Source organism: Rhodococcus sp. NPDC019050 (genome assembly GCF_055664235.1).
Genome location: NZ_JBVOON010000022.1, coordinates 1 through 57,671, shown reverse-complemented (window position 1 = coordinate 57,671; position 57,671 = coordinate 1). Strand labels below are relative to the sequence as shown.

General features: G+C 66.2%; 52 protein-coding genes and 3 pseudogenes (1 of these 55 running past the window's edge). 30 read left to right on the top strand and 25 right to left on the bottom strand.

From position 1 onward, the window contains the following. The 3 genes from groL to AC0B44_RS19280 form a co-directional block, all read left to right on the top strand. Positions 1–98 carry the 3' end of a chaperonin GroEL gene (gene groL, locus AC0B44_RS19290; RefSeq protein WP_471904404.1) on the top strand. Its footprint begins 1,528 nt before the window's first position, so the window shows 98 of its 1,626 coding nt (coding positions 1,529–1,626); its start codon lies beyond the left edge, outside the window; it ends in the stop codon at positions 96–98. 779 nt (positions 99–877) lie between these two features. Then, entirely contained in the window at positions 878–1,744 is an 867-nt protein-coding gene (locus tag AC0B44_RS19285; RefSeq protein ID WP_471904403.1) for an alpha/beta hydrolase, read from the top strand. A gap of 229 nt (positions 1,745–1,973) precedes the next feature. Further along, positions 1,974–2,975: an alpha/beta hydrolase gene (locus tag AC0B44_RS19280; RefSeq protein WP_471904402.1), complete on the top strand. Its 1,002-nt coding sequence runs from the start codon at positions 1,974–1,976 to the stop codon at positions 2,973–2,975. A gap of 612 nt (positions 2,976–3,587) precedes the next feature. Here the strand turns inward: AC0B44_RS19280 and AC0B44_RS19275 are convergent. Further along, positions 3,588–4,577, bottom strand: a complete 990-nt coding sequence (locus AC0B44_RS19275) for a bile acid:sodium symporter family protein (RefSeq protein ID WP_471904401.1) — start codon at positions 4,575–4,577, stop codon at positions 3,588–3,590. An 84-nt stretch (positions 4,578–4,661) separates the two neighbouring features. Here AC0B44_RS19275 and AC0B44_RS19270 point away from each other — a divergent pair, with 84 nt between their 5' ends. Beyond that, on the top strand, positions 4,662–5,570 hold the full coding sequence (locus AC0B44_RS19270; protein WP_471904400.1) for a LysR family transcriptional regulator: 909 nt from the start codon (positions 4,662–4,664) through the stop codon (positions 5,568–5,570). Here AC0B44_RS19270 and AC0B44_RS19265 read toward each other — a convergent pair. Next, positions 5,537–5,740, bottom strand: a complete 204-nt coding sequence (locus AC0B44_RS19265; RefSeq protein WP_471904399.1) for a PspC domain-containing protein — start codon at positions 5,738–5,740, stop codon at positions 5,537–5,539. The genes AC0B44_RS19270 and AC0B44_RS19265 overlap by 34 nt on opposite strands. 170 nt (positions 5,741–5,910) lie before the next feature. On the opposite strand from AC0B44_RS19265, the gene AC0B44_RS19260 reads away from it, so the two are divergent. Further along, complete coding sequence (locus tag AC0B44_RS19260; protein ID WP_471904398.1) at positions 5,911–6,759, top strand: NADPH-dependent oxidoreductase; 849 nt, start codon at positions 5,911–5,913, stop codon at positions 6,757–6,759. Between the two features lie 23 nt (positions 6,760–6,782). Here AC0B44_RS19260 and AC0B44_RS19255 read toward each other — a convergent pair whose 3' ends face one another. Then, positions 6,783–7,103: a hypothetical protein gene (locus AC0B44_RS19255; protein ID WP_471904397.1), complete on the bottom strand. Its 321-nt coding sequence runs from the start codon at positions 7,101–7,103 to the stop codon at positions 6,783–6,785. Between the two features lie 165 nt (positions 7,104–7,268). Between AC0B44_RS19255 and AC0B44_RS19250 the strand changes: the two genes are divergently transcribed. Beyond that, complete coding sequence (locus tag AC0B44_RS19250) at positions 7,269–8,309, top strand: patatin-like phospholipase family protein (RefSeq protein ID WP_471904396.1); 1,041 nt, start codon at positions 7,269–7,271, stop codon at positions 8,307–8,309. Between the two features lie 9 nt (positions 8,310–8,318). Further along, positions 8,319–9,176: an alpha/beta hydrolase family protein gene (locus AC0B44_RS19245; protein WP_471904395.1), complete on the top strand. Its 858-nt coding sequence runs from the start codon at positions 8,319–8,321 to the stop codon at positions 9,174–9,176. Here the strand turns inward: AC0B44_RS19245 and AC0B44_RS19240 are convergent. Beyond that, the gene (locus AC0B44_RS19240; RefSeq protein ID WP_471904394.1) at positions 9,173–11,185 is read right to left on the bottom strand and encodes a prolyl oligopeptidase family serine peptidase; all 2,013 of its coding nucleotides are present in this window, start codon (positions 11,183–11,185) and stop codon (positions 9,173–9,175) included. The two genes, AC0B44_RS19245 and AC0B44_RS19240, sit on opposite strands and share 4 nt — an antisense overlap. Positions 11,186–11,218: 33 nt before the next feature. Here AC0B44_RS19240 and AC0B44_RS19235 point away from each other — a divergent pair, with 33 nt between their 5' ends. The 10 genes and pseudogenes from AC0B44_RS19235 (at position 11,219) to AC0B44_RS19190 (ending at position 21,807) form a co-directional block, all read left to right on the top strand. Further along, positions 11,219–12,559, top strand: coding sequence for a wax ester/triacylglycerol synthase domain-containing protein (locus AC0B44_RS19235; RefSeq protein ID WP_471904393.1), 1,341 nt, complete (start codon positions 11,219–11,221; stop codon positions 12,557–12,559). An 86-nt stretch (positions 12,560–12,645) separates the two neighbouring features. Next, positions 12,646–13,506 (top strand): SDR family oxidoreductase, encoded by an 861-nt coding sequence (locus AC0B44_RS19230; RefSeq protein WP_378528972.1) that lies wholly within the window; start codon positions 12,646–12,648, stop codon positions 13,504–13,506. 80 nt (positions 13,507–13,586) lie between these two features. After that, the gene (locus AC0B44_RS19225; RefSeq protein ID WP_169619271.1) at positions 13,587–14,495 is read left to right on the top strand and encodes an ABC transporter ATP-binding protein; all 909 of its coding nucleotides are present in this window, start codon (positions 13,587–13,589) and stop codon (positions 14,493–14,495) included. After that, the gene (locus tag AC0B44_RS19220) at positions 14,492–15,247 is read left to right on the top strand and encodes an ABC transporter permease (protein WP_471904392.1); all 756 of its coding nucleotides are present in this window, start codon (positions 14,492–14,494) and stop codon (positions 15,245–15,247) included. The genes AC0B44_RS19225 and AC0B44_RS19220 overlap by 4 nt, the downstream gene beginning before the upstream one ends. 99 nt (positions 15,248–15,346) lie before the next feature. Then, positions 15,347–16,582 (top strand): sensor histidine kinase, encoded by a 1,236-nt coding sequence (locus AC0B44_RS19215; protein WP_346765031.1) that lies wholly within the window; start codon positions 15,347–15,349, stop codon positions 16,580–16,582. Further along, on the top strand, positions 16,579–17,214 hold the full coding sequence (locus AC0B44_RS19210; RefSeq protein WP_169619277.1) for a response regulator: 636 nt from the start codon (positions 16,579–16,581) through the stop codon (positions 17,212–17,214). Before AC0B44_RS19215 ends, AC0B44_RS19210 begins: the two co-directional genes overlap by 4 nt. 79 nt (positions 17,215–17,293) lie before the next feature. Continuing rightward, positions 17,294–18,697 (top strand): dihydrolipoyl dehydrogenase, encoded by a 1,404-nt coding sequence (lpdA, locus tag AC0B44_RS19205; RefSeq protein ID WP_169619279.1) that lies wholly within the window; start codon positions 17,294–17,296, stop codon positions 18,695–18,697. A 232-nt stretch (positions 18,698–18,929) separates the two neighbouring features. Beyond that, positions 18,930–19,265, top strand: coding sequence for a cupin domain-containing protein (locus AC0B44_RS19200; RefSeq protein ID WP_471904391.1), 336 nt, complete (start codon positions 18,930–18,932; stop codon positions 19,263–19,265). Positions 19,266–19,326: 61 nt separating this feature from the next. Further along, positions 19,327–20,433: pseudogene (locus AC0B44_RS19195) on the top strand (ferredoxin reductase). Between the two features lie 40 nt (positions 20,434–20,473). Beyond that, positions 20,474–21,807: pseudogene (locus AC0B44_RS19190) on the top strand (fatty acid desaturase family protein). 12 nt (positions 21,808–21,819) lie between these two features. On the opposite strand, the gene atzF reads toward AC0B44_RS19190, so the two are convergent. The 11 genes from atzF to ramB all read right to left on the bottom strand — a co-directional run bounded on the left by atzF (position 21,820) and on the right by ramB (position 35,673). After that, positions 21,820–23,577, bottom strand: coding sequence for an allophanate hydrolase (gene atzF, locus AC0B44_RS19185; protein WP_471904390.1), 1,758 nt, complete (start codon positions 23,575–23,577; stop codon positions 21,820–21,822). Continuing rightward, positions 23,574–27,182 (bottom strand): urea carboxylase, encoded by a 3,609-nt coding sequence (gene uca / locus AC0B44_RS19180; RefSeq protein ID WP_471904389.1) that lies wholly within the window; start codon positions 27,180–27,182, stop codon positions 23,574–23,576. The genes atzF and uca overlap by 4 nt, the downstream gene beginning before the upstream one ends. A 37-nt stretch (positions 27,183–27,219) precedes the next feature. Further along, positions 27,220–27,915 (bottom strand): GntR family transcriptional regulator, encoded by a 696-nt coding sequence (locus tag AC0B44_RS19175; protein ID WP_471904388.1) that lies wholly within the window; start codon positions 27,913–27,915, stop codon positions 27,220–27,222. Between the two features lie 88 nt (positions 27,916–28,003). Continuing rightward, entirely contained in the window at positions 28,004–28,537 is a 534-nt protein-coding gene (locus AC0B44_RS19170) for a carboxymuconolactone decarboxylase family protein (RefSeq protein WP_471904387.1), read from the bottom strand. A 19-nt stretch (positions 28,538–28,556) separates the two neighbouring features. Further along, a complete protein-coding gene (locus tag AC0B44_RS19165) occupies positions 28,557–29,246 on the bottom strand; it encodes a GntR family transcriptional regulator (protein ID WP_471904386.1) in 690 nt (229 codons plus the stop codon). After that, positions 29,246–29,938, bottom strand: coding sequence for an urea ABC transporter ATP-binding subunit UrtE (urtE, locus tag AC0B44_RS19160; protein WP_471904421.1), 693 nt, complete (start codon positions 29,936–29,938; stop codon positions 29,246–29,248). Before urtE ends, AC0B44_RS19165 begins: the two co-directional genes overlap by 1 nt. Next, positions 29,938–30,744 (bottom strand): urea ABC transporter ATP-binding protein UrtD, encoded by an 807-nt coding sequence (gene urtD, locus AC0B44_RS19155; RefSeq protein ID WP_072704109.1) that lies wholly within the window; start codon positions 30,742–30,744, stop codon positions 29,938–29,940. Before urtD ends, urtE begins: the two co-directional genes overlap by 1 nt. After that, complete coding sequence (gene urtC, locus AC0B44_RS19150; RefSeq protein WP_471904385.1) at positions 30,741–31,865, bottom strand: urea ABC transporter permease subunit UrtC; 1,125 nt, start codon at positions 31,863–31,865, stop codon at positions 30,741–30,743. The genes urtD and urtC overlap by 4 nt, the downstream gene beginning before the upstream one ends. Next, positions 31,865–32,749 (bottom strand): urea ABC transporter permease subunit UrtB, encoded by an 885-nt coding sequence (gene urtB / locus AC0B44_RS19145; RefSeq protein ID WP_471904384.1) that lies wholly within the window; start codon positions 32,747–32,749, stop codon positions 31,865–31,867. Before urtB ends, urtC begins: the two co-directional genes overlap by 1 nt. Positions 32,750–32,783: 34 nt before the next feature. After that, positions 32,784–34,064, bottom strand: a complete 1,281-nt coding sequence (gene urtA / locus AC0B44_RS19140; RefSeq protein ID WP_471904383.1) for an urea ABC transporter substrate-binding protein — start codon at positions 34,062–34,064, stop codon at positions 32,784–32,786. Between the two features lie 196 nt (positions 34,065–34,260). Then, positions 34,261–35,673 (bottom strand): acetate metabolism transcriptional regulator RamB, encoded by a 1,413-nt coding sequence (gene ramB / locus AC0B44_RS19135; RefSeq protein ID WP_471904382.1) that lies wholly within the window; start codon positions 35,671–35,673, stop codon positions 34,261–34,263. Between the two features lie 456 nt (positions 35,674–36,129). On the opposite strand from ramB, the gene aceA reads away from it, so the two are divergent. From aceA to metE, 3 genes are all read left to right on the top strand, one after another. Then, entirely contained in the window at positions 36,130–37,419 is a 1,290-nt protein-coding gene (gene aceA, locus AC0B44_RS19130) for an isocitrate lyase (RefSeq protein WP_471904381.1), read from the top strand. 120 nt (positions 37,420–37,539) lie between these two features. Continuing rightward, positions 37,540–38,436, top strand: a complete 897-nt coding sequence (locus tag AC0B44_RS19125) for a 3-hydroxybutyryl-CoA dehydrogenase (protein ID WP_471904380.1) — start codon at positions 37,540–37,542, stop codon at positions 38,434–38,436. Between the two features lie 107 nt (positions 38,437–38,543). Further along, positions 38,544–40,835, top strand: coding sequence for a 5-methyltetrahydropteroyltriglutamate--homocysteine S-methyltransferase (gene metE, locus AC0B44_RS19120; RefSeq protein WP_471904379.1), 2,292 nt, complete (start codon positions 38,544–38,546; stop codon positions 40,833–40,835). Positions 40,836–40,906: 71 nt separating this feature from the next. Here the strand turns inward: metE and AC0B44_RS19115 are convergent, their stop codons facing one another. Both AC0B44_RS19115 and AC0B44_RS19110 read right to left on the bottom strand, forming a co-directional pair. Beyond that, a complete protein-coding gene (locus AC0B44_RS19115; RefSeq protein WP_471904378.1) occupies positions 40,907–41,689 on the bottom strand; it encodes a SigB/SigF/SigG family RNA polymerase sigma factor in 783 nt (260 codons plus the stop codon). Further along, positions 41,686–42,117: an ATP-binding protein gene (locus tag AC0B44_RS19110; protein WP_471904377.1), complete on the bottom strand. Its 432-nt coding sequence runs from the start codon at positions 42,115–42,117 to the stop codon at positions 41,686–41,688. Before AC0B44_RS19110 ends, AC0B44_RS19115 begins: the two co-directional genes overlap by 4 nt. Positions 42,118–42,543: 426 nt before the next feature. Between AC0B44_RS19110 and AC0B44_RS19105 the strand changes: the two genes are divergently transcribed. Continuing rightward, positions 42,544–42,855 carry an STAS domain-containing protein gene (locus AC0B44_RS19105; RefSeq protein ID WP_471904376.1) on the top strand — a complete coding sequence of 104 codons (312 nt, stop codon included), beginning with the start codon at positions 42,544–42,546 and terminating at the stop codon, positions 42,853–42,855. A gap of 33 nt (positions 42,856–42,888) precedes the next feature. Here the strand turns inward: AC0B44_RS19105 and AC0B44_RS19100 are convergent, their stop codons facing one another. Continuing rightward, the gene (locus AC0B44_RS19100; protein WP_471904375.1) at positions 42,889–43,248 is read right to left on the bottom strand and encodes a hypothetical protein; all 360 of its coding nucleotides are present in this window, start codon (positions 43,246–43,248) and stop codon (positions 42,889–42,891) included. 246 nt (positions 43,249–43,494) lie between these two features. Here AC0B44_RS19100 and AC0B44_RS19095 point away from each other — a divergent pair, with 246 nt between their 5' ends. Next, a complete protein-coding gene (locus AC0B44_RS19095; RefSeq protein WP_471904374.1) occupies positions 43,495–43,740 on the top strand; it encodes a DUF6480 family protein in 246 nt (81 codons plus the stop codon). 64 nt (positions 43,741–43,804) lie between these two features. Here AC0B44_RS19095 and AC0B44_RS19090 read toward each other — a convergent pair whose 3' ends face one another. The 4 genes from AC0B44_RS19090 to AC0B44_RS19075 all read right to left on the bottom strand — a co-directional run bounded on the left by AC0B44_RS19090 (position 43,805) and on the right by AC0B44_RS19075 (position 48,494). Further along, positions 43,805–44,482 carry a PAS and ANTAR domain-containing protein gene (locus AC0B44_RS19090; protein ID WP_471904373.1) on the bottom strand — a complete coding sequence of 226 codons (678 nt, stop codon included), beginning with the start codon at positions 44,480–44,482 and terminating at the stop codon, positions 43,805–43,807. 138 nt (positions 44,483–44,620) lie between these two features. After that, positions 44,621–46,039 (bottom strand): alpha,alpha-trehalose-phosphate synthase (UDP-forming), encoded by a 1,419-nt coding sequence (locus AC0B44_RS19085; RefSeq protein WP_471904372.1) that lies wholly within the window; start codon positions 46,037–46,039, stop codon positions 44,621–44,623. 277 nt (positions 46,040–46,316) lie between these two features. Then, positions 46,317–46,889: a type 1 glutamine amidotransferase domain-containing protein gene (locus tag AC0B44_RS19080; RefSeq protein WP_471904371.1), complete on the bottom strand. Its 573-nt coding sequence runs from the start codon at positions 46,887–46,889 to the stop codon at positions 46,317–46,319. 63 nt (positions 46,890–46,952) lie between these two features. Further along, a complete protein-coding gene (locus AC0B44_RS19075; RefSeq protein ID WP_471904370.1) occupies positions 46,953–48,494 on the bottom strand; it encodes an FAD-dependent oxidoreductase in 1,542 nt (513 codons plus the stop codon). A 148-nt stretch (positions 48,495–48,642) separates the two neighbouring features. On the opposite strand from AC0B44_RS19075, the pseudogene AC0B44_RS19070 reads away from it, so the two are divergent. Beyond that, positions 48,643–49,823 (top strand): annotated as a pseudogene (locus AC0B44_RS19070) (zinc-dependent alcohol dehydrogenase). Positions 49,824–49,922: 99 nt separating this feature from the next. Here the strand turns inward: AC0B44_RS19070 and surE are convergent. Both surE and AC0B44_RS19060 read right to left on the bottom strand, forming a co-directional pair. Then, the gene (gene surE / locus AC0B44_RS19065) at positions 49,923–50,732 is read right to left on the bottom strand and encodes a 5'/3'-nucleotidase SurE (RefSeq protein ID WP_471904369.1); all 810 of its coding nucleotides are present in this window, start codon (positions 50,730–50,732) and stop codon (positions 49,923–49,925) included. After that, positions 50,729–51,709, bottom strand: coding sequence for a 1-phosphofructokinase family hexose kinase (locus AC0B44_RS19060; RefSeq protein ID WP_471904368.1), 981 nt, complete (start codon positions 51,707–51,709; stop codon positions 50,729–50,731). Before AC0B44_RS19060 ends, surE begins: the two co-directional genes overlap by 4 nt. A 159-nt stretch (positions 51,710–51,868) precedes the next feature. Between AC0B44_RS19060 and AC0B44_RS19055 the strand changes: the two genes are divergently transcribed. The 4 genes from AC0B44_RS19055 to AC0B44_RS19040 all read left to right on the top strand — a co-directional run bounded on the left by AC0B44_RS19055 (position 51,869) and on the right by AC0B44_RS19040 (position 55,016). Beyond that, a complete protein-coding gene (locus AC0B44_RS19055; RefSeq protein ID WP_471904367.1) occupies positions 51,869–52,327 on the top strand; it encodes an SRPBCC family protein in 459 nt (152 codons plus the stop codon). Further along, positions 52,324–53,913 carry a phytoene desaturase family protein gene (locus AC0B44_RS19050; protein ID WP_471904366.1) on the top strand — a complete coding sequence of 530 codons (1,590 nt, stop codon included), beginning with the start codon at positions 52,324–52,326 and terminating at the stop codon, positions 53,911–53,913. The genes AC0B44_RS19055 and AC0B44_RS19050 overlap by 4 nt, the downstream gene beginning before the upstream one ends. A 256-nt stretch (positions 53,914–54,169) precedes the next feature. Then, positions 54,170–54,784 (top strand): HemK2/MTQ2 family protein methyltransferase, encoded by a 615-nt coding sequence (locus AC0B44_RS19045; protein WP_471904420.1) that lies wholly within the window; start codon positions 54,170–54,172, stop codon positions 54,782–54,784. An 85-nt stretch (positions 54,785–54,869) separates the two neighbouring features. Then, positions 54,870–55,016 (top strand): CDGSH iron-sulfur domain-containing protein, encoded by a 147-nt coding sequence (locus tag AC0B44_RS19040; protein ID WP_471904419.1) that lies wholly within the window; start codon positions 54,870–54,872, stop codon positions 55,014–55,016. A 144-nt stretch (positions 55,017–55,160) separates the two neighbouring features. On the opposite strand, the gene AC0B44_RS19035 is transcribed toward AC0B44_RS19040, so the two are convergent. Then, positions 55,161–55,316 (bottom strand): DUF6131 family protein, encoded by a 156-nt coding sequence (locus tag AC0B44_RS19035; protein ID WP_169619332.1) that lies wholly within the window; start codon positions 55,314–55,316, stop codon positions 55,161–55,163. A 213-nt stretch (positions 55,317–55,529) separates the two neighbouring features. On the opposite strand from AC0B44_RS19035, the gene AC0B44_RS19030 reads away from it, so the two are divergent. The 3 genes from AC0B44_RS19030 (at position 55,530) to AC0B44_RS19020 (ending at position 57,421) form a co-directional block, all read left to right on the top strand. After that, the gene (locus tag AC0B44_RS19030; RefSeq protein WP_471904418.1) at positions 55,530–56,009 is read left to right on the top strand and encodes a DUF2243 domain-containing protein; all 480 of its coding nucleotides are present in this window, start codon (positions 55,530–55,532) and stop codon (positions 56,007–56,009) included. After that, positions 56,006–56,788, top strand: coding sequence for a cytochrome c oxidase assembly protein (locus AC0B44_RS19025; RefSeq protein WP_471904365.1), 783 nt, complete (start codon positions 56,006–56,008; stop codon positions 56,786–56,788). Before AC0B44_RS19030 ends, AC0B44_RS19025 begins: the two co-directional genes overlap by 4 nt. A gap of 93 nt (positions 56,789–56,881) precedes the next feature. Then, on the top strand, positions 56,882–57,421 hold the full coding sequence (locus AC0B44_RS19020) for a Dps family protein (protein WP_471904364.1): 540 nt from the start codon (positions 56,882–56,884) through the stop codon (positions 57,419–57,421). Positions 57,422–57,671: the final 250 nt, after the last annotated feature.

The following is a 57,671-nucleotide window of genomic DNA, read 5'->3' as shown; positions in this document are numbered from 1 at the left end:
TGTTCCTGACCACCGAGGCCGTCGTCGCCGACAAGCCGGAGAAGTCCTCCGCTCCGGCCGGCGATCCGACCGGCGGCATGGGCGGCATGGACTTCTGATCCAGCCCCCGGCATACGCCAGGTAGTCCTCCGCGAGGCCCGATCCCACTCCGGTGGGGTCGGGCCTCGCCGTGCGTCCTGAGTTCTTACGCCGGGCACGGAGCCGTTCCCTCGAACAGATGAAATCACTGGTGAATGTCGCGGGCACCCTCCCGAATCAGCGTTTATTTCTGGTACAACGAATTTGGATGCGAGCCGCGGAGGCATTCGTACGGAGCGTGGGATCCGTGGGTCCAGCGGTAGTCAGGGCACAAGGGTGCCGATCCGCACAACCTGTGGGGATCGCCCGTCGCCGAGACATGGGCGGACATCCCGGTGCATTGCGAAATGTATTCGGCAGGAACGCATTCGCGGACCAGGAGTGCGGCTTGCGCGCCTTGTGGCCGATGACGGCTGACGCTACGGAGCTATACTCCGCGCGCCGTCGGGCGTCTTCCGGTTTCGCAGCGCACGCGGAGGTCCGCCGTCCCGCGGGCCCGGCACCTGCCGTACAGTTCCGCCGGAATTCGATACCCGAGTCCCGGTGCCCGGTTCGTTTCCATTGCGGGGTTTATGGTGTATCTATTGACAGGGCCCCGGACCATTCGGGGCAGTAACGCAGCGTCGCCGCTTGCGCTGACCAAGGCATACAGGAGGTTGGTCGAGTGATCTCGGCTCTGTTCCGGCGAGTGATCGCCACTGTTGGCATAGGGGTGTTGGTAATCCTTGGATCGCCGACTGTTTCCTCTGCCGAACCCGTTTCGCACCTGTCATCCATCGAGGTCAAGAGCGATCGCGTCGTGGTGGCCCATGTGTACTCCGCGGCGATGGATCGTCTCGTGCCGCTGCGCGTGTACAGGCCGGCGGACACGAGCGAGCCGAGCCCGACGCTCTATCTACTCAACGGTGCCAGTGGTGGCGAGGGTGTGGCGACCTGGGATGCGCGCACGAACATGGACGAGTTCTTCGCCGAGAAGAACGTCAACGTCGTCACCCCGTTGGACGGCTCGTTCAGCTACTACACCGATTGGATCTCGGACGACCCGACTCTGGGCCGCAACAAGTGGACGACGTTCCTCACCCGTGAACTGCCGCCGATCATCGATGCCGAATTCGGCACGACCGGTGTGAACGCGATCGCCGGGTTGTCGATGTCGGGGACGTCGGTTCTGAGTCTCGCGATCGCGGAGCCGACGCTGTACAAGGCCGTGGGTGCCTACAGTGGTTGCGCCGAAACGAGCTCCGAACTCGGACAGCTCTACGTTCGGACCGTGGTCGAAACTCGCGGAGAAGCGAACGCGGAGAACATGTGGGGCCCGTTCGACGGTCCGGGTTGGGTCGAGAACGATCCTTTTGTCAACGCCGAGAAGCTGCGCGGCATCGATCTGTACATCTCGTCGGCTACCGGGCTGCCGGGTAAGCATGATCATCTCGGCGCTGACGGGGTCGGCGACGATGCGGGCGTGCTGGCGAATCAGGTAGTTGTCGGCGGCGTGATCGAGGCTGCGGTCGACAATTGCACCCGCCGTTTGGCTGAGCGCCTGGAGGAGTTGGAGATTCCCGCTGTGTTCGAGTTCCGGCCGGCGGGAACACATTCCTGGGGTTACTGGGAAGACGATCTGCACAACTCGTGGCCCATGCTTGCGGAGGCACTCGAGGTGCGCTGAGCCGAGCACCGACCTGATGCGCTCACTTCCGAACCGGTCATCACCTTTGACGGTGATGACCGGTTCGTCGTATACGGGCACGCCTCGGAAACTTGACCGACTCCCACCAGAATGTCGGTTTCGCACCATTCCTTCTTCTCGTGGTGTATCTATTGATGCGTCTCCGGACTATTCGGAGGCGGTCATCGGGCGTCGCCGCGTGCGTCGACGAAGCATCAGGGAGGGTCGAGTGATCTCGGCGTTGTTCCAGCGGATACTTGCGGTGGTGGGGGTAGCGGCGACGGTTCTCGTTGCGCTGCCGAATATTGCTTCTGCGCAGAATGTTTCGTATCTGACCCACATCGTTGTCGAGAACGAACGCGCGGTGGTGGCCCACGTGTACTCCGCGGCGATGGACCGGGTCGTGCCGCTTCGTGTGCGCACACCGGCCGACACGAGTCACGCCAGCCCCACGCTGTACCTGTTGAACGGGGCCGGCGGAGGGCAGGGGGTAGCCACCTGGGACGAGCAGACGGACATCGACGAATTCTTCGCCGACAAGGACGTCAACGTCGTGACTCCACTGGACGGTTCGTTCACCTACTACACGGACTGGCGACGGGACGACCCGGTGCTCGGCCGCAACAAGTGGACCACCTTCCTCACGCGTGAGCTTCCTCCCATCATCGATGACGCCTTCGGTACGACGGGCGTGAATGCCATCGCGGGGCTGTCCATGTCGGGGACATCGGTGTTGGGCCTCGCCATCGCGAAGCCGACGTTGTATCGGGCGGTGGGTGCCTACAGCGGATGTGCCGAAACGAGTACCGAACTCGGGCAACTCTATATCCGGACCGTGGTCGAAAGCCGCGGAGGAGCTGATGTGGAGAACATGTGGGGCCCGCTCGACGGTCCGGGATGGGTCGAGAACGACCCGTACGTCAACGCCGAGAAGTTGCGCGGTATCGACCTCTATATCTCCTCGGCAACCGGACTCCCGGGCAAGCATGAGCACCTCGGCGCCCGTTCGGTCGGGAACGACCCGGCTCTGCTGCTGAATCAGGTGGTGATGGGCGGCGTGATCGAGGCTGCGGTCGACGACTGCACACGGCGTCTGGCCACCAGGCTAGAAGAACTGGATATACCCGCTGTTTTCGAGTTTCGCCCGACCGGAACGCATTCCTGGGGTTATTGGGAAGACGACTTGCACAACTCGTGGCCCATGCTTGCGAGGGCTATGGAGACGCGCTGATATTTGCACGGTCGGGTGCGCTCATTTGTCATGGGCGCATCGCGATAGTTCCTGCGAATTATGTTTAGGCACAGTGGATTAGCGAACAGCTTTCACTCTCGACTTTCTCCTCGAAAACCATTGACGCTTTAAGTACCGGACAGTATGGTTTGCCCAGGCACGCGCTCGGATCTGAAATATACTGTGCCGCAACTGATCTGTTCATCATTTCCAGGAGGACACATGGGTAGCACAACGATCACCGAGATCATCAACTTCTTCTTCTCGCTGCTCCTGCAGACCGCGCAGTTCATCAGCTGATCGCCGCATAACCCGATCGTCGCTGTAACCGATCACTGGTTGTACCTGACCGCCGATCGTCGCTGTATCCGACACCCGGGGGCATGAGGTCTCCGGCAGGAATCTGGAGGAAAAATGGGTAGCATCTCGAGTGGTTTCGAAGCCATCAGCCAGTTCGTCGAACTGATCCTGGTGATCGCGCCGGTGCTGCTGACCGGCTCGCTGTAGAGAGTGGATTATGAGGCCGTGAGTTCCGAAGTTCGGGACTCACGGCCTCTTCCGTTTCGTGGGCGCGTTCGTCTGCGCCGGACCGACGGTTTCCCTCCGGGCCGATCAGCTTTGCATTGCCGGCTCGGGCGCTTGTTTCGCAAGCCGGGCAGCGATGGCGGCGCACACGAGCAGCTGGATCTGATGAAAGAGCATGAGCGGAAGCACGATCAACCCGATCGGCTCGCCCGGGAAGAGGACCGTGGCCATCGGAAGTCCGGTCGCAAGCGATTTGGTGGAACCGCAGAAGAGGATCGCCGTGCGGTCTTCGTACGAGAATCCGAGCTTGGGTGGCGCGAACCAGGTGAGAGCCAGCACGATCGCCAGCAGGAGTATGCACACCCCGACGAGTGCGAGCAGGCGCAGCACGGACAATTGAGTCCAGATTCCCTCGTTCATGCCGCGGCTGAAGGCCACGTAGACGACGAGCAGAATCGAACCGCGGTCGACGACCTTGAGGGGCTTGCCGTGTGCCGTGACCCAGCCACCGATCCAGCGACGCACGACCTGGCCCGCCACGAACGGCACGAGAAGCATGAGCACGATGTCCAGCACCGCGCCCGAACTGAAGGTCACTCCTTGCGTACTCATGGTGACCGCCACGAGGGCCGGGGTGAGGAGGATACCGAGCAGACTGGATGCGGAGGCAGAGACGACCGCACCGGGGATGTTGCCCCGTGCGACCGACACGAGCGCGATCGACGACTGCACCGTCGAAGGCAACAGGCACAGGTACAGCACACCCAGATAGAGCGGATCGCTGAGCAGCCAGGGCACGAAGACCTTTGCGGCCAGACCCAGGAGCGGGAAGATCACGAAGGTGGTCGCGAGGATGGTTGCGTGTAGCCGCCAGTGTCGCAGCCCCGCGACGGCCTCGGCGGTCGACAGGCGTGCACCGTAGAGGAAGAACAGCAGTCCGATGGCGATCTTCGACGCCCAGGTGAAGACATCGAGTCCGACGCCGTGCGCCGGCAGGACCGCCGCGACGGCAACCGTCGCGAGGATCCCAACGAGGAACGGGTCGAGTCGGTTGAGCAACGGTATCTTCGCCAGCATGGCTCGACGCTAGGCCACTGCGCCTCGATTCGAGAAGCCGATTACCCCGATCACTGTAATCACAGATTGTGATTGAATGCGGAAGTGTTCGATCCCGTTCATCTACGAAGCTTTCTGGCCGTCGAGAGGGAACGCAGTTTCACCGCGGCCGCGCGACGCCTGGGCCTGCGCCAGTCCACGGTGAGTCAGCACGTCGCGAAACTCGAGGCGGCGGCGGGCCGCCGATTGTTCGTGCGCGACACCCACACCGTCGAACCGACTGCCGACGGCAGTGCGATGCTCGGCTTCGCCCGTGAGATCCTCGACCGCCACGGCGCGGCCCAGCACTACTTCACCGAATCCACCGTGAGCGGGCGCGTGCGGTTCGGTGCGTCCGACGACCTGGTACTCCACGAATTGCCCGCGATCCTGGCCGAGTTCCGGCGGGGGCATCCCCGGGTGGACTTCGAACTCACCGTCGGACTCAGCGAGAACCTGCATCGAAGCCTCGACAACGGCGAACTCGACCTCATGTTCGGGAAACGCCGGCCGGGGGAGCGGCACGGTGAGCTGATCTTCAGCGACAGGCTCGAGTTCCTCGGTGCGCCCGGGTTCGTACCGGACCCGGAGGGTCCGATTCCGCTCGTCACCTATCCGCACCCGTCGCTGACCCGCGGGATCGCACTCGACGTGCTCCAGCGCTGCGGGTACGGGGCGCGGGTCACGTGCGTCGCGGACAGTCTCATCGGCCTACGGGCGGCGGCGCTGGCGGGTTTGGGCGTCGTACTGCACGCGAGTCGGCTCCCGCCGGCGGGTCTCGTCCCGGTGCGGTCCGGAACCCGCCGATTACCGGACGCCGGCCACCTCGAATTCGTTCTCGTCGCGCGGCGCAGCGTGCTCAGCGAGCCGGAGAGTGCGCTGAGAGCGGCGATCCTCGCCAACGCGGACCGGTTGGTGCGCGAGGTCCGCGAGGGCGAGTCTCATTCGGGGAGCAGCATCCACAGAGCGAGGTAGACCAGTATCGCGGTACCGCCGGTGACGAAAGGGGTGAGCACGGTGATCGTGCGGACGAGATTGACGTCCACTTCGAAGTACTCGGCGAGGCCTCCGCAGACACCACCGAGGATGCGCTGCGTGGACGAACGGACGAACGGGCGTGGGGGTGTGTTGTTCTCGAATGTCATGAGTCGATCGTGGATCGTTCGCACATCAGGGCTGTACCCGGATCTCCACCCTGATCTTTCTCCGATACGGCAAGTGCGATGCTGAAATCAGCTCGAGGCGAAGTATCGCGCTGCCGGGCTGCCGGGCACAGACTGTGCCCGAGACATTCTTCGACAAGGAGCCTTCTTTCATGACGGACACCGCGACCGACGCCGGCCTCGCTGCTCTGCAACTCCGGTACGGCGCAGACGAGGCAGCGCGGGTGGGCGCACGCATCGACCCCGCGTTGTGGAACGAGGTCCTGGCCGTACAGCTCGCACACCGGTCCGTGCGGAAGTTCCTGCCCGAGAAGGTGTCCGAAGACCATCTCCGCGTGATCGTCGCAGCAGCCTCGTCGGCCGCCAGCTCGAGTAACCTGCAGTTGTGGAGCGTGATCGCAGTGACCGACCGCGATCGGCTCGACCGTATCGCGGAACTGGCCGGCAACCAGGACGCGGTGCGGAACGCACCGCTGTTGCTGGTGTGGGTGGCCGATCTGGCGCGGGCAGCCGGGATTGCGACGCGGCGTGGTGAGACGCTCGTCAACGTCGGGTACGTCGAGTCGGCCGTACTCGGGATCGTCGATGCGACTCTGGCCGCTCAGAACGCGGTGCTCGCCGCCGAATCGCTCGGTCTCGGCACGGTGTACATCGGTGCGCTTCGCAATCATCCGGCGGAGCTTGGCGCCGAACTGGCCTTGCCCGACCACAGTTTCGCCGTGGTCGGGCTGGTGGTGGGCCATCCGGATCCGGCGCAGACGCCGGAGGTCAAGCCCCGGCTCGGACAGGATGTCGTGCTGCATCGCGAGCAGTACAGCTCCGCGGGACAGGACGCGGGAGTGGCGGCCTACGAGGACGAGATCGCGGAGTTCTACCGGCTCCAGGGACTGTCGGACAGCTGGATCGCGCGGGTCCTGGGCCGGTTCGCGTCTCCGGGCGCCTTGGGGAGCAGGGAGCTACTTCGAAAAGAATTGCTGCAGAGAGGTTTCGATCTCGACTGACACCCGGGCGGGCGACGGCCGGATCACCGGCAGACCACGGTGAGTCCGATTCCGCGCCACACCTCGGTCTCGCTTCGCTCGTACGTCTTGTTCTTGTGGTCGTAGTCGAAATCGACCTCGGTCCGATAGCCCTTGTCGCGCTGTGCGGTGACGGCGCAGTATCCCGACAGGTTTCCCGATCGGTTGGTGATCGTGAACGGAACACCGCGTTCGGTGAGGAACTCCACTGCGGACTGCTGGCTCATTCCTACCACGACGGGTGCGGATTGTGCTGCAGCAGTTCCTGTTCCGAGGGCGACGGCGGCGGTTCCGGCAAACAACGCCGCGATGACTTTGGTGCGCATGAATTCTCCGATGCTGGATGGTCTGCGAAGCGAACACGTCGATCGTGCACCGGACATGCACCCGGCCACATCCGGGCACATCCCCCATTTCGACCCTGAGCTTCGACCTCGGGGTGGAGCGGAATCCGGGGTGTGATTCGGGTCGGTCTGCGTACGATCGGATCCATGGCGGGACGAACGCGAGTGGCGCTTGCACTGGGGAGCGGTGGCGCCAGGGGGTATGCGCACATCGGTGCGATCCAGGTGATCGAGGAACGCGGTCTCGAAATCGTGGGTGTCGCAGGCGCTTCGATGGGTGCGCTTGTCGGAGGTGTGTACGCGGCCGGCAAACTCGACCCGTACACACAGTGGGCGCTGAGCCTGTCCCAGATGGATGTCGTACGTCTGCTCGACATCTCGGTGTCGGCTCCCGGCGCCATCCACGCCGAACGGATCCTGACGAAGATGCGCGACATACTCGGTGAAGTCGCGATCGAGGATCTGCCGATTCCGTTCACGGCCGTTGCCACCGATCTCGCGGCGGGACGCGCGGTGTGGTTCCAGCGAGGTCCCGTGGACGCAGCCATCCGGGCGTCCATCGCGATTCCCGGTGTCATCACTCCGGTGGTGCTCAACGGCAGGGTTCTCACCGACGGAGGTACGCTGTCGCCGTTGCCGATCGCCCCGACCGTCGGAATGCACGCGGATCTCACGATCGGCGTCAGTCTCGCCGGAGAAGAGGGCGGTCGGTCGCGCTCACCCGAGAACGCGAGTTCGGAACCGCGGCCTGCCGAGGAATGGATGGGACGTTTCCGTCGTAGCGCTGCCTCGGTGCTCGAAACCGACATCGTGCGATCGGTGGTCAACCGGTTCTCGGCGAGCGGTGCCGACAACGACGATTCGTTCGTGGACAAGACGGTCGACGAGACGGATACCGGCACCGACGACCTGCATACGCCGAAATTCGGACGCGTTGCGGTGATGAACCGATCGCTCGACATCATGCAGTCGGCCCTGTCGAGATTCCAGCTGGCTGCCTATCCGCCGGACGTGTTCGTCGAGGTCCCGCGGAGCGCGTGCCGGAGTCTCGATTTCCACAGGGCCGCCGACATGATCGCGCTGGGAAGAGCGCTCACCGCAGCGGCCCTCGACGATGCCGGCATCCCGGGCCCCGGCGCACGGGAGGTCCGGGCCGAACCGGCGAACGACGAGCCGGGATCGGCCTAGTCTGAGCCGGTGCAGACCGTACCGATCCAGCTACCCGACGGCACCACGACCCCGGTGCGGTTGTTCGCGGGCCCCGACCACGAGCACGAAGCCCGTCGCGACTCGTCACGCGCAGTGGTCGTCATCCTGCCGGGGCTGGGCGTACCCGCCGGATACTACGAATCGTTCGCCGAGGCGCTGACCGGATACGGATTCGATGCCGCGATCTGCGAATTGGCGGGGCAAGGAGACAGTCGGCCCCGGCCGGGACCGGAGAGCACCTACGGTTACCACGAGATCGTCGCGGTGCATCTGCCCGCCGTGTTCGAGGTGGTGCGGGAGCGATTCCCCGATTCGACGCCCTACCTACTCGGGCATTCGATGGGCGGTCAGCTCGGTGTCCTCTACGCGTCACGGATCCGCGGCCGGCTCGGCGGCCTGATCCTCGTCGCCGCGGGCACGCCGTACTACCGGCACTACCGGGGTGCCCGCCGTCCCGGACTTCTGCTGGGGTCGGCGGCAATGTCCCTGACGTCGAGCGTCGCGGGATTCTGGCCCGGCGACCGGATCGACGTGGCGGGCTTCGGCAGGCAGTCGCGCGTGCTGATCTCCGACTGGGCCCGGCTCGCACGCGGAGGACGCTTCGAGCCGGCCGGTGCGGACATCGACTACGAGCAGCGACTGGCCCGCCTGACTCTGCCGGTCCTGTCGATCACGATCGACGGTGACGACCTGACCCCCGTCGAGTCGGCCGCGCACCTGCTCGGCAAGCTGCCCGCGGCCGACATCACGACGTGGCACAACCCGCGGCGTCTCGGTCACAACGGGTGGATCCGCGACAACGCCGAGACGGTGGCGAAGGTCGCCGAATGGCTACGCGACCGCTAGCCCAGCTTGTCCGCGAGGAACGTGAAAGTCAGCGCCGACTTGAACGCCGCCTGCGCGTTGTCGGCAGCGCCGCCGTGCCCACCTTCGATGTTCTCGTAGTACCAGACCTCGTGGCCCTGCTCCTCCAGGCGCGCGACCATCTTTCGGGCATGACCGGGATGCACGCGATCGTCGCGGGTGGAGGTGGTGACGAGGATCGGCGGATACGTCGCGTTCGGGTCGGTGTTCTGATACGGCGAATACTTGCCGAGGAACTCCCACTCGTCGGCCTTGTCGGGGTCGCCGTATTCCGCCATCCAGGACGCCCCCGCGAGAAGCAGGTGGTATCGCTTCATGTCGAGCAACGGCACCTGGCACACGATCGCGCCGAACAACTGCGGATACCGGGTGAGCATCACACCCATGAGAAGTCCGCCGTTGCTACCTCCCTGTGCGCCGAGCTGCTCCGCCGTGGTGATGCCCCGTGCCACAAGGTCTTTCGCAACGGCGGCGAAGTCCTCGAAAACCTTGTGCCGGTTCTCCTTCAACGCCTGGGTGTGCCACGCAGGACCGTACTCACCGCCGCCGCGGATGTTGGCGATCACGTACGTGTAGCCCTTCTCGAGCCACGCGCGGCCGATGCCGCCGCTGTAGGCGGGCACCATCGAGTTCTCGAATCCGCCGTAGCCGTACAGCAGGGTGGGCGACGGACTCGTCGTGTTGCTTCCCACCACGAAATACGGCACCTGGGTGCCGTCGTCGGACGTCGCGAAATGCTGCACGACCGAAATACCCGCGGTGTCGAAGAAGGACGGTGCGGCCTTGATGGGCTCGATCCGTCCGCCCACCGTGCCGGACAGGAGTGTCGCCGGGATGGTGAAACCGCTCGAGTTGAGAAAGAAGTCGTCTCCCGTGAGCGGGTCCACATCGATGATCGACGTGGACGTCGCTTCCGGAACCCCGGACAATCCCTCGTCCGTCCAGCCGTCGGCGCCGGGAGTCAGAACCCGCATCTGTGTCTGTACGTCGCGCAACGTGACCACGAGCAGGTGATTCTGTGTCCACGCGTACTGCTCGAGCGACGTGTGGTCGTCGGGGGTGAACAACACCGTCAAATCTCGCGAACCCGCCAGGAACGCGGGGTAGTCCGCGGCGAGCAACGCGCCGGCAGGATGGCCGAGCCATTCGGAGCGGGTCCGGATCAGCAGGTGGTCGCGGTACACGCTCACCCGCGCGTCCTGGGGCACTTCGAGTTCCACGAGTTCACCGTCCGGCATCAACTCGAAGCGCCGGGCCCGGTAGAAGTCGAGCGCACGGTCCACGAAACTGCGCTCGTACCCGGGTGTGTCGTCGTACCAGGCGGATACGGCGACATCGCCGGCCTCACCCTCGAACACCGTCTCCGCTTCTGCGAGCGGGGTCCCGCGCCGCCAACGCGCAGCGATGCGGGGATATCCGGAATCGGTGAGCGAGCCGTCGCCGAAATCCGTTCCCACATAGACGGTGTCGGCGTCGATCCAGCCGATGTCGGTCTTCGCCTCCGGCACTTCGAAGCTCTCCGGACCGGAGACGAACCGGCGAGTGGCGAGGTCGAATTCGCGGACCACGGTCGCGTCGGCACCGCCGCGCGACAGGCTGATGAGCGCGCGCGTCTGGTCGGGGCGCAGCACCTGGGCGCCCGCCCACACCCAGTTCTCGCCTTCCTCCTCGGCCACGGCATCGAGGTCGACGAGAACGTCCCACTCGGGGTTGTCGCGTACGTACTGGTCCATCGTGGTGCGACGCCACAGTCCGCGTACGTGGGTGGCGTCCCGCCAGTAGTTGTAGAGGTACTCGCCTCGCCGCCGTGCATAGGGAATCCGGGCGTCGGTGTCGAGAACTTCGCGGATCCTGCTTTCGAGTGCGGAAAAACCGTCACTGCTGGTGTAGGCATCGACCGTGCGCTCGTTGTGGGCACGGACCCAGTCGAGTTGCTTGTCGCCCGTGACGTCCTCGAGCCAGAGATAGGGATCGGTCGTGGTGTCGCTCATGACCTCATTTCTACCCGGCATTACGCTGCCGGGGTGCAGCTCACCCCCGCGGACGCGCAGATGTACTGGCTCTCCGAGCGGATGCCCAACGACCAGTTCCTGCTGTACTGCTTCGCTTCCGAAGGGGGCGTGGCGGCGGTGCGGGAAACGGTGCGCCGGCGCGCCGAGCGGATGGGGGAACTGCTCTCTCACGTCCGGGATGTACCCGGACATCTGGACTATCCGTATTGGGCACCGAGAAGTTTCGGTGAGGACCTGGTCGTCGAACACCGGCCGGACGGTGTGTCGTGGACCGATCTGCAGAGCGAACTGGGTGCGCTCGTCGCGACCTCGCTCGACGCGCGGAAGCGCCCGTGGCGTCTGCACGTGTTCTCCCGGGTGCGCGACGCGCCGGGCTGCGAGGGCGCGGCGCTCGTGGTCGTCTGGCAGGTCTCCCACGCCTTCGCGGACGGCCGCCGAGCAACCGAACTGACCAGGGCGCTGTTCGGAGCCGACGAGCCACCGGTGTCGGCGCAACCCGGTTCGGCACCGTCCGCGCCGGTGATGCTGGCGCGTGCACTCGCCGAGTTTCCCGCCCGAGTCGTGCGGACGTTCTCGGCGGGACGGCGGGCCGCCGCAGCCGCACGCGCGCTCGACGCGGCCACCGAAGCGGGTGAGATTCCGCCGCCGGCCGACGGGCGGCCACTCACAGGTCTCGACATCGATCCGGGCGCCGAGCGGTCGGTGCGCATGGTGGTGTGCCCGGCCGATCCCTTCCGCAGTGGTGGGCACACCGTCACCACGGTGGCACTGACAGCGGTGTCGGTGGCGCTGACCAGGTTCCTCGAAGCACGTGGTGAGGACGTTCCCGACCGGCTCGGCGCAGAGGTCACCATCGCGGTCGGTGCTGCCGGACCGGCGCGCAACAACTACCGCAACGCCGGCGTCGAACTGTTCGTCACGGAACCGGACCTGCGCCTCCGCGCGGCCCGGATCGCGGTCGACCTGGCGGAACGTCGTGCCAGGGTGACCCATCCACTGCAGGCTGGACGCGACGCGGCAACCGAGCACGTTCCGGCCCCGTTGTTGCGGTTCGGGATCGTCCGATTCCCGATGACCGACCTTCCCGCCACCGTCACGGGAAACACCGTGGTGTCGAGCGTCTTCCGCGGCCCCGCCGATCTCGTACTCGCCGGTGGACCTGCGGTGTTCAGCGCGGGATTCCCTGGGCTGTCTCCCGCGATGGCGTTGACCCACGGCGTATACGGACTCGGAGACACCGTCACCATCGGCGTGGCGGCCGGTAGCGGGGCGGTTCCGGATCTCGACGTGTACGAGCAGATGTTGCGGGAAGCCGTCGAAGAGGTCGGCGCGACACTCGCGCACCCCGGGTGACCCAGTGGAAATCCTTCCGCTGCCTCGACGCCACGCATGTACCGTGCGGGGAGCAATCGAATCGGCGAGGCGGGGGCAGCACGGTTATGGGCGTATACGTAGTAACGGGATCAGCGTCGGGTATGGGCAGGGCGAGCGCGGAAAGACTGCGCGCCGCAGGCCACACCGTGATCGGTGTGGACATCCGGGACGCCGATGTGGTGGCCGACCTCTCGACTCCGCAGGGGCGGTCCGACGCCATCCGCGGCACCCTCGACCGGGCCGGAGCCACGCTCGACGGTGCGGTTCTCGCCGCCGGCCTCGGCCCCACTCCCGGCAGGGAACCGCTCATCGCCCAGGTCAACGTGCGAGGCGTGATCGATCTGCTCGTGGGCTGGCGCCCGGCACTCGCCGCTGCCGGAAACAGCAAGGTGGTGGTCTTCGGCTCCAACTCCACGACGACCACGCCGGGCGTACCGAATTCTGCGGTGAAGGCGTTTCTCGCGGGCGACATGGACAAGGGCGTCGCGCGGGCCACCAGGATCGCCAAATCGGGGCCGCCGTTCACCTACGCAGCGTCCAAGATCGCGGTGACACGCTGGGTTCGCCGCACAGCGGTGACGCCGGAATGGGCGGGCTCCGGCATCCGCCTCAACGTGCTCGCGCCGGGTGCCATCTCCACACCACTGCTCGACGCACAACTCGACAGTCCGTTGAAGAGGGCGGTCGAGAGCTTCCCTGTTCCGCTCGGCGGATTCGGCGACGCCGAACAGATCGCGCAGTGGGTCGAGTTCATGGTGTCCCCGGCCGCCGACTTCATGGCCGGCAGCGTGGTGGTTGTCGACGGTGGCACCGAGGCATACTTCCGGCCCGACGACTGGCCGGTTCGCGTGCCGTTCCGGTCGATACCCGGATACCTGCGCCGGATGCGCTCTTTCGCTCGCAGACCCGGCACCTCGGGCGACTGACCCGCATCCCCCGATCGGTTGATGCCGTCTGAGACCGTCGGGCGATGTGGCGGCCCGCCCCCGCCGGGCAAGCTCGGACCATGCCCATCGTAGAAGTGAAAGGCCTGTACAAACGGTACGGCGACCGCGCCGCCGTCGACGGCGTGAGTTTCGATGTCCGAGAAGGAGAGATATTCGGAATTCTCGGCTCCAACGGGGCTGGGAAGACCACCACGGCCGAATGCGTTTCCGGCTTGCGGGCACCGGACGAAGGGACCGTACGCGTCGCCGGGCTCGACCCGGTCGCCGACCGCCGCGTGCTGACGGAACTGCTCGGGGCTCAGCTACAGCAGAGCGAACTCCAGCCGAAGCTGACCGTGCAGGAGGCTCTCGACCTCTACGCATCGTTCTACCCGCGTCCCGCGGACGGGACGGCGCTGGCCGAACGGCTCGGCCTCGAGCACGTGCTCGACACCCGGTTCGCGAAGTTGTCGGGGGGACAGCAACAGCGCCTCTTCATCGCGCTCGCGCTGATCGGATCGCCGCGGGTGGTAGTGCTGGACGAACTCACCACGGGCTTGGATCCGCGTGGCCGCCGCGAGACATGGTCGCTGATCGAAGAGATCCGGGACTCGGGGGTCACGGTGCTGCTGGTCACCCATTTCATGGAAGAGGCGCAGCGGTTGTGCGACCGGGTCGCGGTATTCGATACCGGCAGGATCAAGGCGCTGGGCACGCCCTCGGAACTCATCGCCCGCACCTCGACAGCGGTCGTCGTCTCGTTCCGCCCGTCGGCTCCGCTCGATCCGGACGCCCTGACGGCATTGCCCGGAGTCCTGGCAGTGCGTCACGACCACGACCGGCTGGTCGTGGAAGGCAACGACGACTCGGTCGATGCGGTGCTCGCGCTCCTCGCCCGCGACGGCATCTCCGCTCGACGGCTCCGCATCACGGAAGCCACGCTCGACGACGCATTCCTCGATATCACGACCCCGGAGAAACGGCCATGACGACGACCGATACGAATCCTGTGACCGCGGTAGTGCGCACCGAAGCGCGCCTGTTCGTCCGCGAACCCGGCGCGATGTTCTGGATCCTCGCGTTCCCTGTCGTCCTGCTGACGATTCTCGGCCTCATCCCTGCCTTCCGGGAGGCGGACGCGAGTCTCGGGGGACGCCGGGTGATCGATCTCTACGTTCCGAGCGTGGTGTTGCTGTCGATGATCGTCGCGGGTATCCAGACGATGCCTGCTGTGCTGTCGTCGTACCGCGAACGCGGAATCCTGCGCCGGCTGTCGGTGACCCCGGCCCGGCCGGTGACACTTCTGCTGGCGCAGATCGTGGTTCACGCCGTGGCCGTGGCCGGGTCGGTCGTGCTCGCCCTGCTCGTCGGCCGTGGTGTGTTCGGAGTGGCATTCCCGGAGCAGCCGTGGGGCTACGCGCTGGCGGTGCTCCTCACGCTTGCGGCGGCGCTGAGCATGGGCGCTGCGATTGCCGCCGTCTCGGGGACCACACGGATCGCGCAGACGATCGGCACCATCGTCTTCTTTCCGATGATGTTCTGTGCCGGGGTGTGGCTCCCGGTCCAGACCATGCCGGATCTGCTGCAGCGGATCGTCGAGGTGACGCCCTTCGGTGCGGCCTCGCAGATCCTCGACCAGGCGGCCCGAGGGGAGTGGCCCAGTGTGGGTGGCCTGATGGTGGTGGCGTTGTGGGCGGTGGCATTGACGGCCGCAGCGGCACGCTGGTTTCGCTGGCAGTAGAGATCGGTCCGCGGCAGTGACACCGGTCGGCAGTGACATTCCGTTGGCAACGACGACATTCCGTTGGCAACGACGGCGGCACCCGTCATGCTGAACAACGTGGCGACGGACACCGCGATGGCAGCGCCCCCGACAGACGAGTACTGGGAGCGTATCTACAGGTGGGGACCGTGGGTGCTGCTCGCGGTCGGGACGATCCTGTCCCTGGCCTCCGCGAACCTGCTCATGACGCCGGCAGAACGTGTTTCGGCTCTGGTGCTGGTTGGCGCCGCAGTGTGCTGGGAGCGCTGGTGGTGGCGTCGCGACAAGGACGCTGTGTACTTCACCGGGCGCACTGTTCTTGCGTTCGTCCTGACCTGGCTCAATCCGTTTTTCGCGTTTTACGCCTTCATCGGGTACTTCGACGCAGAGCGGTTGCTCCCCGAGCGTTGGATGCGAGTGGGGCTGCTCTCGACAGCGGTGACGATGGCGGGATCCCAGAGCGGGGGTCTCCCGCCGTCGGGCCTCACCATGTGGATCGCGTTCGGTGCGTTGTTCGTCATCAACTCCTCGATCGTGATGATGATGCTCCGAATCAGTGCGCGAGAGGAGACGCTGACGCAGGAACGGATCGACGCGATCGCGGAACTCGAACGCACGAATCACCGTCTGGAACAGGCTCTCTCCGAAAACGAGGCACTCCACGCGCAGCTCGTGCTGCGCGCGCGGGAGGCCGGCATCGACGACGAGCGGCGACGTCTCGCCGCCGAGATCCACGACACCCTGGCGCAGGGTCTCACGGGGATCGTCACGCAATTGCAGGCGGCCCAGAACACCGTCGACCCGGTCGTGGCCGGGGGGCATGTGGAGCGGGCCGCGGCACTTGCTCGCCGTAGCCTGTCCGAAGCCCGTCGCTCCGTGCAGAATCTGCTCCCGCAGGCGCTCGAGCACGGCACACTCGACGAGGTGCTGGGCCGAGTGGTGAAGATGTGGGAGGCGGACTCCGGGGTAGCCGCCGTATTCACCGTGACCGGCACAGCCGAGCCGTTGCACGACGACATCGGCGCGACGCTCCTGCGCATCACCGAGGAGGCACTCGCCAACGTGAGCAAGCATGCGGGGGCGGGACGTGTCGGTGTCACGGTCTCGTATATGGAGGACGAGGTGAGCGTGGATGTGCGAGACGACGGATGCGGTTTCGATCCGTCCGCAGGATCGGTTCGCGGGTTCGGCTTGAGGGGCATGCAGTCCCGGGCGGCCCGCGTTGCCGGCGAAGTGACTGTCGAGTCGGAGCGCGGTGCCGGGACGGCGGTCTCGGTGCGGGTTCCGCTGGTGCGGGTGGGAGCAGCGGAATGAGCGCCGACGCGATCACAGTGCTGATCGCCGACGATCATCCGGTCGTCCGCGACGGCCTGCGTGGGATGTTCGCCGCGTCAACCGAATTCGCGGTCGTAGGAGAGGCGTCGTCCGGACCGGAGGCTGTGGTGGTGACTGTGGCGCTGGATCCGGATGTGGTGCTGATGGACCTACGGATGCCGAGGGGCGGGGGAGTCGAGGCGATCGCCGAACTCACCGCCCGCAAGGTCCGGAGCCGCGTACTCGTCCTCACGACATACGACACCGACGCCGACGCTTTCTCGGCTATCGAGGCCGGAGCGATCGGCTACCTGCTCAAGGACACGCCCCGTGACGAACTGTTCGCGGCGGTGCGCGCTGTCGCGGAGGGACGCACCGTCCTCTCGCCGGTGGTGGCGTCGCGACTGCTGTCGCGCGTGCGCGCCCCGGCCGCATCGAGGACGCTCAGCGCGCGGGAGCGTGAGGTACTGACCCTGGTGGCGAAGGGCACGTCGAACCGCGCGATCGCGCAGGAACTGTTCATCAGCGAGGCGACGGTCAAGACGCATCTGACCCACATCTTCGGGAAGCTCGAGGTGGCGGATCGCGCCGCGGCGGTGGCGACCGCGTACGACCGCGGCATCCTGGGCTGAAGCGCCCGCTTCGTACCTACCGGTGGGTAACCGGACCATCGGCAGACAGCCGAATGGGGCAGGACTACCCTGTATGGCTGTGACCTCACACTATGACGTCGTTGTCCTCGGAGCCGGTCCCGGTGGGTACGTCGCTGCTATCCGCGCGGCACAGCTGGGATTGAGCACCGCCATCATCGAGCAGAAGTACTGGGGCGGTGTCTGCCTGAACGTCGGCTGCATCCCCTCGAAGGCACTTCTCCGAAATGCCGAACTGGCACATCTCTTCACCAAAGAGGCCAAGACCTTCGGTATGTCGGGAGACGTGTCCTTCGACTTCGGTGCCGCCTACGACCGCAGCCGCAAGGTGGCCGACGGTCGCGTCAAGGGCGTGCACTTCCTGATGAAGAAGAACAAGATCACCGAGTACGACGGTAAGGGCTCGTTCGTCGACGCCAAGACCATCGAGGTTTCGCTCAGCAAGGGCGGAACCGAGCAGGTGACCTTCGACAACGTCATCATTGCGACGGGTTCGGTCACCAAGCTCCTGCCGGGAACCGAACTCAGCGAGAACGTCGTCACGTACGAGGAGCAGATCCTCACCCGCGACCTTCCCGGATCGATCGTCATCGTCGGTGCCGGTGCCATCGGCATGGAGTTCGGCTACGTCCTGAAGAACTACGGGGTCGACGTCACCATCGTCGAGTTCCTCGACCGGGCACTGCCCAACGAGGACGCGGACGTCTCCAAGGAGATTGCCAAGGCCTACAAGAAGCTCGGCATCACCATCAAGACCGGTGCCGCGGTCCAGAAGATCTCCGACAACGGCTCGGACGTCACCGTCGAGATCAAGGACAACAAGTCCGGCAACGTCGAGACGATGACCGTCGACAAGGTCATGCAGTCGGTGGGATTCGCCCCGCGCGTCGAAGGCTACGGCCTCGAGAAGACCGGAGTCGAGCTCACCGATCGCGGCGCCATCGCCATCGACGAACGGATGCGCACCAACGTCGACGGCATCTACGCCATCGGCGACGTCACCGCAAAGCTCCAGCTCGCCCACGTCGCCGAGGCTCAGGCCGTCGTCGCTGCCGAGACCATCGGTGGTGCCGAGACCCTCGAGCTCGGCGATTACCGGATGATGCCCCGCGCGACGTTCTGCCAGCCGCAGGTCGCGTCCTTCGGACTCACCGAGCAGCAGGCGAAGGACGAAGGCTACGACGTCAAGGTCGCGACCTTCCCGTTCACCGCGAACGGCAAGGCGCACGGACTCGCCGACCCCACCGGTTTCGTCAAGCTCATCGCCGACAAGACCCACGGTGAACTTCTCGGCGGCCACCTCATCGGCCCCGACGTCTCGGAGCTGCTCCCCGAGCTGACCCTCGCCCAGAAGTGGGATCTGACCGTCAACGAACTGGCGCGCAACGTCCACACGCACCCGACGCTCAGCGAGGCGCTGCAGGAGGCCATCCACGGTCTCGCCGGTCACATGATCAACTTCTGACCTTTCGAAACCTTCCGTGTGGGCGGACCCCCGCTCGGATGTACCGGCTCAGCCCGGGGCGACTCGACCGTCGCCCCGGGCTGACGTCGTTCCGGGGCCGGTGAGAGCCGGGTCGCCGCAGATGTGCTGCGAGATCCGGGTGCACGTGCAAGGGTGCTGCAGAGACGCTCGACATTCCCGCACCACCGGACGAGCATTGTGCGATCGAGGCCATCGCGAGAAAGAAGGCGGCGTGACGACAACGGACGGTACGGACGGCAAGCTCACCGTCATCGAGGGCGTTGCCACACTCAACGCCCAGACCGGCGACACCCCACGCATCGAGAAACTCGCCGCGGGCACCGGCGCGACCGTGATCCGTATCAGCTTCAGCGCGGGACAGAGCATGGCCGACCATCAGGCCATGTTCCCGATCCTGGTGCAGACCGTCGTCGGCGATGTCTCCTTCTCGACCGAGGAGCGAACCGTCTCCCTGGTCCCCGGCACCGTCGTGCATCTCGATGCGGGCATTGTGCACCGTCTCGAGGCCGAGATCGACTCCGTGGTGATGTTGACGATCCTGAGGTGACGACGTCGGGGAGCCGTCCGGTTTGTCCCTGACCGGAGGCACCGCGCGTTAAGGTTGCGAAATGGCGGAACGCGGCGCTCGGCCCACGTACATCCGGTTCGCAAGTGGCTTCTGCATGCTGTGCGACGACTGTTCACTCCCCTCGAGCCGGACCACTACCTCGAGATGATCAACCCGCTGTGGTCCACTCGCGAGCTGCGCGGGCGGGTGGACCGGGCGGTCCCGGAGTGCGAGGACACGGCCTCGATCATGATTCGGCCCGCGTACGACTGGCCCGGCCACAAACCGGGCCAGTACGTCCGCCTCGGAGTCATCATCGACGGCGTCTACCACTGGCGCGCATATTCCCTCACGTCCGACCCCGACCCCAGGGACGGGCTCGTCAGCGTGACCCCGAAGCTCGTCGAGGGCGGAGTCGTGTCGCCGTATCTGGTGCGGAAGATCGCCCCGGGCGACATCGTGCGACTCGGCGAGATCGAAGGCGTCTTCACCCTGCCCGACCCGGTACCCGCCCGCTTGCTGTTCGTCAGCGCGGGCAGCGGGATCACGCCCATCCGCCCATCATGAGCATGCTGCGCAGCCTCGACCACCGCGACCTGCTCGACGACGTCGTGGTGGTGCACACCGCATCGACTCCCGAACAGGTCGTCTTCTCGTCGGATTTGCACGACCTCGACGCCCGCCACCCGGGCGTGAAGCTGGAAGTCTGGATCAGCGGCGAGAAGGGGCGCATCACGCCGGCGGATCTCGACGAGATCTGCCCCGACTGGCGCGACCGCGAAACGTTCGTGTCCGGGCCGCGCGAGTTGCTCGACGTGCTCGAGGAGCACTGGAACGAACACGGCGACCCGGAGCGAATTCACCTCGAACGTTTCCAGCCCGTTATCGGGGGGGGAATGCGGGAAGCGGCGAGGGCGGCACCATCCACTTCCTCGACAGCGAACAGGACGTCGAGTGCGACGGGGGAACCCCGATCCTGGTTGCGGGCGAGAACGCCGGCCTCAAGTTGCCGTACGGCTGCCGTATCGGCATCTGCCACACCTGCGTGGGGACGTTGCGTTCCGGGCAACTCCGGGACCTGCGAACCGACGAGGTGAGCGAACCCACCGGGGCTTCGGTGCGTACCTGCATCCACACCGCGGAGGGTGACATCGAAATAGAGCTGTGAGCGGCGAGGGCTGCGACAGCTCCCGACGAATGGGGCACGTATGACGAACACCGAAGAGGCGGCCGCACCGCCGTCTCCAGAAGTGGAAAGCCCGCTCGCTCATCTGAGCGCAGAGACACTCGATCGTCTGGCCGAAGAGTTCGACGCGATCCACGACGAGGTGTACGCGAGCCTCGGTGAAAAGGACCGCAAGTACATCAAGTCCGTCATCGCAGCGCAGCGCCAGCTCGTCGTGGCCGGCCGCGTGATCTTGTTCGCGTCCTCGTCGAAGCCCGCCTGGGTGGCAGGTACGGCATGCCTCGGGATGGCGAAGATACTCGAGAACATGGAGATCGGCCACAACGTCATGCACGGCCAGTGGGACTGGATGAACGACCCGGACATCCATTCCTCCGTGTGGGACTGGGACACCGCGTCCACGGCCGAAGCCTGGAAGCACTCACACAACTACATCCATCACACGTTCACCAATATTCGTGGCAAAGACAAAGATCTCGGATACGAGATCATGCGGATCGACCCGAAGCAGCGGTGGCATCCGGTCTACCTCGCCCAGCCCTTCTACAACGCACTGCTCACCGTCCTGTTCGAGTGGGGCGTCGCCCTGCACGATCTGGATCTCGAGGCGCTCTGGGCGGGCGAGAAGTCGCCCACGCAGGTACTCGAAGAACTCAAGGGCATCGCCGGAAAGGCGAGGGACCAGTTCGTGAAGGACTACGTGGGGTGGCCACTCGTCAGCGCCGCGGTGTTCGGTTTGGCGCAGGTGGCGATGCGCGGAAAGCTGCCGCAGCCGAAGACGTCCCGCGTGGCCGGATGGCTGCGCCGTTCCGGTAAGTGGGGAGCGGGCGCCGACCTTGCCGACCGATGGCTGCCGGGTGTCGAGAAGACCTTCCTCTCGACTCTGCTCGCGGACGTCGCCGCGAACATCATCCGCAATGTGTGGGCGCACGCCATCATTTTCTGCGGACATTTCCCGGACCAGACCTACACGTTCAGCAAGAGGGAAGTCGAGAACGAGACGCGCGGCGGCTGGTACGTCCGTCAGCTCGTGGGTTCGGCGAACATCGAGGGGAGCCCGCTGTTCCACATCATCAGCGGCAACCTCGGCTATCAGGTGGAACATCACCTGTTCCCCGACATGCCGAGCACCCGGTACTCGGAGGTGGCCCCCAAGATCAAGGACATCTGCGAGCGCTACGACCTGCCGTACAACTCCGGGCCGTTCGGGCAGCAGTGGTGGATGGTGCATCGCACCGTCGTGCTCCGGCCCCGAGCGAGGCGGCCCGTTTCCGTCGGCGGATGCCGTCGGACCACCCCGCCGCAGGGCCGGAGCACGACGGCGGCGGCGTTGCCGTCGACCCGCCGCCGCGCTAGTCGCTCCGCTGCCTACCGCTTCGAGCGGAGGTAAGCGACCCAGCCGCCGAACTCGGTGATGTCCGCCGCGTCGGCGGCTGCGTCGTGCGTGCAACCGAACCCCACCACGGAGCGACCGTCCGACAACTCCACACTCGTCAGGGTCATCGGGGCGGGTAGGGCTGCGAGGAAACGGCCCAGCCCCGCCTCGGAGACGCTGAAGAGTTCGCCGACGATCGGGACTCCCGCTCCCGCACCGTGACGCACCAGGCCCGGCTTGGGCGGTGTGGTGTTCAATGCCATCAGCCGGTAGGCATCGGACGTGCGGATGTCCTCGGTGAAGCGCGCCCCCAGGCTTTCGAGCTGGAAGTGGAGCGGTTGCCCGCGCAGGTGCGCACCGAATACGGCGAGATCCACACCGGCATCGACGAAACGCGGTGCCGCAACGCCCGTCAACGCTGCCGCGACGTCGACCGCGATTTGGTCGTGGAACGCCGGGACGACCACCATCACCCCGAAAGGGTTACCCGCTGCGGTGGGTTGTCCGGGTACCGCGACGGCGGCCATATCCAGCAGGTTGCAGAAATTCGTGTATGTCCCCATACGGCGGTTGATGCCGAACGGGTCTTTTTCGACCGCGGCGATCGTCGGATGTTCGGTGGTCGTGGGCAGCAGCAGCCCGTCGAACCCGTCGAGCAGTTGCATTGCCTGTGCTTTCACCCGGACGAGGGTGTCGAGGTCCGCGACGAGTTCGTGCGCGGCGGGTTTCTTCGCCCCGGCGACGATGGCGGCGACCGTCGGATCGGCGCCCTCAGGTGCGGTGGAGAGGAACTCGCCCACCGCGGCGTAGCGCTCCGCGACGACCGCGCCGTCGTAGAGCAACGTGGCGGCGTCGAGGAGCGGGGAGATGTCCACCTCCTCGATCTCGACTCCCGACTGCTGCGCCGCGACCACCGTCAGCGCGAACGCTTCGCGGTATTCGTCGCACAGTGCGTCGAGGTCCTCCGGCCGGGGCACGGCCAGACGAATCGTCGACGACGCCGCGAGCCGGACGTCGGCGGGCCACGGCCGGCTGCGCGCGTCGAGCGGGTCCGGCCCGGCCATGACACCGGCCGCGGTTGCGGCCAGGGCGAGATCGGTTGCGAAGACCGTCAAGCAGTCGTAGTCGATGCACGCCGGAACGACGCCGCGCGTCGGGATGACCCCGAGGGTCGCTTTGATGCCGACGATACCGTGCAACGCGGCGGGCACCCTGCCGGAACCCGCTGTGTCCGTGCCGATTCCGATGTCCGCGATCCCCAGCGCGACTGCGGCGGCCGATCCCGAACTCGATCCGCCCGAGACGCGCTCGGGATCCCACGCGCACCGCACCGCACCGTACGGACTGCGGGTCCCCACCAGACCGGTCGCGAACTGGTCGAGATTCGTCTTGCCGAGCACCACCGCGCCCGCGTCGACGAGTCGCGCGATGCCGGTGGCGGTGGTCTCCGGTGTGTAGGCGAATTCCGGGCAGCCGGCCGTGGTCGGTATCCCCGCGACATCCACGTTGTCCTTGACGGCCACGAGCAGGCCTGCGAGCGGCAACTTTTCGCCCGCGCCGACCCGTTCGTCGATCGCGGCGGCATCGGCCAGGATGTCGGCCGCGTCGCGCAGCGTGATCCACACCTCGGGACGATCGACTTCCTCGATGCGGCGCAACGCATTCCGGGCTTTCTCGGTGGCCGTGAGCGCGGTGCCCGAGGTGTCGGTCGCTGCAGTGCGGAAGGGTGCACTGTCGGTGCTCGAGGTCATGCTGCTGCTCCGATCACGAGGAGTGGGGTGCCGGGCGCGACTTTGCTGCCCGGTTCCACGAGGACTTTGAGAACTGTTCCGGCCGTCTCGGCGAGAACGGGCATCTCGAGCTTCATCGCTTCGAGAATAACCGCGGTGGTCTCCGGGTCCACCCGGTCACCTTCGGCGACCTCGACACGCCAGACGTTGCCGACCATCGGGGCTTCCACCACCGACGCCCCGGCAGGCATGCCGTCGAGAGGGTCTGCGGGTGCGGCTACCTCGATGGGTTCGGCGTCGACCCGGTCGAATTCGCCGGACGCGTGCCACGCGCGCTTCTCGGCTTCGAAAGCATCGGATTGCCTGGCGTCGAACGCTGCGATCGACTCGGCGTTGTCCTCGAGGAAACGGAGATGATCCGCGAGTACGAACGTGCCCTCGGACACTTCCGCGTCGAACTGCCCGGCCTTCGACGCGGCCCGGTACTCGAGCAACTGCTCGGGTGTCACCGGTTCCCAGACGATGCGATCGAAGAAGCGGAACAACCACGGCTTGCCGTGTTCGAACGGCCCGGTCTGCCGGTAACCGGACCAGATCGGGATCGTCCGCCCCACCAGCTGATAGCCGCCCGGAGACTCCATGCCGTAGACGCACAGATACTTTCCGCCGATGCCGACCGCATCCGACGGTGTCCACGTGCGGGCCGGGTTGTACTTGGTGGTCACCAGGCGGTGGCGGGGATCGAGGGGAACGGCAAGGGGAGCGCCGAGGTACACGTCGCCGAGTCCGAGCACCAGGTATTCGGCGTCGAAGACGGCGTCGCGCACCTGATCGACCGACTCCAATCCGTTGATACGACGGATGAACTCGATGTTCGACGGCAGCCACGGTGCGTCGTCGCGCACGCCGCTTCGGTACCGGGAGATCGCTTCCGAGATCGACGGGTCGTCGAAGGACAGCGGAAGCCGGACCGTGCGGCTGGGCACCACGAGATCGCGCGTCGCGGGCAGTTCCGTCTCCAGGTCCTGCAGGACACCGAGCAGACGGTAGGCGGGCAGGACATCGGGATCGAAGTGGATGTGCAGCGAGCGCACACCCGGGGTCACATCGACGATGCCGGGCAGATTCGTCGCCGCGAGGGCTTCGGAGAGAGCGTGTACCCGCATGCGCAACCCCAGATCGAGAACCATGTCCCCGTATTCGACGAGGATGTTGTCGTCGCCGCCGCGCAGGTACACCGCCTCGGGCCGGTCGAGGACGGCTTCTGTCCGTCCGAGCCTGCCACCGTCGGACGCGACCTGCCGTTCCACCGGCGGAACATCCGCGGCGCGCACCTTCCCGGCGCGCAGGGTGGCAGCACCGGCATCGGTGACCGGTACGAACCGCAACTTGTCGCCGGGCCTGATCTGTCCGAGCTTCCACCGGTGACCGGACACCACGGTGAGCGGGCACGCGAAACCACCGAGGCTCGGACCGTCCGGGCCGAGCAGGATCGGGGTGTCGCCGGAGACGTTGAGCGCCCCCACGCTGTACGGGTTGTCGTGCAGGTTCGACGGATGCAGTCCCGCGTCCCCGCCGTCGGTACGCGACCAGGTGGGCTTCGGGCCGTCGAGCCGGATGCCGGTGCGGTTGGCGTGGCTCTGCACCGTCCAGGTGGTGTCGTAGAACTGCGCGATGTCCTCGGGGGTGAAGTAGTCGGGTGCGGGCTGCGGGCCCTCCGTGACCGCGAGATGCCAGGTGTGCGTGAACTCGGGCCGCTCGTCGGAGGGGACCGGCGCCGGCGCGGTGTCGACGACGGTGTCCGCGACGCCCAGGACGTCACCGGTCGACACCGCCCTGCCGGTCGTGCCGCCGAAACCGCCGAGGGTGAAGGTCGATGCGCTCCCGTGGTACAGCGGCACGTCGAGACCGCCGCGCACCGCGACGTAGGTGCGCAGGCCGGTGTCCGCCGGCGCACCCACGTCGAGCACCGAACCGGCCGGTACCTCGATCGGTTCCCACATCGGGACCGGTGCGCCGTCCACCGTCACTTCGGCGGGTGCGCCGGTGACGCACACGTACGTGGCATCGGAGAACACGAGACGCGGGCCCTGCAGCGTGCATTCGAGACCGGGTGCGCCTTCGGGGTTTCCGACGGCCACGTTCGCCGCGCGCAACGACAGGTCGTCCATCGGTCCGGACGGCGGAATTCCCACCTCCCACAATCCGGTGCGTCCGGGAAAGTCCTGGATGGTGGTCATCGTGCCGGCCCGCAGCACGTCGATTCGGTGTCCGGTCGCGCGCAGTCCCGCCAGGGTGGAGGTGGCGTGTTCGGCGGCCAGGACCGGAGCGGCGGTGCAGATCCGGCGGAGCTGGGGGAGGTTCGTCTGCACGCCGTAGAGGTGGGTGTCGTCGAGGGCGTCCGCGAGTGCGGCGAATGCGGTGCGCCGGGACTCCCCGTGCACGATCACCTTGGCGAGCATCGGGTCGTAGAACGAACTGACCTCGGTTCCGGTGTCCACCCACGTCTCGACGCGCGTGTGTGCCGGGAACTCCACCTGGGTGAGCAGACCCGCGCTCGGGCGGTAGTCGTGTCCGGGGTCCTCCGCGTACACGCGCGCCTCGACCGCGTGCCCGTTGATCTCGGGACCGGTGTCGGGGAGGGCGTCGAGCATGTCGGTCTCGCCCCGCGCGAGGCGCAGCATCCATTCCACGAGGTCGACCCCGGTGACCTCCTCGGTCACCGGATGTTCCACCTGGAGGCGGGTGTTCATCTCGAGGAAGGACGCTTCGCCGCGGTCGACGTCGTAGACGAACTCCACGGTCCCGGCCGACCGGTATCGCACCGAGTTCGCCAGCGCGCGGGACGACGACAGCAACTGCTCGACGACGTGCTCGGGCAGGTTGGGGGCGGGCGCTTCCTCGACGACCTTCTGGTTGCGGCGTTGCAGCGAGCAGTCGCGGGTGCCGAGACTGAGGGTGCGGCCGAGTCCGTCACCGAACACCTGCACTTCGACGTGCCGGGCATTCGCCACGAAGCGCTCGAGAAACACACCGGACGACGAGAAATTCGCTGCCGCCAGGCGCAGTACGCGCTCGTAGGCGCTGCGAAGATCGTCCGGGCCGTGGCAGGCCTGCATGCCGATGCCCCCGCCACCGCCGACCGCCTTCAACATGACCGGATACCCGATCTCCTCGGCCGCGACGAGTGCGTCGTCGAGCGATCCGAGCAGACCGCTGCCCGCGACGAGCGGAACGCCGACGGTGCGGGCGGCTTCCCTCGCGGTGTGTTTGTCGCCGAATACGCGCAACTGTTCGGGAGTCGGCCCCACGAACGCGATACCTGCTGCTTCGCACGCTGCGGCGAAATCGGCGTTCTCGGAGAGGAATCCGTAGCCCGGGTGGATAGCGCCGGCGCCGGTCGCCTGTGCTGCTTCGATCACCAGATCGGCGCGGAGATACGACTCGGCGGCAGGGGCGGGCCCCAGGCGAACGGCTACGTCGGCGAGTTCGACGTGTGCTGCCGAAGCGTCGGCGTCGGAATACACGGCGACGGTCTTGAGGCCGAGCAGGTGAGCGGAACGCATGATGCGGCAGGCAATTTCGCCGCGATTGGCGACGAGCAGGGTATCGAAGACGTAGGTCAAGGCGAGCTCCTCGGATAGGGGCGGGACGGCAGCGCTGTCAGTCGGCCAGGGACATCGCGGTGACCGCGCGGGTCACCCGGTCGAGAACGACGGAAAGAGATTCGCCGATGTGGCGGTGGAGCAGGGTGCGGGCGGTCGGCAGGTCCCCGTCGATGACGGCGTCGAGGATGCCGAGGTGCTCGGCGATCGACGTCTCGATCCGGCTGTTGACCATGAAGTCGTACATGCGCACGTGACGGATCCGGGAATTGACGGACTCGAGAGCCGTGACGAGTTCGGCGTTTCCGGACGACGCCAGCAGGGCCACATGGAATTCCTCGTCGGTGACCACGAAACTCGGTTCCTGCGCGGGTGGGTCGCCGGCGAGTGTGCGCCACCGCAACCGTTCGGACTCGAGCAGTTCCGTGTCGTGGCGCACCGAAGGATCCTCGATCGCTCGGGTGATTCCCTGCAGTTCCAGTGTGATTCGCAGTTCGTACAGATTCCGGACGCGAGAAATGCTGGGCGGCTGCGGAGAGAATCCGTAGTCTTCCCTGCGAATCAGACCGTCGGATGCGAGCATTGCGAGCGCCTCGCGGACCGGAGTGCGCGAGATGCCGAATCGTGCAGCGAGTTTCGGTTCGGTCATGCGGTCGCCGACACGGACCGACCCGTTCATCAGGTCGTCCCGCAACTGTCGGTAGACCTGGAGCCGAAGCGGCTCCGGTGTCCCTGTGTGCGTCTCTGTCGACATAGCTGTATACGCTATTGACCTGCGATGACGCCGTTGTGACGTCGTGTTACGGCCGAGTTAGAGGGTGCTCACAGGCCGGGTTCGGCACCTAGTCGAAGTCGCGGTCGAGGCGCAGCGTGCCGATGGTGGTGGCGAGGCCGTCGTATTGGGTTACCAGCAAACAGAATTCGATGAGCTTTCGATCGTCGAGATGATCCGCGAGTGCCGACCACGTCGCGTCCGAGAGATCTTTCGTCGACACCAATTCGTCGACGGCGCGCAGGATCGCGCGGTGACGCGCGCTCCAGCCCTCGGAGTCCGGCCCGGCAACGATGCGCGCATAGAGATCGTCGGTGATCCCGGCGCGACGGCCCAGGCGGAGGTGATGATCGGTCTCGTAGGCAGAGCCGCGCAGGTGCGCGACGCGCAGGATGATCATCTCGCCCTCGAAACGGCCGAGTCGGCCGAAGGGCATCAGCATGCCGGAATAGTGCAGCCATCCCCGGAACAACCGCCCGGTCCGCCCCAGGGTGCTGAAGAGGTGCGCGTCGCCGGTCCCTGCGGCCTTGGAGAGTGCCTTCCATGCAAGCCAGTTCACGGGGCCGAGTTCCCTGGAACGACCGGGCCGGATGCGTGGCGTCATGTTCGTCAGTGTCGCACGATCAACCGCGTACCGCCCGGGCGAGCCGTGCCATGCTCAGCGCCTCCTCGGCGCGCCGTACCACCACGGTCCGCGACGTGCCGATGTGCTCGAGCAGCACCCGGTGCGCGTCGTCGAGTTTGTTGTCGAGGATCAGTTCCGCGACGGTGATGTGCTCGTCGACGGTGTCGGAAATGCGGTCCGGGGTGAGGTAGTCGAACATCCGCACGGGCCGGACCTTCTGGTTGACCACGGCCAGTGCATCGCACAGTGCGCGGTTGCCGGACGACGCCAGCATCGTGAGGTGGAACTGCTCGTCGAGCGTGACGAAGCCCGCGTCGGGGTCGGGAAGGTTACGGCGGATGCGATGCCAGCGGTCCAGTTCGGGCCCGAGCACGTCGGGGTCGTGCCGGATGGAGTCGTCTTCCCGGGCGCGGCGGATTCCGCGCAATTCCAGAGTGATTCGCAGTTCGTAGAGGCCCGCGAGGTCTTCGAGGCGGGGTCGGTACGGATACAGTCCGTGTTGCCGTCGTTCGACGAGGCCGTCGGACACGAGCCGGGCCAGGGCCTCGCGTACCGGGGTGCGCGACACGCTGTAGTGCTCGGCGAGCCGTTCTTCGCTGAGTCGTTCGTCCGGAGTGAGGTCGCCGGACATCAGGTCGGTGCGCAGTGCGCGGTACACCTGCTCACGGCGGGTGACGCCGGCCGGCATCAGATCGCCATCGCGGCGCGCACGGTGGTCGCGGCGTCCGCGCCTCCGTCTCCCGTGGAGGTGACGCGCCCGGATTCGAGCACGTAGTAATGGCGCGCGTTGTCGAGGGCGAAACCGATGTGCTGCTCGACGAGCAGCACACCCAGGTTGCCGCCCCGGCTGAGTTCGACGATGGTGTTCTCGATCTCCGCGACCACCGACGGCTGAATGCCCTCGGTCGGTTCATCGAGGATGAGCATGCGTGGCTCGGTGATCAGAGCGCGCGCGATCGCGAGTTGCTGACGCTGGCCACCGGAGAGCAGGCCCGCGCGACGGTCGAGCAACGGGACGAGCGCGGGGAAGAGGTCGAGCATGTCGGCGACGAGTTTCTTGCCGTTCTTGCGGCCGTCCGCGACGACCTGGAGGTTCTCGCTGCAGGTGAGCTGCCCGAACGACTGCTGTCCCTGCGGCACGTAGGCGAGCCCTCGCGCGACGCGGGCCGCGGGACGCAATCCGCTGATGTCCTGTCCGTCGAAGAGGATCTTGCCGGAGGAGATGGGCAGGAGGCCGACGGCGGCGCGCAGCAGCGTGGTCTTCCCGGCGCCGTTGTGTCCCATCACGGCGGCGACTCCGTCGGACGGAACGGTGACCGAGACACCGTGGATGACTTCGGTGCGGCCGTAACCGGCTCGCACGTCGACGAGTTCGAGCATCATGCCTCCTGGAACGTGTCGGTGCCGTCGGCCCCGACCGCGGCTGCGGTGCCGAGATAGACCTCTTGGACCTGCGGATCGTTCTGTACCTCTTCGACGGTGCCTTCCGCGATGACCTTGCCGCGGGCCAGCACCGTCACAGAGGTGGCGAACGCACGCATGAAGTCCATGTCGTGCTCGACCACCACGACGGTGCGTTGTGCTCCGATCCGGCGGAGCAGTCGCCCGGTTTCCTCGCGCTCGTCGCCGCTCATGCCCGCGACGGGTTCGTCGAGCAGGAGTACGTCGGCGTTCTGGACGAGCAGCATTCCGATCTCGAGCCACTGCTTCTGTCCGTGCGCGAGGATGCCCGCCGGGGTGTCGCGGTGGGCGGACAGCCCGATCGTCTCGAGTGCTTCCTCGATCTCGGGCAGCACATCCTTGCGGCGGCGCAGCAGTTGCCACGGTGAGCGGCCGGCGCCGGCGGCGATGTCGAGATTCTGGAGTACCGACAACTCTTCGAACACGGAGGCGGTCTGGAAGGTCCGCCCGACACCGAGGCGGGCGATCTTGTGGGTCTTCTTGCCCACGAGTTCGATTCCGGACTTGGTGATGGAACCGGTCGCGGGGACCAGGCCGGTGACGGCATCGACGAGGGTCGTCTTGCCCGCACCGTTCGGACCGATCAGGAAGCGCAGGTCGCCTTGCAGCAGTGTGAGGTCCACTCCGTCGACGGCGTGGAAGCCGTCGAAGGTGACCCGCAGATCGCGGATTTCGAGGTAGTCGCTGGCCATTCCGGCGTTGCCGCCGTAGACGGGTGCGTTCATCGCGCCGGCTCCAATTCGGTCTTTTCTGCGGGTACGTCGTCGGCGGGCGGTTCGGTCCGGGACCGGCGGCGGCGCCGTAGACCGGCCAGTCCGGCGAGGCCGGCGGGGAAGAAGCCGACCACCACGATGAACAACAGGCCCTGCGCGTAGGTCCAGGCGGACGGGAAGTTCTCCGACAGCGCGGTCTGGGCCCATGCCACGCCGATCGCACCGAGCACCGGGCCGAGCAGCGTGTTGCGACCACCGATGGCGACACCGATGAGGAAGGCGATGGACGGGACGATGCCGATGTCGGCGGGGGAGATGATGCCGACGATGGGCACGAACATCGCGCCGGCGATCCCGGCGAAGAACGCGGCGACCGTGTAGGCCACCACCTTGATGTTGGCGGGGTCGTAGCCGAGGAACCGCACACGTTCCTCCTGGTCGCGCACCGCGACAAGCAGTTCGCCGTAGCGTGATTGCATCAACTGCCGGGTGGCGGCGACGACGAGCAGCAGGATCGCGGCGACGATGAAGAACAGCATCCGCTTGTTGACGGGGTCGGACAGTTCGAAGCCGAAGAAGGTCCGGAAACGGTTGAGGCCGTTGGAGCCGCCGGTGGTCTGCTGGCCTACGAGCAGGATCGCGAAGGCGGCTGCGAGAGCCTGGGAGAGGATCGCGAAGTAGGCGCCCTTCACGCGCCGTTTGAAGACGCCCAGTCCCAGCAGGGCCGCGACGAGAGCCGGAACGATGAGGATCGCCAGGATCGCGACGAACGGCGAGGTGAACGGTACCCAATACGCCGGTAGCTCACGGATACCCGCGATCTGCATGAAGTCGGGAACGGAGTCTTCGCGCAGTTGCGCGTCGGCGATCTTGAGGTGCATCGCCATGATGTACGCGCCGAGTCCGAAGAACACGCCCTGCCCGAGGGTGAGCATGCCGCCGCGTCCCCAAGCGAGGCCGATACCGACGGCGACGATCGCGAAGCAGAGGAACTTGCCGAGCAGACCCAGCCGGAAGTCGGACAGGAACGCGGGCGCGAGACCGAACAACACCAGGGCGGCGAGCGCGAATCCTGCTGCGGTGCGGGCGGGTCCGGGTTGTGTCAGGGCTCGGGTGGAGAACGTCACAGACATCAGACCAGGCTCCTCGTCTTGCCGGCGAACAGGCCTTGTGGACGGACTTGCAGGAAGATCACGATGATCACGAAGACGATCACCTTCGCGATCGAGGCGGTGGTGGAGTATTCGATGAACGAGTTGAGCAGACCCAGCGCGACGGCCGCGATCACCGCGCCCTCGAGTCGGCCGAGACCGCCGATGACGACGACGAGGAACGCGTCGATCAGGTAGGCCTGCCCGATGGTGGGGCTCGTCGACCCGATCAGGGTCAGCGCGACACCGGCGAGGCCCGCCAGGCCCGAGCCGAGGAAGAACGTGGTGATATCTGTTCGGCGGGACGAGATTCCGACGGTTTCCGCGAGGTCGCGGTTCTGCACGACCGCGCGGATCCGCCGGCCCATCGGAGTGAACTTCATCGCGGCGATGAGCGTGATCACGCAGAGCACCGACAACGCCAGGATGAAGAGTCGGGTTTTCGGTACCACCGCGCCGAGGATCTCGACGCCGCCGGACAGCCAGGCCGGCGCGACGACGTTGACGGCGGGTGCGCCGAAGATGTCGCGGGCGGCCTGCTGGAGCAGCAGTCCGACACCGAACGTGACGAGCAAGGTGTCGAGGGGCCGGTGGTACATGCGGCGGATGAGGGTGACCTCGAGGAGGACACCCATCACTCCGCCGACCAGGAAGCCGACGAGCAGAGAGACGAACAGGGATATTCCCGCAGACGAGATCACCTGCTGGACGACGAACGCGGTGTAACTGCCCGCCATGATGAATTCGCCGTGGGCCATGTTGATCACGCCCATCTGGCCGAACGTCAGCGACAGGCCCAGTGCCGCCAGCAGCAGGATCGATCCGATACTCAACCCTGTGAACAACTGTCCTACAAGGACATCCATGGTGTCTCCCTAGTCGGCTTCCCGGTCGCGAGCGTCAGTTTCCGGACAGGCCCGCAGCCCACTCGTAGGACTCGAGGTAGGGGTCGGGGTCGACCGGTCCGTCGGACTCCCACACGGTGTAGATCAGGCCGTCGCCGCGGATCTCGCCGATCCGGGCGGTCTTGGTGATGTGGTGGTTGTCGCCGTCGATCGTGACCGGGCCTTCGGGGGCATCGAACGTGACTCCGTCGGAAGCGGTGACGACGTCTTCGACCGCGAACGAACCGGCCTTCTCGACGCTGTTCTTCCAGAGGTGGACGGAGGTGTACGCGGCTTCCATCGGGTCGGATGTCGGCTTGTTGGCGCCGTACTTGGCCTTGTATGCCTCGACGAATGCGGTGTTTTCGGGGGATTCGACGGTCTGGTAGTAGTTCCAGGCGGTGAGCTGGCCCTCGATGTTCTGGGCGCCGATACCGACAACTTCTTCCTCGGCGATGGACACCGACACGACGGGCATGTCCTTCGCGTTGAGACCCGCATTGGTGTACTCGCGGAAGAAGGCGACGTTGGAATCACCGTTGAGGGTGTTGAACACGGCATCCGCGTCGGCGGTGCGAACCTTGTTCACGATGGTGGAGAAGTCGGTGGAGCCGAGCGGCGTGTAGTCCTCGCCCTTGATCTCGATGCCGTTGGCTTCGGCGTACGCCTTGATGATCCGGTTGGCGGTCTGGGGGAAGACGTAGTCGCTGCCCACCAGGTACAGGGACTTCACGCCCTGCTCCTTGAGGTAGTCCAGTGCCGGCACGATCTGCTGGTTGGTGGTCGCGCCGGTGTAGAAGATGTTCGACGACGACTCGAGGCCCTCGTACTGCACGGGGTAGTACAGCAACGCGTTGCGATCCTCGAACACCGGGAGCATCGCCTTGCGGCTCGACGACGTCCAGCCGCCGAATACTGCTGCGACACAGTCGGAGCTGATGAGCTTTTCGGCCTTCTCCGCAAATACGGTCGGCTCCGACGCGCCGTCCTCGGCGACGATCTGGATCTGCTTGCCGAGTACGCCGCCGTCCGCGTTGATCTCCTCCACGGCGAGCGCGATCGAGTCGCGCACGGTGACTTCGGAGATCGCCATCGTGCCCGAGAGCGAGTTCAGCGAGCCGACCTTGATGGTGTCGCCCGAGGTGTCGACACAGGAGGTGCCGCCGGATGCGCCCGCGGAGGTATCGGCGGTGTCACCCGCTCGGCTTCCGCATGCGGTCAGGACGAGACCGACGGCGACCAGTGCGGCAGGCGCCGCGACGGCGCGAGTGGCGAACTTGGACCTGGCAACTGACATGAAGGTGCCCTTCCTTCGAAGGTGGGACCGGAGAGGACCGGTGTATCCGGCGGCGTATACAACTCTGTATCCGCGAGGCCAAACCTTAGAAGGGCGTTGTTGCGTCGGAATATCTCTCGGTCACAGTTGTATGACGCGGGTGACGACTGTGTTACATCGTGCTTACAGGCGGGCGCAGCGCGCGGTGACGTGCCTGTCAGCGCACGAGGTAGGGCGACACCGAACTGCGGTGCTCGTTGATGTCGATCTCCTTGCCCAGCGGCGGGAAGGCCCGTTGCGGGCAGTTCACGCGTTCGCACACCCGGCAGCCCGAACCGATGGGGGTGCCGGGATTGCTCTCGTCGAGGTCGAGTCCGTCGGCGTAGACGAGTCGATGGGCGTGGCGCAGTTCGCAACCCAGCCCGATCGCGAACGTCTTGGACGGCTGCCCGTAGCGGGCGGCGCGACGTTCGACGGTGCGCGCGACCCACAGGTACCGTCGCCCGTCGGGCATCTGCGCGATCTGCGTCATGATCTTGCCCGGGTAGGCGAACGTCTCGTACACGTTCCACAGCGGGCAGGTGCCGCCGCTCGTCGAGAAGTGGAATCCGGTGGCGGACTGCCGCTTCGACATGTTGCCGGCGCGATCGACCCGGACGAACGAGAACGGGACGCCGCGCAGTTTGGGGCGCTGCAACGTCGACAGGCGATGGGCGATCGTCTCGTAGCTCACGCCGTAGAACGCGGAGAGCCGCTCGATGTCGTATCGGAAGTTCTCGGAGATCTCGTGGAACTGGGTGTAGGGCAGGAGCAGCGCCGCTGCCCAGTAGTTGGCGAGGCCGAGGCGGGCGAGTGTCCGCGACGCGTCGCTCGTGAACGAACCTTCGTCGACGAGGCGGTCGATGAGATCACCGCATTCGAGGTAGGCCAGTTCGATGGCGAGCTTGAACACCTGCTGACCGCCCGACAGCTGCGGGGCCACCTCGAGGATTCTGGTCTCCGGGTCGTAGCGGTGCAGGATGTTCTCGCCGAGGTCGATGCGCTTGACGATCTGGACGTCGTGCGCGGTGGTCATGCGCTTGGCGATCTCGCCGCCGACGTCGCCCCGGTGGAACCGGATCCGGTTGGCGAGTTCTTCGGCTGCCGTGTCCAGGTCGTGCAGATAGTTGTGACGTTGGTAGAAGTAGTCGCGCACTTCTTCGTGCGGCATGGTGATGGCGCCGCTGCCGCTGCCGTCGCTGTAGCGGTCCTCGGTGGCCGCGGCGAGCTGGGCGGTGGTGTTCCGGAACCGGCGGTGCATGTTGACCATCGCCCGCGCCAGGTTGGGATGTGCCGCGACCATCTCCGCGATCTCCTGGGCGTCGGTCTCGATGCCCATCTCCTGGTCGAGCGCGACCTCTCGCATCTCCGCGATGAGCCGGGTGTCGTCCTGCGAGGAGAAGAACGTCGTGTCGACGCCGAACACTTCGCTGATCCGTAACAGGACCGGCACGGTGAGCGGCCGGACGTCGTGCTCGATCTGGTTCAGGTAACTGGCGGAGATCTCGAGCGTCTTGGCGAGCGCGGCCTGGCTCAGTCCCCGCTCGGTGCGCAACTGGCGCAAGCGGGCGCCGACGAAGGTCTTGGCCATTCGCCCAGGGTAAAGGGCGACCGATTGCTTCGCAACGTCTCGTTCGCAGGTTGTTAATAACCGCGCCCCGTGCACTCTCCGAAGACGCCGGTCGACCACTCGGGCCGGTGTGAGTGCTCTCACAGGCAGGGGTTCCGACGGCGATCTCGGGCGGCAACCGGTTCCACGGAGTCCACCGGCGGGGAAGTCTCCGGTTCGGCGCATAAGCCGAGGTAGGAACCTACCGCCCGGTAACTAAGCCGAGGAAAAGTGACTCGTTGGCGTGGCCACTTATTTGCAACCTTTGCAAGCGGTGGCGCGAACCTAGCCAAGATTGGCATTAGCAACAGGTAGACGGGGTTTTTCGGCTGTGTCATTGTCATGGAGTACATCCGAAAGGAACGCAAAGGGTGTGAAGCCGTACGCATGTACTGCTGAACAGCCGAAGCGGATTCAGATCGAGAGAGTGGAGCTTTGATGTCGACCACCGGCACCCCGAGGACCGCTGAGGAAATTCAGAAGGACTGGGACACCAACCCCCGCTGGAACGGGGTTACCCGCAACTACACGGCCGAGCAGGTCGTGAAGCTGCAGGGCACCGTCGTCGAAGAGGCCACGCTCGCGCGTCGCGGCTCCGAGATCCTCTGGGATCTCGTTAACAACGAGGACTACATCAACTCCCTGGGCGCCCTCACCGGCAACCAGGCTGTGCAGCAGGTCCGCGCCGGCCTCAAGGCCATCTACCTGTCCGGCTGGCAGGTTGCCGGCGACGCGAACCTGTCGGGTCACACCTACCCGGACCAGTCGCTGTACCCGGCGAACTCGGTGCCGCAGGTTGTGCGCCGTATCAACAACGCACTGCTGCGCGCCGACGAGATCGCCAAGGTCGAGGGTGACACCTCGGTCGAGAACTGGCTCGCACCGATCGTCGCCGACGGCGAAGCCGGCTTCGGTGGCGCGCTCAACGTCTACGAGCTGCAGAAGGCCATGATCGCGGCAGGCGTCGCCGGTTCCCACTGGGAGGACCAGCTCGCTTCCGAGAAGAAGTGCGGCCACCTCGGTGGCAAGGTGCTCATCCCCACCCAGCAGCACATCCGCACCCTGACCTCGGCTCGCCTCGCAGCCGACGTCGCCGACGTCCCGACGGTCGTCATCGCCCGCACCGACGCGGAGGCAGCCACGCTGATCACCTCCGATGTCGACGAGCGCGACCGCGAGTTCCTCGACGGCACCCGTACCGCCGAAGGCTTCTACGGCGTCAAGAACGGCATCGAGCCCTGCATCGCTCGTGCGAAGGCCTACGCTCCCTACTCCGATCTCATCTGGATGGAGACGGGCGTGCCGGACCTCGAGGTTGCGAAGAAGTTCGCCGAGGCCGTCCGCAGCGAGTTCCCGGACCAGCTGCTGGCCTACAACTGCTCCCCGTCCTTCAACTGGAAGGCACATCTGGACGACGCGACCATCGCGAAGTTCCAGAAGGAGCTCGGCGCGATGGGCTTCAAGTTCCAGTTCATCACCCTCGCCGGTTTCCACTCGCTCAACTACGGCATGTTCGACCTGGCGCACGGCTACGCCCGTGACGGCATGACCGCCTTCGTCGACCTGCAGGAGCGCGAGTTCAAGGCTGCTGCAGAGCGTGGCTTCACCGCAGTCAAGCACCAGCGCGAGGTCGGCGCCGGCTACTTCGACTCGATCGCCACCACCGTCGATCCCAACACCTCCACGGCTGCCCTCAAGGGCTCCACCGAGGAAGGCCAGTTCCACTAGGAACAGCGCCAACCAGGTCCACCCCGCGGCGGGATCCCTCAGGTCCCCGATATCCCGCCGCGGGGTGCGCGCGCATCCAGCGACGACCTCTCACGACCCCACAAACGAGAAGGAGCTGACGTGACCAGCGAAAAGATTCAGCGCGTCGGCGTGATCGGCGCCGGCATCATGGGCGCAGGTATCGCCGAGGTGTGCGCACGCGCTCATGTCGACGTACTCGTGTTCGAGCAGACCCGCGAACTCGCGGCAGCCGGACGCGCCCGCATCCTCCGGTCGCTCGACCGTGGTGTGAGCACCGGCAAGATCACCGAACGTGAGCGGGAGCAGGCCGCATGGCGGCTGCGCTTCACGTCCGACCTGGGTGACTTCGCCGACCGTCAGCTCGTCGTGGAGGCCGTCGTCGAGGACGAGAAGGTCAAGAGCGAAATCTTCGCCGAACTCGACAAGATCGTCACCGACCCCAACGCGGTGCTGGCGTCCAACACGTCGTCGATCCCGATCATGAAGCTCGGCATCGCGACCGCGGCTCCCGAGCGGGTCATCGGGATGCACTTCTTCAACCCGGTGCCGGTGCTGCCGCTCGTCGAACTCGTCACCACGCTGAAGACCGGATCCACGGTCGCCCAGCGCGCCGAGGCCTTCGCCGCGGACGTGCTCGGCAAGCAGGTGGTCCGTTCGTCGGATCGCGCCGGCTTCATCGCCAACGCGCTGCTCGTGCCGTACCTGCTCTCGGCGATCCGGATGGTCGAATCCGGGTTCGCGACCAAGGACGACATCGACAAGACGATGGTGCTGGGCTGTGCTCATCCCATGGGCCCCCTCGCACTGACCGATCTCGTCGGTCTCGACACCGTCAAGGCAATTGCCGACTCGATGTACGAGGAGTTCAAGGAGCCGCTGTACTCGGCTCCGCCGCTGCTCCAGCGGATGGTCGAGGCGGGGCTCGTCGGTAAGAAGTCGGGCGCCGGGTTCTACGAATACGCCGACAAGGGCCGCGCGATCAAGAAGGCCAGCTAGCCAGTCAGCACCACCGTACTTCGGCGCCCGTGCTCCGACGCAGTGCTTCGCGCACAGGCCGTCGGTGCACGGGCGCCGAAGTACATGAGGGAAAGGTCGACTCCGACATGGCAACTCCTGCCGACGGATACGGATCAAGCATCCTCGGGTATCCGCGTATCGGACCCCGCCGTGAACTCAAGCGTGCTCTCGAGTCCTACTGGCACGGTACGAGCACGCGCGACGAACTCGTCGCCGTCGCTCGCGCCCTCCAGGAAGACACCTGGCGCGAACTCGCGGCGACCGGTCTCACCCAGGTTCCCGGTAACACGTTCTCCTACTACGACCATGTGCTCGACAACGCTCTGTTGTTCGGCGCGGTCCCCGAGCGGTTCCGCCCCCTGCTGGGCGAACTCGACCCGCTCGATTTCTACTTCACGCTGTGCCGCGGACGCGAGGATTTCCCGCCTCTCGAGCTCGTGCGCTGGTTCGGCAGCAACTACCACTACCGCCAGCCGGAACTCGACGAGAACACCGTCTTCGAGCTGAATTCGGCGGCGATCCTCGACGAGTTCGAGCGGGCGAAGGCCGACGGCATCGAACTGCGGCCCGTCGTGCTCGGCCCGGTCTCGTTGCTACTGCTGTCCAAGGTTGCGTCGACGTCCGAGAAGGACGGTTTCCGGACCCTCGACCTTCTCGATTCGCTGCTGCCGCAGTACGAGAAGCTGTTCGAGCAGCTCGCGCGCGCCGGTGCCACCTGCGTCCAGCTCGATGAGCCGTCGTTCACCGAGGATCGCAGCCAGGACGAGCTCGATGCACTCCGGCGGGCATACGACACGCTCGCGCACGCACCGCTGCGTCCGCGCATTCTGGTCACCGGGCCGTACGGATCCTTCGGTGAGGCGCTTCCTATCCTCGCGTCGTCGAAGGTCGAGGCGATCGGCCTCGACCTTGTCAACGGCAGGATGAGCGCCGACGAGTTCGCCGCCGTGCCGGGCCTCAAGCGGAAGCGGATCTACGCGGGTGTGGTCGACGGCCGCAACGTCTGGAAGTCGGATCGGCGTCGCACGCTCGAGTACATCCAGTCGATCGCGGCAGTCGCTCCGGACCTCGTGGTCTCGACGTCCTGCTCGTTGCTGCACGTGCCGTACGACCTGCTCGTCGAGTACGACATCCCCGGCGACGTCGCCGACCGCCTCGCATTCGCGAAGCAGAAGGTCGGCGAGGTGGTCTCACTCGCGAAGGCGCTGACCACCGGAGCGGAGGAACGCTGGCGCAAGCCGCCGGTGTCTGTGCACTTCAAGCAGAAGCACACGGTGAGGGCGCGGATGAACGCGCTGACGCCCGAGCATCGCCGGCGCGTTCCCTACGAGGAGCGTCGTGCGGCGCAGCAGGCGCGCCTGAACCTTCCGCCCGTGCCCACGACGACACTCGGGTCCTTCCCCCAAACCGACGAGACCCGCAAGGCTCGGTACGAGCTGGGTCAGCGACGCCTGTCGTGGGACGAGTACGTCAAGCGCATCCAGGAGACGATCGAGTCCACGATCCGTCTGCAGGAGGACATCGGACTCGACGTGCTGGTGCACGGTGAGCACGAACGCAACGACATGGTGCAGTACTTCGCGGAACTGCTGGAGGGCTTCGCGACCACCCACTTCGGGTGGGTGCAGGCCTACGGTTCGCGCTGTACTCGTCCGCCGGTTCTGTACGGCGACATCGTGCGGCCGAAACCCATGACGGTGGAGTGGATTTCGTTCGCTCAGTCGTTGACGGACAAGCCGGTCAAGGGAATGCTCACCGGTCCGGTCACCATGCTGGCTCGTTCGTATGTGCGCCAGGACCAGCCTCTGCACGAAACGGCCGATCAGCTCGCACTCGCGATCCGCGACGAGATCGCAGATCTCGAGCGGGCGGGTATCGCGATCATCCAGGTCGACGAACCCGCTATCCGCGAACTGCTTCCGCTGCGGCAGGACGGTCGTGCCGAGTACCTGGACTGGGCGGTCGACGCATTCCGTCTCGCAACCGGTGGCGCCAAGCCCGAGACTCAGATCCACACGCACCTGACCTACTCGGGTCAGGAGTCGGTGGTCGACGCGATCGAACGGCTCGACGCGGACGTCACCGCAATCGTGGCGACGCGGTCGATCGGCTGGGTCCTCGAAGCCATCAAGGACCGGGCGCTGTCCCACGGCGTCGGCCCGGGTGTGTACGAATCCCGGTCCGCGCGGATTCCGGATATCGACGAACTCGACGAACTGCTGTCCGAGGCAGCAGAATCCGTGGAGCTCGATCGCTTGTGGGCGAACCCGGACGGAGGGCTCAAGACGCGCCATTACTGGCAACTCGAACCCTCGCTGCGCAACCTTGTGGCTGCTGCCCGTCGGCTCCGTCGGCGAGCGCCGGCTGTCAGCGAGTAACCACAACACGTAGAAACGTCACCGCCCCGACCGGAATCCGGTCGGGGCGGTGACGTTTCGGTGCTCTGCGGTCAGAAGTTCTCGCCGAGCTGCTCACGCAGTTGCGCGAGCGTCTTGGTGAGCAAGCGGGACACGTGCATCTGCGATACGCCGACGCGCTCCGCGATCTGCGTCTGAGTCATGTTGCCGAAGAACCGAAGCAGAACCACCGTGCGTTCGCGGGCGGGAAGCGCCTCGAGCAGCGGACGCAAGGCCTCGTGGTTCTCCACCTCGTCGAGGGCTGCGTCGTAGTCACCGAGGGTGTCCGCGAGAGTCAGGCCGTCGTCCCCCGACGGCGACGAACGATCTACGGACACGGTCTGGTACGCGTTGCCGGCGGCCAGGCCCTGCATGACCTCTTCCTGGTCGATGCCCAGTTCCTCCGCGAGTTCGGCAGCCGTGGGGGCACGGCCCAGGTGCTGGGACAGCTCGGACGTGGCCTTGCTCAAGGACAGGTGAAGCTCTTTCATGCGACGGGGGACGCGCACTGCCCATCCGGTGTCGCGGAAGTGTCGCCGCACCTCGCCCATGATCGTGGGCACCGCGAACGAGACGAAGTCCGATCCTCGTTCGGTGTCGAACCTGTCGACGGCATTGACGAGGCCGAGACGGGCGACCTGGAGAAGATCCTCGAATGCCTCGCCGCGTCCGTCGAACCGCCGTGCGATGTGCTCGGCGAGTGGCAGGCACCGCTCGACCACCGCATCGCGGATCGCCGATCGCTCGGGATCGTCGGGGCTGAGGGTGAGGAGCTTGCTCAGGGTTTCGGTGACGTCGGCGTACTCGTCGCTCGATCTTGCTGGATTTCTGCTCACCGAGCGGCACTACCTTCTGCGATGGACATGTCGATGGTGGAGACGGTACCGCCCTCCCGCTCTTCCGACGACACGGAAATCGAGTCGGTCAGGGAGTTGAGCACGTGCCAGCCGAAGGAACGGGGCTGCCCCATTGCGGCGGCGTTCTCGGTGGGCGCGGCCAAGGCGATACGGAGTCGCCCGGGCACCAGCTGGAAGCTGCACGACAAGGTGGCTTCGTCCGGTGCGCCCATGATCAGACGGGTGGCAGCCTCGTCCACGGCGAGTTTCACATCGGCCACCGTATCGAGATCGAAGTCGTGTTGCAGGGCGATCGCCGCGGCAACCGCGCGCAATACGGACAGCTGGGCGGGATCGGCCTTGACTCGCAGTTCCACTACCGGGGTGGTGAGGTCGCGTGCCGATTCGATCGACGCGGAATTGGCCATGAGGTTCTGGTCTCCAGGAAGGGGGTCGAAGCAGGTCAGGGGGGTGGTTTGTTTCGGTGTCTAGCGCAAGGCTACCCATACGGCCGCGCGGTTAACCGCGCGCGTCCCAACATCGGGGGGTGACGTATATGTCCGTTACGGTTGAGACCTGCCGCCCGGTGCACTACTGTTGGGGCAGGTTGAGCACACAGCCGGGAACTCGAAAGCGCCACGCGGCCGCGAGGTTTTTCGGTACGTAGCCGGAGTGCCACCGTTGTCGTAGCGCTTACAACATCGTCTGTGTTGGGAAGTGTCATGACAGTTTCTCAGCGAAGCGCCTCGCCTCATCTAAGGTCCACGACGTGGTCGGTTCATCCGGCCCCCTCGGACGTTCCGGTCGAACAGTCGTTCGGAGCGGAATTCAGAGCAAGACCGATCGGATCCGACGTGATCCAGATTTCGGTGCTCGGAGATGTCGATATCCGCAACGCCCTCGCATTACGCGACTTCACCTCCCGCTATCTCGAATCGTCACGGATCGTACTGGATCTGTCGGATATCGATTTCTTCGGAGCGGCCGGCCTCAGGGTCGTCGAAGACCTGGAGGTCTGCAGCGCCAGAAGCGGGTACCGATGGGCGCTCGTCGGAGGCAGGCCGGTGCAGCGGTTGTTCCGTGTGCTCGGACCTACGCTCCCGGTGGCTGCGCACACCTCGCTCGACAGTGCCCTCGCCGTGCTCGCTCTCGGTCACGCCTCCTGAGCGCGGATACGCGCGCCGTACCCTGCTCGGGCATCAGATCGCGACCCCCGAGGCCAAGGCCCCGTAGATAATCATCAGCACGAAGAGCGCCCATCCGGCGCCCTGCCAGATCTGCCATCTGCCGGCAGATCGCCAGACCCTGTAGGTCTGCACGAACGCTCCAAGTCCGCCGAGGAGCAGGAGCACAGTCGGTCCGAACGCCAGGATCGCACGAGCAGGGTCCGTGCACACGGCGAAGTCCGCATCCGCACACGTATCACCGGTGTTGAGCGCTGCCCACACGATCACACCGGCGGCAACCGCTGCTGCCAGGGCGATCACACTCGCGGCGTACCACACGGCGTTGCGTGCGAGGCGGGAGTCCTGTTGGGAGTTCTTCACGTCGGGTGTCATGGAATATCCTGTGCTGAAAGTATTTTCGTTCGGCCGGATTCTCCCGGCCGATACGGGAATCGGGTCATCCGTACAAATGGGTTGTATTCGTGGACTACCCGGTATCCGGGGAACTAATCCCACTGTGACACCCATTGTGTGTATGCGCCGGCGGCGATTCGGCGGGCGGAGCGCGGGTACTCCGGCAGGGACCCCCGGAGGCGACGAGAGCCCCGGAGCGAAGCATCCGAACCGAGGAGGATTCCTGTGACTGTCTCCGACCCCGAACCGCACCGCAACACCGATCCCGATCCGGCGACCACCCCGGACCTGGAAGACGGTGGCGGAGTCACCCCCGGCGCCACTCCGCCGGAATCAGGTCAGACCTCGGGGCTGTCCGCTCCGGAACCCGCCACGAGCAATCACTTTCCCGTCAGTGGGTGGGTGGCGTTGGTAGCCATCGCGGTCATCGTCGCGATCTTCGTGGCGGTCATCGTCGGAGTGCTGCTCTGACGGTGCTGCATCGACAGGCGGCTGAATCGACAGGTGGCTGCTCTCGCGGACGCCGAGGATCCGATCAGTCGCCGCGCACTCGCTCGTGGAGCGTCATCAGCAGATGGTCGAAATCTGTTCGGCTCATCGATTCCGTATCGGGACCCGACGTGATGTCGGTAACGAGTTGCTCGGCCAGAGTCCGGAGTTTGAGGTTGGTTTCCTGCGATCGCCAGGCCAGCACCTCGAACGCATGCTGCGGTGAGATGCAGTACACGACCATGAGGGCGCCTTTGGCCTGTTCGATCACGGCGCGGGACTCCGCGAGCGCGTTGACCACCTGGTCGACGCCCTCTCGCACCTCCTCTTCGAAGGCCTCCGAGAGGTCCAGGTAGAACCCCGACGTTCCGAGCAGCGTGCCATCGTCGTCGAGCAGCCGGTCTCCGATCACGACGACACGTTTGACGCGGCCGGCGGTGTCGATGATGCGATGCCTGCTGCTGAAGGGTTTGCCCACCGAACGCACGGCGTCGAGAACCGCGGCGATGTGTTCTTTGTCGTCCGGATGCTTGTGCTGCAGCATCAGTTCGGTGGTGGGGGTGACCGTGCCGGGTTCGTAGCCGTGCATCCTGGCGACGGCATCCGACCATTCCCAGGTGTCGTCCGCGAGCAAGTACCTGAAGCTGCCGACATGATGTGTCGTGCCGTCGCCGGCAATGCTCCCTGCCGGGGACGGGTCGTCCGGGGTGCTGCGGTCCGTCATGGGCTCGATTATGCGGCACACGACGCGGCCTGCCGCCACCGCCTCGAGCAGAGCGGTGGCGGCAGGCCGTGAGAATGTGCGACAACAGCCGCCGAGTGATGTAGTTGTGACGAGCATCCCCTTCGGGATGTCGTCCGATCAGCGATCCTCGGTGAGATGGGCGAGGAACGAATTCGCCCATCGGTCGACGTCGTGCGCCATTACATGTTTGTGCATGGAGCGCATCCGCCGGGCCGCGCACGCGCGGTCTTCTCCGACGGCCTCGACGACGGCGCGTTTGACGCCCTCGAGATCGTGCGGGTTCACCACGTGCGCACGTCGCAACTCGGCGGCAGCGCCCGCGAACTCGCTGAGTACGAGTGCTCCGCTTCCGTCGCCGTGACAGGCCACGTATTCCTTGGCGACGAGGTTCATGCCGTCGCGGAAGGGCGTGACGACCATGACGTCCGCTCCGGCGTACATCGCCACCAGTTCCTCACGGTCGACAGGGCGATGCAGATAGTGCACTACCGGTCGCCCGAGTTGCCCGAACTCGCCGTTGATGTTGCCGACCTGGCGTTCGATGTCGTCACGGAGAGTGGCGTAAGCCGAGAGCCGCTCGCGGCTCGGTGTGGCGAGCTGGACCATGACGACCTTCTCGGGGTCGAGCGTGCCCTCGACCAGCAACTCGCGTAGTGCCTCGAGGCGGACGCTGATTCCCTTGGTGTAGTCGAGCCGGTCGACACCCAGCAGAATCGTCTCCGGATCGCCCAGCTCGGCACGTATCTCCTTGGCGCGCAGTTTCGTTGCGGCCGTGACGGATTGGTCGCGCAGTTGGGTGGAGTCGATGGAGATCGGGTATGCACCGACCCGTACCTGCCGGTCACCGAGATCGATGGTGCCGCCCCCTGTGGTCCCGCGGGGCGAACTCGGCAGATCCAACAGCCGACGGGCGAGATACAGGAAGTTCTCCGCACCCCCGGGAAGGTGGAAACCGACCAGGTCGGCCCCCATGAGCCCCTCGAGGATTTCCTTGCGCCACGGCAACTGGAGGAAGAGTTCCGTCGGGGGGAACGGGATGTGCAGGAAGAATCCGATCCGCAGGTCGGGCCGCAGATCGCGGAGCATGCGGGGGACGAGCTGGAGCTGATAGTCGTGCACCCACACCGTGGCGCCGGGCGCCGCGGCGCGGGCCGCCTCCTCGGCGAACCGCCGGTTCACCTTCTCGTAGGTGCGCCACCAGTCGCGGTCGAAGGTCGGTGCGATCACCGCATCGTGGTAGAGCGGCCACAGGGTCTCGTTGGAGAATCCTTCGTAGTACTCCGTGACCTCCGCTTCGCTCAGCTGGACGGGATGAAGGGTCAGGCCCTCCTCCACGAAGGGCTCGAGGTCGACGTCGGGGGTGCCGGGCCAGCCGACCCAGGCGCCGTCGGCGGACCGCAGTACCGGCTCGAGTGCCGTCACCAGGCCGCCGGGGCTGCGGCGCCACACGCCCGGCCCGCCGTCCGGCGAGGCTTCCAGGTCCACGGGGAGCCGATTGGCCACTACCACGAATTCGTTGGATGACGTCTTGCTCATCGTTGGTCCGCTTTCGGAGAGATACGCAGGTGGCCGGCCGGTCTCGCCTGGGGGATCACGCCTCCGACCGCGCCACTTCGACGGTCTGCACCTCGTCGAACATGGCGTCTACGCGGCGCTTGATCTCGGCGGTGCTGAAACGTACGGACGCCCCCGGCAAGGGTGTACCTGCCAGGGGCCGGGGAGGGCATCGACCTCAACCATCGTCGAGAGTCCTTTCTCTTCACAACACGACAAGGGACATTCATCGGACGGGCGGGGCCGTCCGGCGCCGCACTCAGGTGCGGCTCGCCCCGGCCTCGGCAAATGCGTCGACGACGGCCGCGCAGAATGCCGGCAGGTCGTCGGGGTTGCGGCTCGACACCAGGTTGCGGTCGATCACCACTTCCTTGTCCACGACGGTGCCGCCGGCGTTGCGGATATCGGTGCGCACGCTCGGGTACGAGGTCAACGTGCGACCTTCCACCACACCGGCCTCCACCAGTGTCCACGGGCCGTGGCAGATCACGCCCACCGGCTTGTCGGCGTTGACGAAGTCCCGTACGAACGCCACCGCGTCGGCATCCTGCCGGAGGTGATCCGGGTTCGTCGTGCCGCCGGGCAGGAGCAACCCGTCGAAGTCGGAGACGGCCGCGTCGGCGACCACCCGGTCGACGGTGTACCTGCCGGCTTCGTTCACGTCCTGCTGCATCGCCTGGATCTCGCCGCTCTCGAGCGACACCAGTTCGACTGTCGCACCTTCGTGCTCGACCGCCTTGCGTGGCTCGACGAGTTCTACCTCTTCGACTCCGTCGGTGGCGAGGATGGCAATCCTGCGTCCGGCCAGACGGCCTTGCCGCGCTGTAGTCATGTTTATCGGCCTTTCTCGATCAGATCCGGTTTACCCCGAATGCGTGTTCGGAAACGTCGCCGGTCAACGACGACGCAGATCACTCGTCGCGGGGCCCTCCAGCAGGGTGCCGTCCGCGGCGAACCGGGAGGCGTGCAGCGGACAGTCCCACGAGGCCTCCGCGTCGTTCCATCGCAGCACCCCGCCGAGGTGCGGGCACACGGCCGAGACACGCCGGGTCTCGCCGTCGACGGTCGATACCCCGACCGGCCGGCCGCAGTCCCTCACGACTCGTCCTTCGCCCTCCGCCGGCGACGACTCCGGGTCGGTGCGCCTCTCGGCGGTCCACCACCCTCGAGCGAGATTCACACCCACTCCGGCGTTGAGCTTCACCGCGCTCGGCACGTCGAAGACCTGGGCCGGGCTCCACGCGGCGTATGCCGGGGCCCACGCCTCCACCTGCGGGTCGTGCGCGCCGGTGATCCGGGTGCTCAACAGGTGAGCGGCCGCGACAGCGTTGGTCATGCCCCACTTGCCGTAGCCGGTGGCGACCCACAACCGCTCGGTCGTCGGGAGCAGTGGGCCCACGTACGGGAGCGAGTCGAGGGTGCTGTAGTCCTGGGCCGACCACTGCGCGACCTCCTTCGCACCGGGAAAGTGTCGTTGCGTCCAGGCGACGAGGTCCGCCACGGCCTCGCTGGTCGCCCCCGGCTGCCGACCCACCACGTGGCCGTTGCCGCCGACGAGGAGCAGGCGTTCACCGTCGCGGCCGGACTCACGCGACCCACGATTCTTCGCGGGGGCGGTGCGCAGTGAGCGGGACGGGGAGTCCGCCGACAGATACATTCCGGTCGGTGGCGGCTCGGGTACCTCAAAGGCGAGCGCGTACGAGCGTTCCGGTTCGAGTCGCGCGAAGAAACCGCCGCGGTCGAGGATCGGCGTGCCGGTGGCCAGCACGACGTGTCCACCGCGGACACTCCCGGAAGCGGTCTCGACGGTGCATCCGGACTTGTCCGTCTTCACCGAACGTGCCCGGATCCCCGTGAACACCTCACCGTTGTTCTCCCGGATCTCCCGCACGGCAGCGCGGAGCATCGGCATCGGGTCGAACTGCACCTGGTTCGGCAGCACGACCGCGGACGACACGGGATAGGGCAACTCGGTCTCGGTCACGAGGCGGGTCGTCAGACCTGCCGCGAGGCAACTCCGATGCTCGGCCTCGATGGTGCTCACGCTCGCACTGCTCGTCGCGTAGGTGTAGGCATCGGCGGTTTCGGTCGCCACGTGGTTGTCCTTGCAGAAGTCGGCGACCCACTCCTGCGCGCGGAGGTTGCCGTCCACATACGCCTGCACGACCGGCCGTGAATGCCTGCGGGAGATCTGGGACAGGGTGGTTCCCTGCAGAAGGCTCACTTTCGCGGTGGTGTTGCCAGTGGTCACAGCCCCGACGTCACGCGCCTCCAGGATCGCGACCCGCTGCCCGGCCCGGGTGAGGAGTAGCGCCGTGACCACTGCGGTCAATCCGGCGCCGACGACGACGGTGTCGTACACCTCGCGCCGCTGTGTCCAATCGTCGCCGGGTTCGGCGCCGGCCTCGGCGTCGCGTGCAAGCCACAGTGAGGTCACGTGGGATCTCCTTCGTAGGTGGTTTCAGGCGGGTGGGCGTCGGTCGAGCCGGACATTCACTCCCGCCGGATACCCGGATCGGCGCGGTTAACCCCGGTGGGGGCCGGGTAGCCGGAAACCACGTGTAATCCACAGTGGAGGAGTCCCGATGAAGGCAGTGACATGGCAGGGTCGTCGCAAGGTCAGCGTCGACGATGTCCCGGACACAAAAATCGAGAAACCGACAGATGCCGTCATTCGGATCACGACCACCAACATCTGCGGGTCCGACCTGCACCTGTACGAGGTGCTCGGGGCCTTCATGAAGCCGGCGACATTCTCGGGCACGAACCGATGGGGATCGTGGAAGAAGTCGGCGCCGGTGTCACGAACCTGACACCGGGCGACCGGGTGGTCATCCCGTTCCAGATCTCGTGCGGCAGCTGTTTCATGTGCGATCACGGACTGCAGTCGCAGTGCGAGACCACCCAGGTACGCGAAGAAGGCGGCGGCGCAGCACTGTTCGGGTACTCGAAGTTGTACGGAAGCGTGCCGGGCGCGCAGGCCGAGTATCTGCGGGTGCCCCATGCCGACTCGACGCACATCAAGGTCCCCGAAGGCCCGTCGGACGACCGGTTCTCCTATCTGTCCGACGTTCTGCCCACCGCGTGGCAAGCGGTGGAGTACGCGGAGATCCCGGACGGGGGCACGGTAGCGGTGCTCGGACTCGGGCCGATCGGCGAGATGGCCGGACGTGTCGCAATGCACCGCGGCGCGCGCGTGATCGCGGTGGACCTCGTGCCCGAGCGCCTCGCGCGTGCAGCCGGTCGCGGGATGGAGACGATCGATCTCCGCGAGGCCGGCAACGATCTCGGAGACATCATTCGCGACCGTACCGACGGACGCGGAGCCGACTCGGTCATCGACGCCGTGGGAATGGAAGCGCACGGGTCACCCGTGGCCAAGTTTGCCCAGACGGCGGCGGGTTTCCTGCCGTCGGCGATCGCCGAACCTCTGATGGAACGGGCCGGAGTCGACAGGCTCCACGCGTTGTACACGGCCATCGATATCGTGCGACGCGGCGGCACGATCTCGCTGAGCGGCGTGTAAGGCGGGATGGCCGACCCCATGCCGATGATGACCATGTTCGACAAGCAGATTCGTCTGCGCATGGGCCAGGCGAACGTGCTGAACTGGGTGCCGCAGATCCTTCCGCTGCTGACCGACGACGATCCGCTCGGCGTGGACACCTTCGCGACCCACCGCATGTCTCTGGAAGAGGCACCGCACGCCTACGAGATCTTCCAGAAGAAGCAGGACGGCGCCATCAAGATCGCGTTGCGTCCCTGATCGGATTTCCTCCGCCCACGAACGCGCCCCACGTCCGGTCGGACGTGGGGCGCGTCGTAGGTTTCTGTGCGACCGGACCGGTGCTCCCGGTCGTGCGGCTCAGGAAGCGGTTTCGGTGTCGCGGGAGAACTCGAGGTCGCCGAGATCGGACCCCGCAACCTCGAACGGCATCTGCAGGGCGGTCGCGGTGGCCCACCCCCGGCTCAGCAAAACCGCGTCGGTGTCGTCGGGACCGTGGATGTCGATCGTTCGGAACGACACCGTCACGGTGCGGGTGTCGTCGTCGTCCTCGTTGGCTTCGTAGTCCTCGTCCGAGTCGGTGATCTCGGCTTGCACCGCACCGAATTCCGCGAGCTGGGCGTCGCGCAGCCCGAGCAGATCCTCGACAGGTACGTCGGGAATGTTCACATTGAGGACCTCGCCGGGTTCGAGGTGGTCGATCGCCCACCGCACGGCCCGGTCGGCGACGTGCTCGGCAGTGTCCCATCCGTCGCTGCCGAGCCCGTTGAGCGACAACGCGACCGCCCGCGCGCCGTGAGCAGCCGCCGTGAGGGCGGCTCCGACCGTCCCGGAATGAAGGATCGCGCGGCCGGTGTTGGGTCCGAGATTGATCCCGGACAACACGATGTCGGGAGTGTCGCCGAAAGCGCCGTACGAGGCGACGAACGTGATCAGCGCGGGCGACCCGTGGACCGCGAGAACCTCCACGTCGGGAAGACCCTCCATGGAGCGAAGTGACACCTTCAGCTTTCCGTCGTCTTCGAGCGCCGTCAGCGCTGCGCTCGCACCGCTGCGCTCGATGTGGGGCGCGACCACCCGGACGTCGAGACCCGCCCTCACCGCCACGCGGGCCAGGGCGGCGAGTCCCGGGCTGTCGACCCCGTCGTCGTTGACGATCAGCGCTTTCATGCGTGATCCTTCTCCAGTCGTCGAACCTGCACGTTCTGGGTCATCTTCTCGATGGCCTCCCGCTGGCCGGTGGCCAGCCCTCGCCGGGTGACGTTCACCGCGCCCGCGGCCGCGCCGAGTCGGAGCGCCTGCTCGAAGGGGAGGCCTGCCGCATAGGCCACGGCGAGGCCGGCGGTCATGGAGTCGCCGGCGCCGCGGTGGTCCACGGACTGGACTGCGGGCGCCTCGACCTCCCAGATCACACCGTCGTGCAGTGCGATTGCCGGATCGGCGGCCCGCGAGATCACGACGCTCTCGGCGCCTTCCTTCTGAAGGGAGTGCATGGCCGCAACGAGATCGTCGAGATCGTCCGACGCGGCGCGTCCGTCCTCGATGAGGTCTTCGTGGCTCACCTTCAGCAGGGCGATGCCACCTTCCAGGGCGGCGGTGAGGGAGGGACCCGAAAGATCGGCGACGACAGGGACATTCAGGGCGGAAAGGTCGGCGCACAGCCGGGTGTAGAGCTCGGTGGGCACAGCGTCGTCACAGTGCGGCCCCCCGATGATCGCCACGTCGGCGGACATGCCCGCCCCGAGCGACGCGCTGAACAGGTCGTCGGTCTCGTGGCGGCTGAGGGTGGGAGGCGGGACGTCCACGACCACCTCGCGTTCCCCCTCGCGACGGTCGTGAACGTACGAACCGTTGTCGGAGGCGGAGGACACCGGGTGCACCGTGATGCCTTCGCGGTCGATCAGATCGACGAGGATGCCGCCGGACTCGCCACCGAACGGGCCGCAGAGGTGTACGTCGGTACCGAGGATGGATGCCATTCGTCCGATCCAGAAGCCCTGCCCGCCCGGATGGATGTGCAGTTCTGTGCCCCCGTTCGGCGCCTGCTCGATGGTGACGGTGAGAAGGGGGGAGGGAGCGAAGACGAAAGCGGTCGCGCCGGGCCGTGAGTCTTCGGATGTCGTGCGTTCGTTCGTGTCTGCGGGCATGCCGCTCAGGTACCCTTCCCGACTTTGTCTCACACACGCTGTCTCACACACCGCTGTTCCACATCCCGCGACGTCGCAGCCGGTGTGGAGCGGGGCGGTCGCGGGTATGTCCCCGCAGGGACCGGAGCCCGGTCCGCAGACTAGGAGGGGAGTGCGGGGATGACCAGAGTCGCACGCAAGGAAACCACCACGCCGCCGAGCCGGGTCTGGGAAGTCCTGGCGGACGGATGGAACTACGCGACCTGGGTCGTCGGGGCCTCCCGAATCCGGAAGGTCGACGCAACCTGGCCCGAGGTGGGCAGCCGCATCCACCATTCGGTCGGCTTGTGGCCGGCGCTCATCGACGACTGCACCGAAGTGCTATCCGCGACGCCCGAACAACGGCTGGTTCTCCGCGCCCGCGCGTGGCTCTTCGGTCAGGCCGAGATCGAACTGAACATCGAACCCGCCTCGGGGGGCGGTTCGATCGTGACGATGTCCGAGCACGTGGTGACGGGCGTACCCAGCCTGCTTCCCGACTTCGTGCAGGAGCAGGCAGTGTGGCCGAGAAATCAGGAGTGTCTGTCGCGCCTGGCACTGCTCGCGGAACGTGCGACTCCCGACGGGCCGGCCGCATGACCGGGGAAACCGTCGACGCGGTCGTCATCGGTGCAGGCCCCAACGGGCTCACCGGTGCCGCGGCACTGGCGGATGCCGGCTGGGACGTCCTCGTGCTCGAAGAACAGCCGGAACCGGGCGGTGCCGTGCGCAGTGCCGAACTCCATCCCGAGTTCCGCGCTGATCTGTTCAGCGCGTTCTACCCGCTCGGGGCGGTCTCGCCCGCGTTCGAGGCCCTCGAACTCGAATCCCACGGGTTGCAGTGGAGTCGGTCGCCGAACTCGTTCGGCCATCCTCTCGGGCCCGGCGACGAGGACGCGGTCGTCGTCGCCCGCGATGCGGCGGACACCGCCGACGATCTCGAGCGCCGCTGCGCGGGGGACGGCGACGCGTGGCTGGGACTCGTCGATCAATGGAGCAAGGTGCGCAGCGCGCTGTTGCAACTGCTGCTTTCCCCCTTCCCGCCGGTTCGGGGTTCTGCGTCGCTGCTGCGCGCGCTCGGACCTGCCGAAGGTCTGCGATTCGCCCGGATGCTCGCACTTCCCGTCCGCCGGATGAGCGAGGAACTCTTCGACGGAGAAGCCGCCCGACTGCTCCTGCTCGGCAACGCCATGCACTCCGACATCCCGCCGGACGCCCCGGGCAGCGGAGTGATGGGGTACATCCTCACGATGCTCGCCCAGGATGTCGGTTTTCCGTCCCCGGTCGGCGGCGCGGGGGCGCTCACCGACGCATTGGTGCGACGAGGTGAACATGCCGGAATGCAGTTGCGGTGCGGTAGCCGGGTCACCGAAATCGAGGTCGAAGACGGGAACGCCGTTGCGGTGCGCACCGCAGGTGGGGATCGGGTGAAGGTTCGCCGCGCGATCCTCGCGGACGTATCGGCGCCCGCGCTGTACGGGACGCTCCTCGCCGGCTCCCCAGTCGCCGACCGCGCCCGCGACGACCTGCGGGGATTCGAATGGGACACACCGGTGGTGAAGGTCGACTACGCGCTCGGCAGTCCGGTGCCGTGGCGATCGCCGTCGTTGTCCCGGACCGGCACCGTGCACGTGGGTGCCGACACGAACGCGATGGTCCGGTGGTCCGCCGACCTTTCGACGGGCGTGATCCCGGAGTCGCCGTTCCTGCTGTTCGGCCAGATGACCACGACCGATCCCACCAGGTCGCCCGCCGGCACTGAAAGTGCGTGGGCATATACCCATCTGCCCCGCGGCATCACCGACGACGAGTCGGCGGACATACTCGCGGAGCGGGTGGACGCCCAGCTCGAGGCGTACGCGCCCGGATTCCGCGAGACGATTCTCGGTCGCACCGTCCAGCGTCCCGGGGACCTCGAATCGGCCGACGCCAACCTCGTGGGTGGCGCAGTCAACGGCGGTACCGCCCAAATCCACCAGCAGTTGTTCCTGCGACCTGCACCCGGCCTCGGAGGTTCACGAACTCCGGTGGGAAAGGTGTATCTCGCGAGTGCAGGAGCGCATCCCGGCGGCGGCGTCCACGGAATGTGTGGGTGGAATGCCGCCGACGCCGCACTCCAGGATCAGAAGGTGACAGGCCCGCTGCGCCGCCGCCTGCACACCTTCGGTCGACGGGTGATGTCCTGACGAATCCGGCAGTCGCGTAAACACCAGGTTTCGGGGAAACACGCACCGGGGTATTCGCGCCCATGACCGAATACCCGGCCGACGGAACCCCGTGGTCGATGTCGCCGGGGAGTTGCGCCCTCAGCACGATCGGCTCAGGCATTGGCTGCTGCGGGGTCTTGGACGCCCGCACATCGAACTCCGGGGTGATGTAGCTGTGACCACTTCTCCAGTTCTGGACCGTCCGAATACACCTCGTGTGTGGCGCCTTCCCGGCGTGTACCGGCCACAGGAGGATTCGTTCCTCCTGGCCAAGGCTCTTCGCGAAGCCGGGGGAGCGCAGGACGCAAAGGTTCTCGACTTCTGTACCGGGAGCGGTTTTCTCGCGATCACGGCTGCTCGGGCAGGAGCCGACGCGGTAACCGCACTCGATATCTCCCGACGGGCGGTTATCACCGCCCGGGCCAATGCGCTGTCACGTCGGCTGCCGATCTCGGTGCTCCGCGGAAGCCTGGACGTGGCCGTGGAGCACGGACCGTTCGACGTGGTCCTGTCGAATCCTCCGTACGTGCCGGTCGACGGTGAGGGCAAAGATCCCCGCTGGGACGCCGGGCCGGACGGACGATCCGTTCTCGACCCACTGTGCGACTCGTTGCCGACGCTCCTGTCGCCCCGGGGTTTCGCGCTGCTCGTCCATTCGGAGTTCACCGGCGTCGACGAGACCCTCGAGCGTGTGCGTGCAGCCGGCCTGGAAGGCTCGGTCGTCGCGCGTGAGCGCATCCCGTTCGGCCCGGTACTGCAAAGCCGGCTGAGCTATCTCCAAGAAGCCGAGCTCGCCCGACAGGGCATCGACACCGAAGAGGTGGTGGTCATCCGTGCCGGCAGGTTCTGAGGGGCAAGGCGGTCGTCGGGTGGTACACGCGACGACCGGAAACGCTGAAGACGTCACGGTGGTCCGCAAGGTGAAGGGCGGGCCCATGCTCGTCAACGGTCCGGTTCGGATCCTGACCGACGACGGGACCGAGACCGAATCGGACCGGTTCGTGGTGGCGGTGTGCCGATGCCGGCGCAGCGCGTTGTACCCGTTGTGCGATACCAGTCACCGGCGTCCCGCCCGGGGCTGACTCGGAGTCCACGACCCCGTCGATCGAAATCCCTCGCAGCGTTTGGTAAATGCCGACGGTGCGAGGGTTTTTCACTGTCCGGATGCCCGGAACAGCCGAAAGTCCGGACGCCGCAGCGTCCGGACTTTCGGCTGTGCTGAAGGGTCAGTACCAGTGGGCACGACCACCGACGGCCTTGCCGGATGCTCCCAGGATCGCCATGATGACGCCGATCACCAGGAGGATGACACCCAGCGTCGTCAGGATCGAGATGCCGGTGAAGAATCCGACTACGAGAAGAATCAGGCCCAGAACAATCATTGCGTCCACCTCGCTGTCTTGTCCGAAACCGAGCGGCTCCGGATCCAAGTCCTGAATACCCGGATTGTCCGCATCGAAACACACGAGAGAAAAAATTATTCCTGAGGCGTTCCGCCCCAGCGTGATCGACGGGTGCGGGGTGGTCCGACCCACCTTCTACGGGGATTGACCATCCACCCCGGGGGTAGTCCATTGATCATGACGCAGCGTGATGTGCAGGGGGCGGCCGTGTCGCTCCGACCGGAAAGAGGCAGGAACATATTGGCCGGTGCCCTTCTCGGCTTGGGTGCGGTGGCCATGACGGACGAAGTGCTCTTCCACCAGATACTTCACTGGCACCACTTCTACGACAAATCGACCACGTCGGCCGGTCTCGTCTCGGACGGACTGTTCCACGCGTTCAGCTGGTTCGCCACGGTCGCGGGTTTCTACCTCGTGGTGATGTCGGTTCGTGACCGGACAGTATGGGTGCGTGCACTGCTGGGTGGGTTCGTCACCGCGGTGGGCGCGTTCCAGTTGTACGACGGGCTGGTCCAGCACAAGCTGTTCGGTCTCCACCAGATCCGGTACGAGGTCGATCTCCTGCCGTACGACCTGACCTGGAACATCCTGGCCGGTGTGCTGCTCGTGGTCGGCGCAACGATCATTGCGTCCACCTACCGGAAGGCACCGGCTCCGGCGGCCTCGCAATGACAACCGTCGTATTACTCGGTCTGGGAATCGTCGCCGTGGCCGCCTACGTGGCGGTGGCGGCGAGAACGCAGGACTGGCCGCTCGCGCGCACCCTGAGTTGGACCGCGGGGTGGGTGGCGCTCGTCGCGGCCCTCGTGAACAACGCCTCCGCGCACGGAGGTGGGCACGGACACGGCGCGCACCACTCGTTCGACTTCGTGGGACACATGGTGTCGCATGTCGTGGTGGGCATGGCGGTGCCCCTGTTGCTGGGGCTCGCAGCCCCCGTGACCCTTGCGCTCCGAGTACTCCCGGTGTCGTCGGCGCGTCGTGTTTCGCGGGTACTGCGGTCACGCCCCAGTGAAGTGCTGACCCACCCCCTCGTCGCGGCAACCCTCAACATCGGTGGACTGTGGCTGCTGTATCGGACGTGGATGTTCGAGTACATGCAGGGTGGCACCTGGGTGGCGTGGCTGATCGAGCTCCATATCGTTGCGGCCGGCTACCTGTACACCTATTCCCTGGTGGGTGTGGATCCGTCACCGCACCGCACCTCGTTCGGCCTGCGGGCAGCGGTGCTGGTGCTGTCGATCGCTGCACACAACATCCTGGCCAAGACGCTCTACGCGGACCCGCCCCCCGGTGTCTCCGCGGCAGACGCAGAACTGGGTAGTCAGGTGATGTATTACGGGGGCATTCCGTTCGAGTTGGCGCTGGTCGTGCTGCTGATACACCGGTGGGCAGCGCGTGCCCGTCACCGACGCGGCATATCGGCTCCCGATCTCCTCCTCACGACCTGAAGCGGGGTAGTTGCAGACGCGAAGGGTTTGGACACCGGCCTACGCGGGGTATTCGAAGGCCACGAAACCAGATAGCACTTGGAGGAATCGCACATGTCGAAATACACGGTGCCCGGTTTGAGCGGCAAGGACGGATCGAAGGTTGCAGGTGTCCTGCAGGAGCGCTTGAGCGCGTACAACGACCTGCACCTCACCCTCAAGCACATCCACTGGAACGTTGTCGGTCCCAACTTCATCGGTGTGCACGAAATGATCGATCCCCAGGTGGAGCTCGTACGTGGGTACGCCGACGAGGTCGCCGAACGCATCGCGACACTCGGCGAGTCGCCCAAGGGCACGCCGGGAGCGATCGAGAAGAACCGCACCTGGGACGACTACTCGGTGGGGCGCGACACCGCGCAGGCCCACCTCGCGGCTCTCGACCTGGTCTACGACGGTGTCATCAAGGACAACCGCAAGGCCATCGAGCAAGTCGGCGACGTCGATCCGATCACCGAAGATGTCCTCATCGGGCACACCGGCCAGCTGGAGAAGTTCCAGTGGTTCGTGCGAGCACATCTGGAGAACGCCGCAGGCTCCCTCTCCCACGGCGGTGCCGCCACCGAGAAGAAAGCGGCCGACAAGGCCCGCTGACCCGAACAGGTCCGCTCCGTGCCTGAACTCCCGCTCACGCGAATCGTCGTGACGGGTGCGAGCGGCAACGTCGGCACAGCACTGCTGCGCCGTCTCGCACAGCGGACCGAGCCACCCGAGATCATAGGGGTCGCGGGGGGGGGGGCGGGGGGGGGCGGGCCCCCAAAGGGTGTTGGGGAGGTGCGCGACAGTAAATCCCCGCCCCCGGCGGGGCCCCGGGTGGGGGGGGGAAAAGTACGGCGCGCGGGAC

Coding starts and splice junctions, on each gene's coding strand:
- AC0B44_RS19170 (WP_471904387.1), bottom strand. CDS start 28,537: ATGACGCCACGCATCCGGCCCGGTCGTTCCAGGGAACTCGGCCCCGTG.
- AC0B44_RS19230 (WP_378528972.1), top strand. CDS start 12,646: ATGGGCGTATACGTAGTAACGGGATCAGCGTCGGGTATGGGCAGGGCG.
- AC0B44_RS19085 (WP_471904372.1), bottom strand. CDS start 46,039: ATGAGCAAGACGTCATCCAACGAATTCGTGGTAGTGGCCAATCGGCTC.
- AC0B44_RS19035 (WP_169619332.1), bottom strand. CDS start 55,316: ATGATTGTTCTGGGCCTGATTCTTCTCGTAGTCGGATTCTTCACCGGC.
- ramB (WP_471904382.1), bottom strand. CDS start 35,673: ATGGCCAAGACCTTCGTCGGCGCCCGCTTGCGCCAGTTGCGCACCGAG.
- AC0B44_RS19175 (WP_471904388.1), bottom strand. CDS start 27,915: ATGTCGACAGAGACGCACACAGGGACACCGGAGCCGCTTCGGCTCCAG.
- surE (WP_471904369.1), bottom strand. CDS start 50,732: ATGAAAGCGCTGATCGTCAACGACGACGGGGTCGACAGCCCGGGACTC.
- urtB (WP_471904384.1), bottom strand. CDS start 32,749: ATGGATGTCCTTGTAGGACAGTTGTTCACAGGGTTGAGTATCGGATCG.
- AC0B44_RS19055 (WP_471904367.1), top strand. CDS start 51,869: ATGACCAGAGTCGCACGCAAGGAAACCACCACGCCGCCGAGCCGGGTC.
- AC0B44_RS19220 (WP_471904392.1), top strand. CDS start 14,492: ATGACGACGACCGATACGAATCCTGTGACCGCGGTAGTGCGCACCGAA.
- AC0B44_RS19250 (WP_471904396.1), top strand. CDS start 7,269: ATGGCGGGACGAACGCGAGTGGCGCTTGCACTGGGGAGCGGTGGCGCC.
- atzF (WP_471904390.1), bottom strand. CDS start 23,577: ATGACCTCGAGCACCGACAGTGCACCCTTCCGCACTGCAGCGACCGAC.
- urtD (WP_072704109.1), bottom strand. CDS start 30,744: ATGAACGCACCCGTCTACGGCGGCAACGCCGGAATGGCCAGCGACTAC.
- AC0B44_RS19100 (WP_471904375.1), bottom strand. CDS start 43,248: ATGACACCCGACGTGAAGAACTCCCAACAGGACTCCCGCCTCGCACGC.
- AC0B44_RS19110 (WP_471904377.1), bottom strand. CDS start 42,117: ATGGCCAATTCCGCGTCGATCGAATCGGCACGCGACCTCACCACCCCG.
- AC0B44_RS19040 (WP_471904419.1), top strand. CDS start 54,870: ATGCTCGTCAACGGTCCGGTTCGGATCCTGACCGACGACGGGACCGAG.
- AC0B44_RS19260 (WP_471904398.1), top strand. CDS start 5,911: ATGACGGACACCGCGACCGACGCCGGCCTCGCTGCTCTGCAACTCCGG.
- AC0B44_RS19240 (WP_471904394.1), bottom strand. CDS start 11,185: ATGAGCGACACCACGACCGATCCCTATCTCTGGCTCGAGGACGTCACG.
- AC0B44_RS19025 (WP_471904365.1), top strand. CDS start 56,006: ATGACAACCGTCGTATTACTCGGTCTGGGAATCGTCGCCGTGGCCGCC.
- AC0B44_RS19090 (WP_471904373.1), bottom strand. CDS start 44,482: ATGACGGACCGCAGCACCCCGGACGACCCGTCCCCGGCAGGGAGCATT.
- AC0B44_RS19080 (WP_471904371.1), bottom strand. CDS start 46,889: ATGACTACAGCGCGGCAAGGCCGTCTGGCCGGACGCAGGATTGCCATC.
- urtE (WP_471904421.1), bottom strand. CDS start 29,938: ATGCTCGAACTCGTCGACGTGCGAGCCGGTTACGGCCGCACCGAAGTC.
- AC0B44_RS19210 (WP_169619277.1), top strand. CDS start 16,579: ATGAGCGCCGACGCGATCACAGTGCTGATCGCCGACGATCATCCGGTC.
- aceA (WP_471904381.1), top strand. CDS start 36,130: ATGTCGACCACCGGCACCCCGAGGACCGCTGAGGAAATTCAGAAGGAC.
- AC0B44_RS19060 (WP_471904368.1), bottom strand. CDS start 51,709: ATGCCCGCAGACACGAACGAACGCACGACATCCGAAGACTCACGGCCC.
- AC0B44_RS19265 (WP_471904399.1), bottom strand. CDS start 5,740: ATGACATTCGAGAACAACACACCCCCACGCCCGTTCGTCCGTTCGTCC.
- AC0B44_RS19165 (WP_471904386.1), bottom strand. CDS start 29,246: ATGCCGGCCGGCGTCACCCGCCGTGAGCAGGTGTACCGCGCACTGCGC.
- AC0B44_RS19275 (WP_471904401.1), bottom strand. CDS start 4,577: ATGCTGGCGAAGATACCGTTGCTCAACCGACTCGACCCGTTCCTCGTT.
- AC0B44_RS19225 (WP_169619271.1), top strand. CDS start 13,587: ATGCCCATCGTAGAAGTGAAAGGCCTGTACAAACGGTACGGCGACCGC.
- AC0B44_RS19050 (WP_471904366.1), top strand. CDS start 52,324: ATGACCGGGGAAACCGTCGACGCGGTCGTCATCGGTGCAGGCCCCAAC.
- urtC (WP_471904385.1), bottom strand. CDS start 31,865: ATGTCTGTGACGTTCTCCACCCGAGCCCTGACACAACCCGGACCCGCC.
- AC0B44_RS19255 (WP_471904397.1), bottom strand. CDS start 7,103: ATGCGCACCAAAGTCATCGCGGCGTTGTTTGCCGGAACCGCCGCCGTC.
- metE (WP_471904379.1), top strand. CDS start 38,544: ATGGCAACTCCTGCCGACGGATACGGATCAAGCATCCTCGGGTATCCG.
- AC0B44_RS19020 (WP_471904364.1), top strand. CDS start 56,882: ATGTCGAAATACACGGTGCCCGGTTTGAGCGGCAAGGACGGATCGAAG.
- urtA (WP_471904383.1), bottom strand. CDS start 34,064: ATGTCAGTTGCCAGGTCCAAGTTCGCCACTCGCGCCGTCGCGGCGCCT.